This is a genomic window from Niallia circulans NBRC 13626 (genome assembly GCF_001591585.1).
In the GTDB taxonomy this organism is placed as follows: domain Bacteria; phylum Bacillota; class Bacilli; order Bacillales; family Cytobacillaceae; genus Niallia; species Niallia circulans.
Window position 1 is genome coordinate 1 of record NZ_BCVE01000011.1, and the last position, 57,671, is coordinate 57,671.

57 protein-coding genes and 2 riboswitches (1 of these 59 running past the window's edge) are annotated in these 57,671 nt (G+C 34.9%); of the genes, 8 read left to right on the forward strand and 49 right to left on the reverse strand.

Features of this window, described 5'->3' with window-relative positions; genetic code table 11:
- Positions 1 to 27: 27 nt before the first annotated feature.
- From BCI01S_RS14415 to BCI01S_RS14450, 10 genes are all read right to left on the reverse strand, one after another.
- Complete coding sequence (locus BCI01S_RS14415; protein ID WP_061799570.1) at positions 28 to 300, reverse strand: hypothetical protein; 273 nt, start codon at positions 298 to 300, stop codon at positions 28 to 30.
- Between the two features lie 88 nt (positions 301 to 388).
- Positions 389 to 1,702, reverse strand: coding sequence for a DUF4179 domain-containing protein (locus BCI01S_RS14420; protein ID WP_061799572.1), 1,314 nt, complete (start codon positions 1,700 to 1,702; stop codon positions 389 to 391).
- A complete protein-coding gene (locus BCI01S_RS14425) occupies positions 1,695 to 2,213 on the reverse strand; it encodes a sigma-70 family RNA polymerase sigma factor (protein ID WP_047941587.1) in 519 nt (172 codons plus the stop codon). Before BCI01S_RS14425 ends, BCI01S_RS14420 begins: the two co-directional genes overlap by 8 nt.
- 162 nt (positions 2,214 to 2,375) lie before the next feature.
- Positions 2,376 to 3,869: an aldehyde dehydrogenase family protein gene (locus BCI01S_RS14430; protein ID WP_061799577.1), complete on the reverse strand. Its 1,494-nt coding sequence runs from the start codon at positions 3,867 to 3,869 to the stop codon at positions 2,376 to 2,378.
- A 316-nt stretch (positions 3,870 to 4,185) separates the two neighbouring features.
- A complete protein-coding gene (locus tag BCI01S_RS26000) occupies positions 4,186 to 4,362 on the reverse strand; it encodes a hypothetical protein (protein WP_176473240.1) in 177 nt (58 codons plus the stop codon).
- Between the two features lie 324 nt (positions 4,363 to 4,686).
- Positions 4,687 to 7,278 carry an ABC transporter permease gene (locus tag BCI01S_RS14435; RefSeq protein WP_061799580.1) on the reverse strand — a complete coding sequence of 864 codons (2,592 nt, stop codon included), beginning with the start codon at positions 7,276 to 7,278 and terminating at the stop codon, positions 4,687 to 4,689.
- The gene (locus BCI01S_RS14440; RefSeq protein ID WP_047941584.1) at positions 7,275 to 7,958 is read right to left on the reverse strand and encodes an ABC transporter ATP-binding protein; all 684 of its coding nucleotides are present in this window, start codon (positions 7,956 to 7,958) and stop codon (positions 7,275 to 7,277) included. Before BCI01S_RS14440 ends, BCI01S_RS14435 begins: the two co-directional genes overlap by 4 nt.
- 352 nt (positions 7,959 to 8,310) lie before the next feature.
- Positions 8,311 to 8,469, reverse strand: coding sequence for a hypothetical protein (locus BCI01S_RS25305; protein WP_156485441.1), 159 nt, complete (start codon positions 8,467 to 8,469; stop codon positions 8,311 to 8,313).
- Between the two features lie 16 nt (positions 8,470 to 8,485).
- The gene (locus tag BCI01S_RS14445) at positions 8,486 to 9,490 is read right to left on the reverse strand and encodes a sensor histidine kinase (RefSeq protein ID WP_061799581.1); all 1,005 of its coding nucleotides are present in this window, start codon (positions 9,488 to 9,490) and stop codon (positions 8,486 to 8,488) included.
- A gap of 2 nt (positions 9,491 to 9,492) precedes the next feature.
- The gene (locus tag BCI01S_RS14450) at positions 9,493 to 10,176 is read right to left on the reverse strand and encodes a response regulator transcription factor (RefSeq protein ID WP_061799584.1); all 684 of its coding nucleotides are present in this window, start codon (positions 10,174 to 10,176) and stop codon (positions 9,493 to 9,495) included.
- 182 nt (positions 10,177 to 10,358) lie between these two features.
- Here BCI01S_RS14450 and BCI01S_RS14455 point away from each other — a divergent pair, with 182 nt between their 5' ends.
- Positions 10,359 to 11,387, forward strand: coding sequence for a DUF3231 family protein (locus BCI01S_RS14455; RefSeq protein ID WP_061799585.1), 1,029 nt, complete (start codon positions 10,359 to 10,361; stop codon positions 11,385 to 11,387).
- A gap of 69 nt (positions 11,388 to 11,456) precedes the next feature.
- On the opposite strand, the gene BCI01S_RS14460 is transcribed toward BCI01S_RS14455, so the two are convergent.
- From BCI01S_RS14460 to BCI01S_RS14480, 6 genes are all read right to left on the reverse strand, one after another.
- Entirely contained in the window at positions 11,457 to 12,164 is a 708-nt protein-coding gene (locus BCI01S_RS14460) for a polysaccharide deacetylase family protein (RefSeq protein WP_047941580.1), read from the reverse strand.
- Between the two features lie 138 nt (positions 12,165 to 12,302).
- The gene (locus BCI01S_RS24825; RefSeq protein WP_082138285.1) at positions 12,303 to 12,461 is read right to left on the reverse strand and encodes a YozQ family protein; all 159 of its coding nucleotides are present in this window, start codon (positions 12,459 to 12,461) and stop codon (positions 12,303 to 12,305) included.
- An 85-nt stretch (positions 12,462 to 12,546) separates the two neighbouring features.
- A complete protein-coding gene (locus tag BCI01S_RS14465; protein ID WP_047941579.1) occupies positions 12,547 to 13,329 on the reverse strand; it encodes an ABC transporter permease in 783 nt (260 codons plus the stop codon).
- A 5-nt stretch (positions 13,330 to 13,334) separates the two neighbouring features.
- Positions 13,335 to 14,147, reverse strand: coding sequence for an ABC transporter permease (locus tag BCI01S_RS14470; RefSeq protein WP_235844513.1), 813 nt, complete (start codon positions 14,145 to 14,147; stop codon positions 13,335 to 13,337).
- Positions 14,144 to 15,121: an ABC transporter ATP-binding protein gene (locus BCI01S_RS14475; RefSeq protein ID WP_061799587.1), complete on the reverse strand. Its 978-nt coding sequence runs from the start codon at positions 15,119 to 15,121 to the stop codon at positions 14,144 to 14,146. The genes BCI01S_RS14470 and BCI01S_RS14475 overlap by 4 nt, the downstream gene beginning before the upstream one ends.
- A 158-nt stretch (positions 15,122 to 15,279) precedes the next feature.
- Positions 15,280 to 16,632 carry an amino acid permease gene (locus BCI01S_RS14480; protein WP_047941577.1) on the reverse strand — a complete coding sequence of 451 codons (1,353 nt, stop codon included), beginning with the start codon at positions 16,630 to 16,632 and terminating at the stop codon, positions 15,280 to 15,282.
- 354 nt (positions 16,633 to 16,986) lie between these two features.
- Between BCI01S_RS14480 and BCI01S_RS14485 the strand changes: the two genes are divergently transcribed.
- Entirely contained in the window at positions 16,987 to 17,943 is a 957-nt protein-coding gene (locus BCI01S_RS14485) for a ribose-phosphate diphosphokinase (protein WP_061799589.1), read from the forward strand.
- Between the two features lie 195 nt (positions 17,944 to 18,138).
- On the opposite strand, the gene BCI01S_RS14490 is transcribed toward BCI01S_RS14485, so the two are convergent.
- The 4 genes from BCI01S_RS14490 to truA all read right to left on the reverse strand — a co-directional run bounded on the left by BCI01S_RS14490 (position 18,139) and on the right by truA (position 22,754).
- Entirely contained in the window at positions 18,139 to 19,338 is a 1,200-nt protein-coding gene (locus tag BCI01S_RS14490) for a phosphoglycerate dehydrogenase (RefSeq protein WP_047941575.1), read from the reverse strand.
- A gap of 110 nt (positions 19,339 to 19,448) precedes the next feature.
- A riboswitch (ZMP/ZTP riboswitch) is annotated at positions 19,449 to 19,528 on the reverse strand.
- A 92-nt stretch (positions 19,529 to 19,620) separates the two neighbouring features.
- The gene (nadD, locus tag BCI01S_RS14495; RefSeq protein ID WP_061799595.1) at positions 19,621 to 20,235 is read right to left on the reverse strand and encodes a nicotinate-nucleotide adenylyltransferase; all 615 of its coding nucleotides are present in this window, start codon (positions 20,233 to 20,235) and stop codon (positions 19,621 to 19,623) included.
- A gap of 15 nt (positions 20,236 to 20,250) precedes the next feature.
- Positions 20,251 to 21,702, reverse strand: a complete 1,452-nt coding sequence (locus BCI01S_RS14500; RefSeq protein ID WP_061799600.1) for a nicotinate phosphoribosyltransferase — start codon at positions 21,700 to 21,702, stop codon at positions 20,251 to 20,253.
- 314 nt (positions 21,703 to 22,016) lie between these two features.
- Positions 22,017 to 22,754, reverse strand: coding sequence for a tRNA pseudouridine(38-40) synthase TruA (gene truA / locus BCI01S_RS14505; RefSeq protein WP_061799606.1), 738 nt, complete (start codon positions 22,752 to 22,754; stop codon positions 22,017 to 22,019).
- A 305-nt stretch (positions 22,755 to 23,059) separates the two neighbouring features.
- Between truA and BCI01S_RS14510 the strand changes: the two genes are divergently transcribed.
- A complete protein-coding gene (locus BCI01S_RS14510; protein WP_047941571.1) occupies positions 23,060 to 23,452 on the forward strand; it encodes an SET domain-containing protein in 393 nt (130 codons plus the stop codon).
- A gap of 19 nt (positions 23,453 to 23,471) precedes the next feature.
- On the opposite strand, the gene BCI01S_RS14515 is transcribed toward BCI01S_RS14510, so the two are convergent.
- From BCI01S_RS14515 to BCI01S_RS14540, 6 genes are all read right to left on the reverse strand, one after another.
- Positions 23,472 to 24,989: a glycine betaine uptake BCCT transporter gene (locus BCI01S_RS14515; protein WP_047941570.1), complete on the reverse strand. Its 1,518-nt coding sequence runs from the start codon at positions 24,987 to 24,989 to the stop codon at positions 23,472 to 23,474.
- A 110-nt stretch (positions 24,990 to 25,099) separates the two neighbouring features.
- Complete coding sequence (locus tag BCI01S_RS14520; protein ID WP_047941569.1) at positions 25,100 to 26,158, reverse strand: Gfo/Idh/MocA family protein; 1,059 nt, start codon at positions 26,156 to 26,158, stop codon at positions 25,100 to 25,102.
- A gap of 1 nt (position 26,159) precedes the next feature.
- Positions 26,160 to 26,798: a YesL family protein gene (locus tag BCI01S_RS14525; RefSeq protein ID WP_061799610.1), complete on the reverse strand. Its 639-nt coding sequence runs from the start codon at positions 26,796 to 26,798 to the stop codon at positions 26,160 to 26,162.
- A gap of 104 nt (positions 26,799 to 26,902) precedes the next feature.
- Positions 26,903 to 28,444 (reverse strand): type 2 periplasmic-binding domain-containing protein, encoded by a 1,542-nt coding sequence (locus BCI01S_RS14530; RefSeq protein WP_047941567.1) that lies wholly within the window; start codon positions 28,442 to 28,444, stop codon positions 26,903 to 26,905.
- Between the two features lie 17 nt (positions 28,445 to 28,461).
- Entirely contained in the window at positions 28,462 to 29,382 is a 921-nt protein-coding gene (locus BCI01S_RS14535; RefSeq protein ID WP_235844514.1) for a carbohydrate ABC transporter permease, read from the reverse strand.
- Positions 29,383 to 29,399: 17 nt separating this feature from the next.
- The gene (locus BCI01S_RS14540) at positions 29,400 to 30,362 is read right to left on the reverse strand and encodes an ABC transporter permease (protein WP_217275619.1); all 963 of its coding nucleotides are present in this window, start codon (positions 30,360 to 30,362) and stop codon (positions 29,400 to 29,402) included.
- A 236-nt stretch (positions 30,363 to 30,598) separates the two neighbouring features.
- Here BCI01S_RS14540 and BCI01S_RS14545 point away from each other — a divergent pair, with 236 nt between their 5' ends.
- The gene (locus BCI01S_RS14545) at positions 30,599 to 32,302 is read left to right on the forward strand and encodes a sensor histidine kinase (protein WP_061799614.1); all 1,704 of its coding nucleotides are present in this window, start codon (positions 30,599 to 30,601) and stop codon (positions 32,300 to 32,302) included.
- 3 nt (positions 32,303 to 32,305) lie between these two features.
- Complete coding sequence (locus tag BCI01S_RS14550; protein ID WP_047941565.1) at positions 32,306 to 33,919, forward strand: response regulator transcription factor; 1,614 nt, start codon at positions 32,306 to 32,308, stop codon at positions 33,917 to 33,919.
- A 208-nt stretch (positions 33,920 to 34,127) separates the two neighbouring features.
- Here the strand turns inward: BCI01S_RS14550 and pdxA are convergent, their stop codons facing one another.
- The 12 genes from pdxA to BCI01S_RS14610 all read right to left on the reverse strand — a co-directional run bounded on the left by pdxA (position 34,128) and on the right by BCI01S_RS14610 (position 48,024).
- Positions 34,128 to 35,129 carry a 4-hydroxythreonine-4-phosphate dehydrogenase PdxA gene (gene pdxA / locus BCI01S_RS14555; RefSeq protein WP_061799620.1) on the reverse strand — a complete coding sequence of 334 codons (1,002 nt, stop codon included), beginning with the start codon at positions 35,127 to 35,129 and terminating at the stop codon, positions 34,128 to 34,130.
- Positions 35,126 to 36,427, reverse strand: coding sequence for a four-carbon acid sugar kinase family protein (locus tag BCI01S_RS14560; RefSeq protein ID WP_144544401.1), 1,302 nt, complete (start codon positions 36,425 to 36,427; stop codon positions 35,126 to 35,128). Before BCI01S_RS14560 ends, pdxA begins: the two co-directional genes overlap by 4 nt.
- A gap of 18 nt (positions 36,428 to 36,445) precedes the next feature.
- A complete protein-coding gene (locus BCI01S_RS14565; protein WP_047941563.1) occupies positions 36,446 to 37,429 on the reverse strand; it encodes a 2-keto-3-deoxygluconate permease in 984 nt (327 codons plus the stop codon).
- 153 nt (positions 37,430 to 37,582) lie between these two features.
- The gene (locus BCI01S_RS14570; protein ID WP_061799626.1) at positions 37,583 to 39,280 is read right to left on the reverse strand and encodes a sigma-54-dependent Fis family transcriptional regulator; all 1,698 of its coding nucleotides are present in this window, start codon (positions 39,278 to 39,280) and stop codon (positions 37,583 to 37,585) included.
- Between the two features lie 592 nt (positions 39,281 to 39,872).
- A complete protein-coding gene (locus BCI01S_RS14575) occupies positions 39,873 to 40,835 on the reverse strand; it encodes a glycoside hydrolase family 43 protein (protein ID WP_047941561.1) in 963 nt (320 codons plus the stop codon).
- A 192-nt stretch (positions 40,836 to 41,027) separates the two neighbouring features.
- The gene (locus BCI01S_RS14580) at positions 41,028 to 41,651 is read right to left on the reverse strand and encodes a YesL family protein (protein WP_047941560.1); all 624 of its coding nucleotides are present in this window, start codon (positions 41,649 to 41,651) and stop codon (positions 41,028 to 41,030) included.
- Positions 41,652 to 41,654: 3 nt separating this feature from the next.
- Positions 41,655 to 42,923 carry an arabinan endo-1,5-alpha-L-arabinosidase gene (locus tag BCI01S_RS14585; RefSeq protein WP_201781386.1) on the reverse strand — a complete coding sequence of 423 codons (1,269 nt, stop codon included), beginning with the start codon at positions 42,921 to 42,923 and terminating at the stop codon, positions 41,655 to 41,657.
- A gap of 16 nt (positions 42,924 to 42,939) precedes the next feature.
- Positions 42,940 to 43,776 carry a carbohydrate ABC transporter permease gene (locus tag BCI01S_RS14590; protein ID WP_047941559.1) on the reverse strand — a complete coding sequence of 279 codons (837 nt, stop codon included), beginning with the start codon at positions 43,774 to 43,776 and terminating at the stop codon, positions 42,940 to 42,942.
- Positions 43,777 to 43,789: 13 nt separating this feature from the next.
- Positions 43,790 to 44,632, reverse strand: coding sequence for a carbohydrate ABC transporter permease (locus BCI01S_RS14595; protein WP_047941630.1), 843 nt, complete (start codon positions 44,630 to 44,632; stop codon positions 43,790 to 43,792).
- A 219-nt stretch (positions 44,633 to 44,851) separates the two neighbouring features.
- Positions 44,852 to 46,186: an ABC transporter substrate-binding protein gene (locus BCI01S_RS14600; RefSeq protein ID WP_061799633.1), complete on the reverse strand. Its 1,335-nt coding sequence runs from the start codon at positions 46,184 to 46,186 to the stop codon at positions 44,852 to 44,854.
- A gap of 641 nt (positions 46,187 to 46,827) precedes the next feature.
- A complete protein-coding gene (locus tag BCI01S_RS14605; protein WP_047941557.1) occupies positions 46,828 to 47,352 on the reverse strand; it encodes an NADPH-dependent FMN reductase in 525 nt (174 codons plus the stop codon).
- A gap of 54 nt (positions 47,353 to 47,406) precedes the next feature.
- The gene (locus BCI01S_RS14610) at positions 47,407 to 48,024 is read right to left on the reverse strand and encodes a superoxide dismutase (RefSeq protein ID WP_047941556.1); all 618 of its coding nucleotides are present in this window, start codon (positions 48,022 to 48,024) and stop codon (positions 47,407 to 47,409) included.
- Positions 48,025 to 48,280: 256 nt separating this feature from the next.
- On the opposite strand from BCI01S_RS14610, the gene BCI01S_RS14615 reads away from it, so the two are divergent.
- A complete protein-coding gene (locus BCI01S_RS14615) occupies positions 48,281 to 48,940 on the forward strand; it encodes a helix-turn-helix transcriptional regulator (RefSeq protein ID WP_047941555.1) in 660 nt (219 codons plus the stop codon).
- 92 nt (positions 48,941 to 49,032) lie between these two features.
- Here the strand turns inward: BCI01S_RS14615 and BCI01S_RS14620 are convergent, their stop codons facing one another.
- The 3 genes from BCI01S_RS14620 to BCI01S_RS14630 all read right to left on the reverse strand — a co-directional run bounded on the left by BCI01S_RS14620 (position 49,033) and on the right by BCI01S_RS14630 (position 50,638).
- On the reverse strand, positions 49,033 to 49,278 hold the full coding sequence (locus BCI01S_RS14620) for a YuzB family protein (RefSeq protein ID WP_047941554.1): 246 nt from the start codon (positions 49,276 to 49,278) through the stop codon (positions 49,033 to 49,035).
- A gap of 308 nt (positions 49,279 to 49,586) precedes the next feature.
- Complete coding sequence (locus BCI01S_RS14625; protein WP_061799638.1) at positions 49,587 to 49,790, reverse strand: hypothetical protein; 204 nt, start codon at positions 49,788 to 49,790, stop codon at positions 49,587 to 49,589.
- 368 nt (positions 49,791 to 50,158) lie between these two features.
- Positions 50,159 to 50,638 carry a methylated-DNA--[protein]-cysteine S-methyltransferase gene (locus BCI01S_RS14630; RefSeq protein ID WP_061799641.1) on the reverse strand — a complete coding sequence of 160 codons (480 nt, stop codon included), beginning with the start codon at positions 50,636 to 50,638 and terminating at the stop codon, positions 50,159 to 50,161.
- A 183-nt stretch (positions 50,639 to 50,821) separates the two neighbouring features.
- On the opposite strand from BCI01S_RS14630, the gene BCI01S_RS14635 reads away from it, so the two are divergent.
- Positions 50,822 to 52,213 (forward strand): L-cystine transporter, encoded by a 1,392-nt coding sequence (locus BCI01S_RS14635; RefSeq protein WP_047941551.1) that lies wholly within the window; start codon positions 50,822 to 50,824, stop codon positions 52,211 to 52,213.
- A 41-nt stretch (positions 52,214 to 52,254) separates the two neighbouring features.
- Here BCI01S_RS14635 and BCI01S_RS14640 read toward each other — a convergent pair whose 3' ends face one another.
- The 7 genes from BCI01S_RS14640 to BCI01S_RS14670 all read right to left on the reverse strand — a co-directional run bounded on the left by BCI01S_RS14640 (position 52,255) and on the right by BCI01S_RS14670 (position 57,131).
- Entirely contained in the window at positions 52,255 to 52,953 is a 699-nt protein-coding gene (locus BCI01S_RS14640) for a hypothetical protein (protein WP_061799645.1), read from the reverse strand.
- Positions 52,943 to 53,431, reverse strand: coding sequence for an RNA polymerase sigma factor (locus tag BCI01S_RS14645; protein WP_235844515.1), 489 nt, complete (start codon positions 53,429 to 53,431; stop codon positions 52,943 to 52,945). The genes BCI01S_RS14640 and BCI01S_RS14645 overlap by 11 nt, the downstream gene beginning before the upstream one ends.
- A gap of 152 nt (positions 53,432 to 53,583) precedes the next feature.
- The gene (gene folE, locus BCI01S_RS14650) at positions 53,584 to 54,147 is read right to left on the reverse strand and encodes a GTP cyclohydrolase I FolE (protein WP_047941547.1); all 564 of its coding nucleotides are present in this window, start codon (positions 54,145 to 54,147) and stop codon (positions 53,584 to 53,586) included.
- Positions 54,148 to 54,179: 32 nt separating this feature from the next.
- Positions 54,180 to 54,908 carry a 7-carboxy-7-deazaguanine synthase QueE gene (queE, locus tag BCI01S_RS14655; protein ID WP_061799649.1) on the reverse strand — a complete coding sequence of 243 codons (729 nt, stop codon included), beginning with the start codon at positions 54,906 to 54,908 and terminating at the stop codon, positions 54,180 to 54,182.
- Complete coding sequence (queD, locus tag BCI01S_RS14660; RefSeq protein ID WP_061799655.1) at positions 54,901 to 55,383, reverse strand: 6-carboxytetrahydropterin synthase QueD; 483 nt, start codon at positions 55,381 to 55,383, stop codon at positions 54,901 to 54,903. The genes queE and queD overlap by 8 nt, the downstream gene beginning before the upstream one ends.
- A gap of 4 nt (positions 55,384 to 55,387) precedes the next feature.
- A complete protein-coding gene (gene queC, locus BCI01S_RS14665) occupies positions 55,388 to 56,047 on the reverse strand; it encodes a 7-cyano-7-deazaguanine synthase QueC (protein ID WP_047941543.1) in 660 nt (219 codons plus the stop codon).
- A gap of 53 nt (positions 56,048 to 56,100) precedes the next feature.
- Positions 56,101 to 56,143, reverse strand: a riboswitch (PreQ1 riboswitch).
- A gap of 106 nt (positions 56,144 to 56,249) precedes the next feature.
- Positions 56,250 to 57,131 (reverse strand): CPBP family intramembrane glutamic endopeptidase, encoded by an 882-nt coding sequence (locus BCI01S_RS14670; protein ID WP_047941542.1) that lies wholly within the window; start codon positions 57,129 to 57,131, stop codon positions 56,250 to 56,252.
- A gap of 239 nt (positions 57,132 to 57,370) precedes the next feature.
- Here BCI01S_RS14670 and BCI01S_RS14675 point away from each other — a divergent pair, with 239 nt between their 5' ends.
- The gene (locus tag BCI01S_RS14675; RefSeq protein ID WP_047941540.1) at positions 57,371 to 57,583 is read left to right on the forward strand and encodes a helix-turn-helix transcriptional regulator; all 213 of its coding nucleotides are present in this window, start codon (positions 57,371 to 57,373) and stop codon (positions 57,581 to 57,583) included.
- 56 nt (positions 57,584 to 57,639) lie between these two features.
- Here BCI01S_RS14675 and BCI01S_RS14680 read toward each other — a convergent pair whose 3' ends face one another.
- On the reverse strand, positions 57,640 to 57,671 hold the 3' end of the coding sequence (locus tag BCI01S_RS14680; RefSeq protein WP_061799660.1) for a hydantoinase/oxoprolinase N-terminal domain-containing protein. Its footprint extends 1,519 nt past the window's final position; only the last 32 of its 1,551 coding nucleotides appear in the window; its start codon lies beyond the right edge, outside the window — the gene reads right to left on this strand; its stop codon occupies positions 57,640 to 57,642.

Consider the following 57,671-nt stretch of genomic DNA (forward strand, 5'->3'; position numbering starts at 1 on the left):
GGAAAGGTGGTCAATGCACTTAGTCTATTATTTACTGCTATTATTTGTTGGAAAATCGCCTTTCTCCCAATTAGTAGGACCTTCATTGCTTGGGATAAATTTGCTCCAATATTCACCAGTCTTCTTATCGAAAATGATAATATTATTCTCATTTGCAGGAACTAATTCATATCTATAATCCTCATTAACATTTTCTACTTTTATTGACTCTTTACCGAATGCAGACAATATGAACAAACCTAATATGGTGAAACCTATTATTATCGCTAACCCAAAAATTATGGATAAACTATTTTTCATTTTTCTACCTCCATGCCCAATTTATGATAAAAATTGGTTTTCATTTTTTTTGAATTCCTTTTTACCTTACTAAATAAAGCCTATCCTTTTATTTTAATTTTACTTTTATATCTCCTTTAATATAGTTTGGATAAGCAGCCAATTCGAGCTTTAAAGGATTTTTATACATTGTGTTATCAAAAGATAAAATCCAACTTATTTCTTTGTGCGAGCTTCTACTTTCTATCTTAGAAATGGATAATTCTTTTCCATCTGCAGTAATTGCAGTACTAAAGAGATCTTTTGGATCTTCCTCACTATTCGAATCCATAGAAAATTCCACTTGTGTTTTAGATGTTTTCCCTAATTTTAGCCTTTCATCTTTCGGATTGTTTATCAATGTATTTGTTTCTGTATTCACAATAACCATCGCTTCTTCTTTATCAATCGCCATTAGTTTATTGATCCGCAAATAAAGGTCCTTTGGTTTTTCAAAATAATTTGATTGGAGATAATACATTTTTTCATACCTACTCAAAGTTGTATTTACAACTCCATTTGCAATTGACGACCACACTTCACCGTTCTCATTTTCCAAGCGCATATCTTCAAATCCCAAAATTTCCTTTGTATTTGCTGGATCGAATGCTACTTTGACACCAATTCTTAAAGGATAGACAATCATTTCTTCAATTGTCATTTTTTGATTCTCTACTACCACCACTTGGTTTATTGGATAAGTAACCTTCTTCTTTACATTTTCCTTTAGCTCAAAAGGAATCAGAAATTTTATTTCTTTGTTGTCTATTACTGTAATGAATTCAAAGTTAAACTTTAATTCCTTAAAGGAAAAAGGTTTAACAAATTGGTATTCCACCTTATCTTGAAATTCATTTTCGATATCATCAGCAAAAAAGACATTATTGCTTTGTACATGCTCAGGAAATTCTTCTTTATTAAAAAGATTAACATCCTTTATCTTTCCACCAGTTAGAGACTTAGTAGACTGTAATGTATAAAAAATATTTATTCCTGATTCATCCATAATCACTCCGTTAATCGTTAACGTTAAATCACCTTTTGTCTCAGAAACATCTACCTTTTGATAATAATCATTTTCGATAATGGCAGAATACCCTTTATCTTGTTCAATATAACCAATCAACCATTCCATTCCAGGGATGGACGAGAGAGCATTTGCGAAGGTTGGAGAAATCCGAATAGATGTTACAAAGGAAATGATGATTATTGCAGCAATTGCAAGCCCGATTAATCTTTTTTGTTTTTTCTTCGCCCGATTTTTTTCCTGTTTAGCTTTCAAAATTCCGCTTAATATGGCTTCTTCTGCTTTTTCGAGCGGTAATGCTGCTTTTTCTAAATCAGCCTTTAACCTAGACAATCTTTGTTCCTCTTCTTCATACATGATCACTCGCTCCTTTCTCTTTAAAATATAGCCGAAGCGTTTTCAGTACTTTATGTAATCGAGACTTTACCGTTCCTTCTGGAATATTTTCCATTGCGGCGATTTCTTTGATTTTCGTATTTTGAAAGTATTTTAAATAGATTAATTGCTGGTCTTCACATGATAACATTCCAAGGGCTTCCTTTAATTCGATTAACGATTGGTTTTGGTGGACAGATACGTCATATAGTTGTTTATCAGAAATAATCCGATTCTTCCTCTTTACTTGATCTTGACAGTAATTAATCATAATCCTTGTCAGCCATGTTTTTAAATAGGCTGGTTCCTTAATGGTATGTATCTTTTTATATGCCCGATAGGTTACTTCCTGCAAGGCTTCTATTGCCGCGTCTTCGTCTTTGAGAAATGCTAAAGCAGCCCTTAACAGTGATTCTTTATGTAATTGCATGACTTCCAAAAAGGCATCATCATCTCCTTTAATAGCTTTTCTGTTAATCTCTAACTCTTCCAATTAATCACCTCCTCTTTGTTCCTATACATTAGACTTTCTACTTTGGAAAAAGTTCACGAAAGAACTAAATTAAATTTCTTTTTATCTAAGAGCAAATTATACATGAAATTCCAAGCATAGAAAAAAGCCGCTAAGACAATGTCTTAACAGCTTCCTCTCCCTTTAATATAATCCCTCTGTTTCTTCTTTCGTTACAATATATATATTTTTCGTCTGTGTATAGCCTTCTAAGATGCTCTTATATGTTTCCCTGCCGATTCCTGATTTCTTGTAACCGCCAAATGGCGCTCCCGCTGGTAGTTGATTATACGTATTCACCCACATCCGGCCTGTTTCCACACTTCTTGCTACACGCAATGCTGTATTAATATCTCTTGAGAACACCGCTCCTCCAAGGCCAAACTCTGATTGGTTAGCCAGCTCAATAACCTCTTCTTCGGTCTTAAATTTAATGACTGCTGCAACTGGGCCAAAAATCTCTTCTTGGGCAATACGCATATCATTGGTAGCATCAGCTAAAATCGTCGGAGCCATAAATGCACCATTTTCTAATCCGTTATTTATGAGCCTGCACCCACCTGTTACAACTCTAGCACCCTCATCTTCTCCAATTTTTACATATTCTAAAATTTGCTCTAGTTGGCGTTCATTTATTTGTGAACCCATCACGACATCTTCTTCCCAAGGCAAGCCAACTTTTACATCCTCAAAAGCTAGCTTCATTTTCGCAAGAAACTCCTCATAAATTCCTTCTTGGATAAAAATTCGGGAACCAGCACAGCATACTTGTCCTTGGTTAAAGAGGATGCCTAATTGAACCCCTTCTAAAGCTCGCTCCATTGGCGCATCGTTGAAAATGATATTTGCTGACTTTCCGCCCAGCTCAAGTGTAGAGGGAATAAGCCTTTTTGCTGCAGCCACAGCAACTTCTTGGCCAATTTCTGTAGATCCTGTAAAGGCAATCTTCGCAAATCCCTCATGCTTTAACATATAGTCCCCGGAATGAGAGCCGCGACCAGTAATTACATTGACCACCCCTTTTGGTAAAACTTGATCTAATATTTTGGCCAGCTCCAGCACACTTAAAGAAGTAGAAGAAGATGGATGAATAACGACCGTATTGCCTGCAGCAATAGCTGGGGCGATTTTCCACGCAGCCATTAAAAGGGGAAAATTCCAAGGGATAATTTGTCCGACAACTCCGATCGGCTCTTTAATCGAAATAGATAGAGTATCTTCATCAAAGGCTTGGGCAGCTCCTTCTTCAGAGCGAATGACCCCTGCAAAATAGCGGAAATGGTCCGAACTTAATGGCACATCTATATTTCTTGTTTCTCTTAACGGTTTTCCATTATCCAATGTTTCTACTAACGCTAATTTTTCCGCATTTTCATCGATTAAATCGGCAATTTTTAATAGTAAGTTACTTCTATTTAATAAACTTACTTTTTTCCAGGATTTTAAAGCTTCTGTTGCTGCATCCACTGCTTGATCAACATCTGTATAGGTTGCATCAACAAAGTCAGCTAGCTTTTCGCCGTTACTTGGATTGAAGCTTGCCATCAGCTTCCCTTCCGAACCCTTTTGCCACTGTCCATTAATATAAAGACCATACTCTGTGTCCAATACAGCTGCTGCATTTAAAGAAGTTACCATTTTCAAATCCCCTTTTTCATATATTTAAAAATAAGGTATTGATTACACTGAACATTAAAGGGAAAGTTCCAACCTTATTTTTATTCTGGTTTCAATACTCCTATAAGAATGCGTTTACAAATGCAATTAATCAAAGACTGCTTCCAATGTGATAACTTTAACAAACTAGCAGATAATTAAATTATAAAATCCAATATTAGGAATGTCTAATAATAACGTTGTACTTCTTTTTGTTACAATCCCAATTGCCGGAAATAGTTTTGCTTTCTTTTTTAAAGACTTGAAATACTAAAAAGGACATGCGGCTTCCCACATGTCATGTTCTTCTTGCTTTAATAATCATAGTAGTTGGAAATTTCCTTGCTTTGTATAAGGAATAATAGCGATGAGAGATTTCAGCCTCGACCGTTTCCAAGCTTTTGGAAAACTCGCTTTCTATAACAGATTCAATTGTAAATCCTGCTTTAATCAATTCTTTTATAAAAGTACTCATTCTTACTTTGGGTAAGCCCCTTTGTCCGCCATATAAAGCAAAGAATGTCCGCTGCCACAGCCGATATGTAAGGATTTTTTATTTGTTGCATTCATTCTTCTTTTATTTGCTAAGCGTGCCATAACTAGGTAGTCATAAATCCCGTTAAAATGATGGACTGCTTGATTCCAGCTTTTTTATTTTGTTGTAAAATATCTCTCTTCATATTCCCCTCCTCTACCATACTTACCGATTCTATATTTTTTTCACTTACCTGCTTGCTTTTTCCTATGAGAAAAACCCGCCAAAACGGACGAGTTTTTTCTCATTCTTATTTTATTTCTATTAAATATTCTCTTGCTTTAAACCATCTATAATATTCTCTTTCTTAATTTTGCTGACTGAATATAGCATAGCAGAAGCGACAATGATAAATATCGCAATAACTACATAGAGAATACTCATCCACGGAAGCGCAAAACCATATTCAAATGTATTGCTTATCGACCAGTATATGATAGCTATTACTCCAATACTAATTGGAAGACCATACATCAATGCTTTTATTCCATAAAAAATGCTCTCAAAATAGATCATTTTATTAAAGCCAGTTGGGGTCATTCCAACCGAACGCAGCATGGCAAATTCCCTTTTTCGCAAAGAAATGCTTGTAGAAATGGTATTAAAGATATTGGCAATACTAATTAATGAGATGAGCGTAATAAACCCATACATAAAGACAGACATCATCATAATCATCTGCTCTGATTGCTTACGATCTTTTTCGACATTGTAGATATAGACCGAGCTTGTTTTTAGATCTTCTAATTCCTCTTGGGTTTTCTCTGGATTATCGCTGTTTAAATAGAGCGTGTAATTCATATCCATATTTTCATTTTTAAATAATTCCTTTGCTACCTCGTCGGATATAATCATGGTAATTGTTCCATAACTATTAGCATCAATCCCCATTATCGTTTCATTGGTAAAAGTACCAATTTGAATCTTATTAAACTTTTCATCCTTTTCCTTGTCAAAATTGTAGCGATAGAGATCCATATAATCACCAGGTTTTGCATTTATCACTTTTTCTTCCACAAATTTCTTTTCATATGGATCAGAATAGGAAACGTTCTCTATTACAATACCTTTTGGAACATTAGGATTCGTATATTCTTGGGAATTAAAGCCTGCAGTTTTAGCATATTTCTGCAAAGCTGCATCAGATAGCACAAAGAAATTCACATTAAATGATAGTTTACCATTCTCTAGAATAGTTTTATCTTTCTTCACTTTTTCCCTATTATTTTTACTTAATACATCTTCAGCAAGATAAGTGTTCACATAGGTGCTTTTAATTACATTACTTTTTGTAACACTAGGTGCATTGGCTAAAATCTGCATCTCTTCCTCTGTAGTATTAGAATCGGCAGACACTGCAATATCATAATCAATATTTTTCTGTGATAGCCCAACTGATTTTTTCATATTATCTGTGAAATATGCTACAGTTAAGAAAAGCAAAATACTTATAACCAACGAAAAAACAGTTGTTTGATATCTTCGTTTATTACGTTTTAAATTTTTCAAGCCAATTTCCGCTTCTAAGCCAAATACCTTGCGCACAAGTTTAGAAGTTTTTACTTTTTTTCCAGTTAATTTAATATCTTGTGTTTGTCTTATTGCATCTATTGCTGAAATCTTTGATGCCTTTCTTGCTGGCAGATAGGTAGAAATAAAAATTGTTACAATGGAAATCAGAATGGAAAATAAGATGGAATAAGGCGTTACTACTACATTCAGGCCTTCTGTAGTGTTTAAAGCTACTTTAAAATATTTGTTTATAAAATAGAATGTCGCGCCAATTCCTGCTAGTCCCGCAAGGATTCCTATCGGGATGCTGATGCCTCCTATAACTGTGCCTTCAAAAAACACTGAATTTCTTTTTTGTTTCTTAGTTGCGCCGACACTAGAAAGCATGCCTAAATGTCTTGCCCGTTCTGACACACTGATGGCAAAAGCATTATAAATCAATGCCACAGAACCAATTACAATTACAAGTATGATAATTCCTAATAGAGAATACATCGTAACAAGCACATTATCATGTGAAGATACTCCCTCATAACGCAGGAGCTCATCATTAAAATTCACTTTGGCAATAGATAATTTCTTTGCTAAGGATTCCAAGTCCTCATATAAAGATTGCTTTACCTTTTTCAAGACTACACTTGCATTGACGCTGCTGTTAGTCGTTAACTCCTTTTGGTCCAAATAGCTAATTACTGTATAGCCTGGTGCCCATGAAGATTCCCATGATGGGGTTTCCATAATCCCCACAATTTTGAATGTAGCTGCTTTTGCTTGCTGGATTTCCTCCGTTTTTTCTCCTTCTTCATTCCTTTGCAAAGGATCTGTTTGTGTTAATATCGTATCTTCTCCATCTGATTTTAAATGTCTTTCCCCAATACTAACTTTTATTTCCTCACCGATGGCATAAGAACTATTCCCTTTCTTCCTCATTTCATCAGATATGATAATTTCATCCGCGGATTTTGGATACGTTCCTTCTTTTAAACGAATTGGAAATTGCTCAAATCCTTGCTCATCATATTGTTTAAAAAATAAGTACGGTTTATTTTCGTTTTTCGAATCCTTCCATTCCGCATAACCCAAATCATTTGATAAGATAACTTTTTCAATTTTGCTATCTTTTTTTATCTCTTTAGCTTGCTCGCTATTCACACCTATAAACTGCGCATGCCATTCTCCGCCCCTTGCTATCGTATCTCTTTTTAATAGATCAATAAAAGAAACACCAAGAGTGGCAACAGCTGTCAACATACTGACAGAAATAATAACGCCAATAATCGTCACTAGTGTTCTTCGCTTATTCTCCTTTAAATTTCTCAAAGTAAGTTTATTCATTATATTCATGGACGAATCACCTCATTTTTGGCGATTTTTCCATCCTCAACAGAAATGACACGATCCGCTTGTAATGCAATCCGTTCATCATGGGTAATGACAATAAGTGTTTGATTATAGGTTTTATTAAACATTTTTAATAGTTCCATAATCTCTTCACTATTTTTACTGTCTAAATTCCCTGTAGGCTCATCTGCCAGCATAATTGCGGGATTACTGATAAGTGCTCGTCCAATGGATACGCGCTGCTGCTGTCCCCCTGATAATTGATTAGGCAGGTGATCTAATCTTTGCTGCAGACCTAATATCGAAACAATGCGATTAAATTGTTCTTTATCTACCTTGTGATTATCTAATAGAAGAGGCAGCGTAATATTTTCTTCTACCGACAAAATGGGGATTAAGTTATAAAATTGATAGATAAGACCAATTTGTCTTCTTCTAAAAATAGCTAATTGTGTTTCATTTAATTGATATATATCTGTATTATCTACAAAAACTTTTCCACTTGTTGGTCTATCTACCCCACCTAGCATATGAAGCAAAGTCGATTTCCCTGACCCAGATGGTCCAATTATTGCTACAAACTCCCCCTTATTAACAGAAAAGGATACGTTATCCAATGCTTTAACAGCTGTTTCCCCTTTTCCATATACTTTAGACAGATTTTCTATTTTTAAAATTTCCATTTATTCGCCCTCCAATTACTTGATGCTCTTAGTCTACCTGTCTAAAGTGACTATTGAGTGACTTTAAAGTGACAATTTAGTCACTTTAACTGGTTATAGCTCTTTTGTGTTAATTTATTGATATTGGGGTTTCTTTGGTTGAACACTACTTTTTCTTGCTGCCGAACAGATATGGATTTCATCCTCTATATGAACACCATTTTTCCTTCCGGTCGAACCAATTTTGGCTTTCATTCCCTCTATGAACACCACTTTTCCTTGCGGTCGAACCAATTTTGGCTTTCATTCCCTCTATGAACACCACTTTTCCTTCCGGTCGAACCAATTTTGGCTTTCATTCCCTCTATGAACACTACTTTTCCTTCATGCCGAACCAATTTTGGTTTTCATCCTCTTTATGAACGTCGCTTTCCCTTCCATCCGAACAAATTATGGCGTTCATTCCTTCAATGAACGCCTGCCCACAGTAAAACGAATTCTCTTTTTCATCTATTCTAATTTCCGCTATCATCCATAACTCAATTTCACTAAATCACTTGTTTATAGAATTTAATATGAAAAGTAGTTCCTTCTCCTATCTTACTTCTTACTTCAATATCCCCATGCTGGCTTTTTATAATACTATAGGCCATTGCTAAGCCGATGCCGATGCTGTCTTCACTAGCATTTTCCCCTTTATAAAATCGTTTGAAAATGTAAGGTAAATCTTTTTTAGCGATGCCCTTGCCGTTATCTTGAATAACCATTTCTGTAAACAAGACATTTTCCGCGAAGTTAATGTGTATTTGTCCACCTTCTCCGGTATGCTCTACACAATTTTTTAAGATATTTATTATTGCTTCTACTGTCCAGTTAAAATCACCTATGTATGTAACACTATCATCTCCAGTAATCTGCAAAGTCTGTTCTCTTATATCCATCGGAATTAATACTGGTTCAACTGCCTTATGAATTAGTGCTTTCACAACTACTTTTTCCTTTTTAAAAGGAATCGTCCCAGCATCCATTTTCGATAATTTCAGTAAAGAAGAAACTAACCACTCCATTCTTTCCAGCTGTATCGAGATATTATTCGTAAACTCACGCCTTCTTGATTCTTCCAGATGGGGATTGCTTAACAAATCAGTCATTACCACCATGGAAGTCAGCGGTGTTTTCAATTGATGAGAGATATCAGAAATTGCATCTGTCAGTTTCAATTTTTCCTGTCGAAGAAGTGTGCTATGTTCTGAAAGCATTAAGGTAACTTTATAGATATTATTTTTTAAGATACTTAATTCGCCTTCAACATTATCGCGGATGTCCAGACTTTCATCTCCATTACTTATTCGCTGTAAGTAGCTCGAAAGCTGTTTTATTTCCTTATAACGGAATCTTGTAAATAAAAAAAAGATAATAAAAATAATGCTGATAACGATAAACAAATAAACGGCTGCAGCGAAAGAAAAGGAGATCAATGCATATATAATCGCTAAGATACTTATGCATACTAAAACGATCATCATTACTTTCACTTCACGATTACGAAGCATTACTAGTCACCTACCTTATAGCCAAGACCACGGACAGTTTTTATAATGGTTGGCTTTTGGGGATTATCTTCTAATTTCTCGCGGAGCCTTTTAATGTAAACTGTTAAGGTATTGTCATTAACAAAATCCCCTGCAACATCCCAGATTCGCTCCAATAGCTGTGTCCTTGTTAAAACTTGGCCTAAATTATTGGCGAATATCAGAAATAACCGGTATTCCAGGGCCGTGACTACCACTTCTTCAGCCTTTTTATAGATCTTTCCTTCCAATGTATTAATACGAATATCGTCTATTTCGATGAAAGGAGTATTTTGTTGCTGTACATTGTAGCGGCGCAATACGGATTTTATTCTTGAAAGAAGCTCTCTCAGGCGAAACGGTTTAGTAATATAGTCATCTGCCCCCATATCAAGGCCCATTACTACATTAACTTCATCATCTAATGCCGTTAAAAAGATAACGGGCTTATCTGATTTACTTTTCACAAGCTCACATAATTCATAACCAGAACCATCTGGCAGAGACAAGTCAAATAAACATAGATCAATATGGTTAAGCTCTGCCGCTATCGTTTTTCTCGCGCCTTTGGCATCATGACAAATAATTGTGTCATAATTTTCACTTTGTAAACTGTAATCTAAACCAGAAGCAATTGTTTTATCATCTTCAACTATTAGTATTTTCATTTTCTACTCCCATAATTTTTCTTTTCTGTAATTATTCTAAACGATTGGTACATAGAGTGAAAGGTCTTCCCTTATAAAAAGGAAAAAGCTAAAAATTGATTCAATATTAATAGGTAAATTTAGCATACGATTAAATATGTCTGTGAATACTAAAACAAAACCAACTAAAGGAGTTTTTTGAGATGGACGCGAAACCAAAACCATTGAATATAGATTTAAAACAAACTGACCTAAGTGAAAAGCTAACATCAGCAGAATTAGGTAAACTTTGGGCAACGTATATGGGCAACAGCATGTCAAAATGTTTTCTCCATTATTTCCTTCAGCATGTCGAGGATTCTGATATTAAAAAGCTATTGAAAAATGCCTTAAAGTTGAGCACAGAATTTTTATCTATATCAGCAGAAATACTTTCAAAGGAGAATTTTCCATTGCCAAAAGGTTTTTCCCTAGAAGAAGATGTAAACCTTCATGCACCTCGTTTGTTTGAAGATGAATACTATGTTCATTATCTTAAGTATGCAGCTAAGGCTGGAATAAGCATTTATAACGTAGCTATTCCCCTTGTTTTTCGAAAGGATGTAAAAGAATTTTTCCAATATTGTATGAGTTCTACCGTACGTTTAATAGAGCAAATTAAGGAAATATTAATGAAAAAGGGCTTTACCCGTAAACCGCCTATTATTCCCATTCCTGAAAGTCAAATGTTTGTTCAAAAGGATTTTTTAAATGGTTATTTTGGACATGTAAGATCATTACATGCATTAGAAATAGCACATCTTTACGATAATATCGAGAACAATGTAGCGAGTAAAGCATTGATTATGGCATTTAGTCAAGTTGTCCAACAAGAAGAGATTCGGGAACTCTTTATTAGAGGAAAGAACTTTACCGATAAGCATGTTGAACAGTATATGGAAAAACTACATAATGATCATTTACCAACACCATCGTTTCTTGATCACTTAATTACAACATCAACTGTTTCTCCTTTTTCGGATAAAATAATGTTATTTCATAAAATGGATATGTTTTCGATGAAAATTAGATCCTTTGGTAACTCAATAGCTGTAAATGGTCGGCATGATATTGCCTTTATGTATACAAGAGCATTAACACAGATAGGTTTATTTACAGAAGATGCTGCTAAAATTATGATTAAAAATGGCTGGATGGAGCAACCACCTTTTGCAGTGAAACGTGAAAGCTAAGGTATTTCATTCATAAAAAAAGGTATCTGGCTAAAATCCACATACCTTTTTCTATTTGCTATTTAACAATTAATTGCTATCTGCCATCTCTTGAAGCTCATTAACCGTAACAAATGTATACCCAGCTTCTGTTAGTGTACTTAAAATTCCTTTTAACGCTTTTTGTTCTTGCCCTGTCTTATCATACATTGGGTGCATCAAAATAATGGAACCTGGCTTTACTGACTCTTTCACATAGTTTATCTTGTCTTCTGCCGTCTGATAATACGTATCAGGCTCCATGTTCCATAGAATCGTATCTATTTCTGCTTGTTTCAAGAAATAAGGAAGCCCAACTAGCTTCTTTCCATTTGGCGGTCTGAAATCTATTTCACCTGTATAACCAGCTTTTTCAATTAATTGATTTGTTTTTTCTACTTCATTCCTTATAAAAGCTTGCGACTTAAATATCATACGCTCATGAGAGTATGTATGATTTCCAAGTTGATGTCCTTTTTCCGCAATTTTCTCTGCCAAAAGAGGATTTTTTTCTATTTCATTTCCAATTAGAAAAAAAGTTGCTTTTGCATCGTAAGCATCTAGTAAGGACAGAATATCATCTACATTTTTGGTAGGTCCATCATCGAATGTTAAGGCAACTACTTTTTTCTTTGTCTTCACATGATCTGTTAATCCACCGAATAATTGAAAAGATCGAGCGTTCATTAATTGATAGGCACCAAATAGGATAAACAATAAAACCAAAAAGCCAATTAATATCCTCCATCTTTTTTTCATTCCATCAGCCTTTCTTTCCTTTACTTTTGCGGATATAATTATATCCTCTTTTTGTTCCCTTATCTATTATTTAGTGACATGAAAAAAGATGGAGAAAACGATTCCTCGTTTTCTCCATCTTCTTGACGCTTAAAATGGTTATTCTTTGTCTTTTTTCTTATCAATGGTTCCCTCTGTTAAACTATCATTTGCTTGATCATGCGTTTCTTTCAATCCTTTTGAAGCTTCATCCTTTTGTTTCTTCTCGTCAGGCTGATGAGTTTTGCCTGCAGGGTTTGTGTTTGAATCTTTATTCATTGTAAAACGCCTCCCAATATTTCATGATGCATATATTTATCTACTAGATTTATACCACCATTACGAGTTTAAGAAACATCCCATTTTAAGAACCAGTTGACCGATAGTGACGCACACCAACTATCCACACAAGAATACAAGGAAGGATAAATAAAATCCCTGCAAGCGGGGTTAGCATATATAACCATTCCGCTTCGCCGCCCTTACCAAGAAGGTAAAGCAAAGGCAAATAATTGACAGTACCAAAAGGAATAACAAAAGTAAAAAAACGCGTCACCCATTTTTGATAAATATTTAATGGATATTGAGCCATTTCTCTGCCGCCGTCGGTAAAAATATTAGCAATCTCTAATCCTTGAATGGTCCAAAAGCTAAGAGTCGCTGCCAAAATAAAAATTCCTGTAAAAATAAAAACACCGCTTAAAATCATTAACAACAGCGTGATGCACTTCATTATGTTCCAATCAATTGCTAGATTAAATAATGCCCACCCTAGAACCATAACACTCTGTAATAACCTTCCCACTCTTGTAAATTCAAATTTCGAACCTAACACTTGAATAAAAGTCGTCCTTGGTCGAACAAGCAATCTATCAAAATCACCGCTGGCAACAAGGCTGGAGAAATTATCAAATCCTCTTGCGAAGCATTCACTTAATGCAAAAGCCATATGAATGACAGCAAAACAAAGACCCACCTCATAAAAATCCCAGCCTTTAATTTGACCAAACCTTTCAAATAAAAAATATAATCCAGCAAAGGCAGAAAAGGGCACAAGAAACTGCCCTAATGACAATAGCCAGAAAGACGTTCGATACTGCATTTGTGATTTAAATAAGAGCAGAAGGTATTGAAAATAAAGGCGCATACTATTTACCCTCCTTGTACAATGACTTTTTTCATCGCTTTATGTAATGCCATTTTCCCAAGAAACACAAGTGCTGCCAGCCATATTAATTGAATTATGATTCCTTCAACTGCTTCAGTATTCGGAATGTTGCCAGAATAGACTCGAAACGGAAAATCTGCCGTTAATCTGAATGGTAGAAGGTAAACAATTTGCTGAAGCCACTCTGGCATAAGCGGAATAGGTATTACCATCCCAGCAAAGAACTCCCCTACTACACCAAATACTAACAGAGATCCCATTGGCGAAAGCGTTATAAAAACGGAAATATAAATAAACATAGAAATAGACACTAATACGAACAATCCTAATAAGAGGGAAATACAAAATAATAAAAATGTTTTTAGATCTGGCGGCAGCATTAGCCGATAAGCTGGCGGAAGGAGAAATGCCAGTAATAGTATTGGAAAACACCTTAGCAGCGCACTTGCTAACCGCTGCGCTAATAACTTACTAAACCAATATTCATAAATTCCGATTGGTCTGCATAACTCATAAGCAATATTTCCTGTCGTTATTAAATCAAATAATTCATTATCACGAAACCATAGCATAATAAACGCTAAAAAAGACTGCTGTAACCATAAATAAGTAACTAATTCTTCCAAAGAAATAGGCTGTTCACCCATCGTTTGCATATAAAAAGCTTGAAAAATCATAATATAAATAAATCCCCAGAAAAACTGTGTAGCCACACCCGCTAAAGCCGCTGCCCGGTACTGCATCCCATTTAATAATCGCAATCTTAACACAGCCACATATGGTTTAATTGTCCTCATATTTCGTACTCCTTATAAAGCTGTACAATAATATCTTCAATCGGCTGTGATGTTACAGAAACGTCAACAAGATCCAGGGAATGAGACAATTTCATAATAACTTCCGAGACAGAAATTTCTGAGGTATCTACACTTAATATAGCTCGCTCCTCCGTCCAAGAAAGAATATCGGCTCCAGGAATTTCGACTGGTGCATTGCTAGATTTATAGTCTGCAGTAATGGTACGATGGGAGCCAAAACGGCTTCTTAATTCCTGCAAATTCCCATCATATAATAGGCTCCCTTTTCCTATTAGAAGAACACGGTCACATAGGGCTTCGATATCAAACATATCATGTGTTGTCAAAATAACTGTTACGTTCTTTTGCTTATTGATTTTTTTTATAAAATTTCTAACTGCTATCTTGCTTACGGCATCAAGACCAATGGTAGGTTCATCTAAGAAGAGAATTTGTGGATTATGGATAAGAGAAGCAGCAATTTCACAACGCATACGCTGTCCTAAGCTGAGCTGTCTTACTGGTGAATGCAGGATATCTTTTAACTCGAGTGTGTCCATTAATAACGACAGTGTGTCCTTATAGTCCTTGTCTGGTACATGATATATATCTTTTAAAAGGGCAAATGAATCGATTACTGGAACGTCCCACCATAGCTGGGATCGCTGCCCAAAAACAACGCCAATATTTTTCACATATTCTACACGATCCTGCCAAGGGGTATAACCCATAATTTCACAAACGCCGCTGTCTGGTACCAGAATACCACTCATTACTTTGATCGTCGTTGATTTCCCTGCTCCATTTGGACCGATATATCCCACCATTTCTCCAGGATTTATCGTAAAACTTATATCCTTTAATGCATGGACAATTATATGCTCCCTTGAAACAAGAGCTTTCAGTCCTTCTCGTAGACCTGCTGCCCTCTTTGCCACCTTAAAGGACTTATTAATTCCTTGAACTTTAATCATTGCGTTCTCCCTCCTTTTCAAAAGAAGAATATAATAGCATTTTATTGAAGATTTTGTCAATATATTTTTTGATTTTTTCAAATCTTCCGCTACTAATAAAACAAAGCCTGAAATCGATATTCAAATCAATTTCAGGCTCCATTTATAAAAGAAATCTATCAACTTGCAGATTGTTTCCACTTAATTTGATAAATCACCAATAATAAGATAAACCAGACTGGTGTAACAAATAATGCAACTCTTGTATCTTCAGCAAGCGCTAATACAACAAGGACGAACGCTAGAAAAAGAAGAATAAGATAATTTGCAAATGGAAAGAGTGGCATTTTAAATTTATTTTTTGCCGCTAGTGCTGGGCGTGATTTACGATACTTTAAATGACAAAGAACAGTAATTGCCCAAATAAAGATAAAGCAAACGGTCGATATGCTTGTGATTAACGTAAATACGCCTTCTGGCATGATGTAATTTAAAATAACTGCAATTAACACAACAATCACAGAAAAGAATAGTGCATTTGATGGCACTTGATTTTTTGTTAATTTAGCAAGCGATTCTGGTGCATTCTTTTCCTTTGCCAACGCAAACATCATTCTGCTTGTGCTAAAGATCGCACTGTTACAGGCTGATGCTGCGGAAGTTAATACAACAAAGTTCACAATCCCTGCCGCTGCTGTAATCCCAACGGCCAAAAATACTTGAACAAAAGGACTTTCAGCAGGATTAATGGCATTCCAAGGGTAAATACTCATAATAATAAGCAATGCCCCCACATAAAAAATTAAAATTCTTATCGGTATATTATTAATTGCCTTTGGAAGAACCTTTTCAGGATTCTCTGTTTCCCCAGCTGTAAGCCCTACTAATTCAATTCCTACAAACGCAAAAACAACCATTTGAAATGAAAGAATAAACCCGTTCATTCCATTAGGAAACATGCCGCCATGATTCCACAGATTGGTAAAGCTTGAAGGACCAGCATCTGTTGAAAAGCCTTTTACTATCATAATAAAGCCAATAATGATTAATGCAATAATGGCAATAACTTTAACTAAAGCAAACCAAAATTCCATCTCTCCAAAAAGCTTTACAGTAGCTAAGTTCATAATAAGTAAGACAATTAAAGCGATAAACCCTGGTAACCATTGAGGTACATGTGGAAACCATAGCTTTGTATACATGCCGATAGCAGTTAAATCTGCCATTGCAATCGAAATCCAACAGAACCAGTACGTCCAGCCTGTTACGAAGGCAGCTTTATTGCCAAAATAATCATTTACAAAATCAACGAAGGAATGATATTCCAGATTAGAAAGAAGCAACTCTCCTAGTGCTCGCATAATCAAAAAACAAATAATACCAGTTATGATGTAGGCAAATAAAATAGACGGACCTGCTAAGTGGATGGATTTACCAGCCCCTAGAAAAAGCCCTGTTCCTATTGCTCCTCCAATTGCAATTAATTGAACATGTCTGTTTTTCAACCCTCTAGACAATGTTTCTTGCTGCATGTTTTATCACTCTCTTTTCAGTTCTACTATTTAAATTTTTTTATGTAATAAGAATTAACGAATTATAGTTTAGCACATTCTAAGACAAGATACACGAATCTCTGCATGATCAAATAGCAAAAGTTTCTTTTAAAAAAACATCTTTCATTTTAGGTTTGTAAAAGCAGATTATAAGGCTATAAATTACTAAGACAATTCCATTGCTCCCTCATACAAGAAGAAAGATACATCAGGAAGAAAAAAATCTATTATTAGGTTGCAATGCAAATATCAGTGTCCTACAATATTTGTTAGAAGTATCTTTAGGAAAATGAATCATCACTACGAATGTTCAAATTATAGGAGGAAGCATTCATGCCCAATTCATATCAAGGAACCAAATTAAAAGTTTTCGCACTCAATTCGTCGCCAGAACTAGCTCAAGAAATCGTAAATCATCTCGGTACCGAATTAGGAAAGTGTACAGTCAAAAAATTCAGTGATGGTGAAATTCAAATCAATATTGAAGAAAGTGTCCGCGGCTGCGAAGTATTTGTTATTCAATCTACATGCGATCCTGTAAATCAAAGTATTATGGAATTGCTTATTATGATAGATGCATTAAAACGAGCTTCTGTTAACACTATTAATGTCGTTATCCCTTATTATGGATACGCACGCCAAGATAGAAAAGCCCAACCAAGAGAGCCCATTACAGCTAAATTAGTTGCCAATTTAATTCAAAAATCTGGTGCAGACCGTGTGATAACTTTAGATCTACACGCTCCACAAACACAAGGCTTCTTTAATATCCCAGTTGATCAATTAGTAGGTATCCCGCTTCTTGCTGATTATTTAAATACGAAAGACTTTACACATGATGTTGTTGTAGTAGCCCCAGACCACGGCAGCGTAACCCGGGCACGTGAGCTCGCAGACCGCTTAAAAGCACCTATCGCTATTATCGATAAACGAGGTCCAAAAGATTTCGGTCCCCGCGAAGTAAACGTTGTTGGTAATATCGAAGGAAAAACGGCAATTATTATAGACGATATAGTGGATACTTCTTATCGGATAACTACTGCTGCGAAAGCCTTACTTGATAATGGCGCTGAAGAAATATACGCATGTTGTATTCATCCCGTTTTATCTGAACCCGCTATTGATATGATACAAGAATCACAAATTAAGGAATTGATTGTAACAAACAGCATTCCACTTACAGAAGAAAAAAGAATCGGCAAGATTACACAGTTATCTATTGCTGAATTACTAAGTGATGCCATCAGCCGCGTTTATGAACATAAGTCAGTAAGTGTGTTATTTAAATAAACTGCTTTAAGCAAAAGGGTTGTCCTGTTGGACAGCCCTTTTTGTTAAAAAAATGTTGATTTAATAAAATAGATAATTTTCCATTGTCTCGTACTCCATCGCTGGCATAATCCAACTAGGTACAAATAGACTCCAGCAAAAATCTATTTTGCCTGAGAGCCTATAAGTGTAAGTGTCTATTTACTATTTCGCGAATTAGATTACTCTCAGCATTACAATTCCATCGATTTCCTTTAATTGCTTAGATAAAAGAGGAACAATCTCATCCGCTACTTGGTTATCAATATCTATCATCGTGTAAGCATATTCGCCACGGCTTCTATTTATCATATCGGCAATATTTAACTGATAGGTAGAAATTACTTGTGTCATTTGACCAACCATATTAGGAACATTTAAATGGAATGCCGTCACCCGACGTTTTCCCGTATAGGGAATAGATGCATTCGGAAAGTTCACAGCGTTTTTCACATTTCCAGTTTCCAAGAAATCCTTTACCTGACGCGCTGCCATTACCGCACAATTTTCTTCTGATTCTCCTGTAGATGCACCAAGGTGTGGAATCGCAATCGTATTTTTCATTTGGAGAACATGTTCATTTGGGAAATCTGTTATATATCGTCCTATCTTCCCATCTTCCAATGCAACAGCCATGTCTATTTCATTTACTAGCTCTCCACGAGAAAAATTCAGAATTTGCGTACCAGGTTTCATTAAGGCAAAAGCCTTTTTATTAAACATTCCCTTCGTGTCTTCCGTTAATGGAACATGAACCGTAATATAGTCAGACTCTGCAAATAATTGATCTAATGTCATTGCTCGCTTAACATTACGTGATAAATTCCAAGCAGTATCGACAGAAAGAAATGGATCATACCCAATAACATCCATATCAAGGGCAAGAGCATCGTTTGCTACCAGAGCACCAATTGCACCTAAACCAATTACACCTAATGTTTTTCCTTTAATTTCATGTCCAACAAATTGTTTTTTACCTGTTTCCACAAGTTTTGGAATTTGATCACCTTCCGAAACAAGTGTTTTGGCCCATGATACTCCTTCAAATAAATTTCGGGAAGAAGCCATTAATGACATGAGCACCATCTCTTTTACGGCATTTGCATTCGCACCAGGTGTATTAAATACAACAATTCCTTTTGCTGTACATTGTTCAACCGGTATATTATTGACTCCTGCTCCTGCACGTGCTATTGCCTTTAAATTATCTCCCAATTCCAACCCATGCATATTAAAGCTGCGCAAAAGAATCGCATCAGGATTGGCACTCGTATCATCCATTGTAAAATTCCCTTTTTTAAATACATTTAGTCCACTTGCTGCAATATTATTTAACGTCTTAATTGTTTTTACTTCTTTAACAGTCGTAGTGCTCATCTCCATTGCTCCCTTTTTCATCAATTATATTCTTTGTAAGCTTGGAACATACTGCTTCCCTTTTTTAACGGAAATAGTAAAAAAAGAAAAAGGCAAGGAGTTCATTCCCTTACCTCTGCCCAGGCGAACGGCATACGACACTATGTGCTCCCCTACGGTTATCCGTATTTCGCCAGTTACACATAGCCTTTAGATTGCCTCCATTCTATCAGACTATTCAGTATTCATCAATTACTAATTTATTATTAATTTTGTTCTTTTCTATGCTTTTTTTAGAACGGTTTACTGATATAACTTATTTTTCTTTATATATTGATAGCACTTTTCTGGCAAAAGATACCTTGGTTCTCCCCCCATTGAAAACTCTTCCCGTATATACGTAGAGCTTATTTCCATGGACAGTCCCTTATCTAACAAGTGAAAGGTCTTCCCATCATCATGATTGCGGAGAAGTGGTGAGCGGCTGATCGTGGAAAGCATATCAACTCCATTTCGGGCCATAACAATAAATCGATTTTCCGCTACCAATTCTTCCCCTTTGGTCCATTTGCCTTGTCCAATATCAACAAGTAAATCGGCTCCCATAATGAAATATACTTCGTCTTCTGGAAATAATTTTTTAAAATAATTCATTGTGTGATACGTATAGATTTCCCAGCCATCTTGCTTCATTTCATAGTCATCGACTGCAAATTTATCATTGTCAGCTATTGCCATATTGACCATCTCTATGCGATGTTCATCAGCTGTTTCCATTGTTTTATCTCTTCTTTTGCTCGAAGAAGGAAGAAAGATAACTTTATCTAACTTACATCGATGAGCAACTGTGCTAGCTGTCCAAAGATGAACATTTGTAATAGGATCAAAGGATGATCCATAAACCCCTATTTTTCTCACATATTTTCCTCCCTTTTAAATTCGGTTCGTCTTCCCCTTCATTTTCTCGATATAATTGCGCTTGTTTTCCCAGCAAGCCTTACTTAAATCAACTGGATACTCTTCCGGATTGAGCGTTCTTTTATATTCATTCCATAACAACTCTAGATTTTCCTCGACCTTTTTTTGAATATCCGTTAATAGTGGTGGAGTTATTTGAATTTGTCCATTCTTTATAACCGGATGATGTAGTTCAATTGCCTGGTAGTTTGTTACCACCTTATTCAAATAAGGATGAACAGGATGAAACATTTTTAAAGGTTCTTGTGTGATAGCTTCAGTTGCGAGGGTAATGTAATCACCTTCTGCATGACCATTTTCCTTATTAATAATTCGATATACCCTTTTCTGCCCTGGTGTGGATATCTTTTCCGGATTTCCAGATAATTTTATTGTATCTCTCATTTCACCTGATTCATTTTCAATGCTTACTAATTTATACACAGCTCCTAATGCTGCCTGATCGAACGCTGTTATCAGCTTTGTGCCAATTCCCCAAATATCAATCTTTGCTCCTTCTGCCTGTAAATTCATAATTGTATACTCATCTAAATCATTCGATGCGATAATTTTCGCATCGTAGAACCCGGCTTCATCAAGCATTGCTCTTGCTTTCTTAGAAAGATAGGCTAAATCTCCACTGTCTAAGCGAATTCCTTTAAAATTAATTTTGTCACCAAATTCCTTTGCTACCTTTATGGCATTGGGTACACCAGAACGAAGTGTATCATATGTATCCACTAAAAAAACGCAGTCTGTATGCGCCTCCGCATATTTCTTAAAAGCTTCATATTCATCTTGATAAGCTTGAACTAATGCATGTGCATGTGTACCAGATACAGGTATGCCAAAAATCTTACCAGCCCTTACATTACTAGTGGCGGAAAATCCCCCGATATAGGCAGCCCTTGTTCCCCAAATCGCCGCATCCATTTCCTGCGCTCTTCTTGTTCCAAACTCCATCGCCGTTTGACTGCCAATAACCTGTTTCATTCTCGCAGCTTTAGTGGCAATAAGTGTTTGATAATTAACAATATTTAATAATGCTGTCTCCACTAATTGTGCTTCTGCAAGTGGAGCTTCCACACGTAGAATAGGTTCATTAGCAAATACTAGCTCTCCTTCTTCCATGCAATAAATGTCTCCTGAAAAAGTAACATTTTTTAGATAATCTAAAAAGTCCTCTTTATAGCCAACTCCACTTCTTAAATAATCAATATCACTATCCGTAAATCGGCAATTTTTTATATAAGATAAAATCCGTTCTAAACCAGCAAAAACGGCAAAGCCATTACCAAATGGCAGCTTGCGAAAATAAAGTTCAAATACAGCTTTTCGTTCATGTATTCCATCTCTCCAATAAGTCTCCATCATATTAATTTGGTAGAGATCGGTATGAAGCATAAGACTGTCATCAGCATATTTCATCTAAAATTTCCTCCTCCAAATAAATTCACTTCTGCATTCAAAAATTATTTATTACCAAAAGGATGTGACAAATCTTTGTATCTTATATAATTATCCTTTTATTCGTCAAATCATTCTTTTTTTAGCAAAGCTTTTCAGATATATAGTATAAAATTTATTTTTAAAAGTAATATAATGAATTTCTTTGTATATCTTTTGCTGTTAAAGTTTAGATGCAATTCAATCACTCTGTCCCTCACTATTGTTCCCTAACCATTAAAAGGATACAAAAAAGCAAGCAGTTCAAAATAACCACTTGCTCGCCTTCACTTCTATTAAAACTTTACTTTTTCTAAAAATAACCCATTCGCTTCTGCCATCATGCCTGTTAGGCTGCGATCCTTTGTTTCCATAATTGCTGGAATAGCATCAGCTTCAATATTTCCTAAGCCAACTTCAATCAATGTACCAACCATTTTTCTGACCATATTATAAAGGAAGCCATCGCCGCTCACGCGAATTTCTATAAATCCGTCAACTTCTTTTATATCAACAAAGTATACTTCTTTCACCATAGACTTTTTCTTTGATTTAGCATTGGAGAAAGCTGTAAAATCATGTTTCCCCACAAAATAGGCAGCTGCTTGTTCCATTTTCTTTAGATTTAATCGTTTCTCTACATGCATGCTATATTTACGCATAAATGGATGGGTATACGATTTATTCCATATTTTATATAAATATGTTTTATCCTTCGCATTATATCTCGCATGAAAGCGATCAGGTACAATCTGTACTTTTGATATACTAATATCATTTGGCAAGTAATGGTTTAAATAATTCATTACTTCTTTTTCCGTCATCTCTTTCTTCATTTTAAAATTGGCAACTTGAGATAAGGCATGTACCCCTGCATCTGTTCGGCTGCAGCCAATAATTTCAATCTTTTCTCCTGCCATTTCTGTTAAGACATTTTCAATTTTCCCTTGAATAGATTGGTCTCCATTTCCCAGACGCTGCCATCCTTTGTAACGTCCACCATCATATTGAATAAGCATTTTATAATTTTTCATTTTTTCTCCTGTTCTTTCCCTCTTTATTTTCTTTATTATAAACAATGTATAAACGCCCTTGTTTACCGCTTTATTAACACGTAATCATCTTACTAACTGAATTCCTTTAAGAAAACATACTCCTTAATGAATATTATCTCATTATACACTATGAATCCTCAAACCTTCATTAGCTAAAAACTCAGTTTATTACAAGAATTATTTCTTTTTTATAAAAAATTATTTTATTTATTTCCTAAATAATAGAAACAATGTTAGAGTATGATATAGCAGTATACTTTAGAAAGAGTTGTAGGTGATCAATGATGATTGAAATTAAAACATCTCCCTTAAGTGATGGAGAATTCAATAGAGGCGTATTTGCTACATGTGATATCAAAAAAGGTACTTTATTCCATGAAGCTCCCGTTGTTCCATATCCTAATGAGCAGCATAAATATATCGAAAGAACCGTGCTAGAAGATTATGTTTATGAATATGGGATTAACCACAGTGCTGTTGTTCTTGGATACGGCATGCTCTTTAACCATTCCTATGAACCAAATGCAACATATGAGATTAATTTTGATAAGCATACATTTGACTATTATGCTTATAAGGATATAAAAGCTGGTGAAGAAATATTAATCAATTATAATGGCGAAGTCGATGATTATGAGCCGTTATGGTTTAATAAAGACAAAGAGAATGAAGATTAAAAAGAAAAAAGACTCGATATCACATCGAGCCTTTTTTCTTTTTCCATTTTGATTCGTATTCCGCTTTTTCCAAATGGACCTCCTTTAATAAACTTACCGTCATTAAGATCATAATAACGGAAAAAGGGAGAGCGGCTATAATCATCATATTTTGTAAACCATCTAATCCCCCTGAATAAAGTAAGACAAGCGAAATAGAGGTAAGTAAGAGTCCCCAAATTACTTTAATTCTATTGCTCGGATTTTGTGTACCATTGGCAGAAAGCATACCTAAAACGAAAGTACCTGAATCCGCTGAGGTAATAAAGAAAACACCAATTAATACAATTGCTAAAATAGATAATACCGCACTAAGAGGAAAATGTTCTAAAAGAGCAAATAATGTTTCTTCCGTTGCGAAGGTGGAAATAGAACCTAATCCCTTATGCTCGATAAACATCGCATTACCCCCAAATACTGTAAACCATAAAAACCCAATTATGGAGGGGATAAATAAGACAAACGTAACAAATTCACGGATTGTTCTTCCTTTGGAAATTCTAGCAATAAAAATTCCAACAAACGGTGACCATGCAATCCACCAAGCCCAGTAAAAAATGGTCCAAGTATTTATCCATTGACGATTTTCACCATTTAAAGGGGAAATCCGGAAGCTCATGCGCACTATATTCTGTAGATACGTCCCCACTGTATCTGTAAATAAATTGAGGATAAAGACTGTATTCCCCAAAATAAATACAAATAAAAATAAGACAAATGCTAGTATCATATTCATATTGCTAAGAATCTTAATGCCTTTCCCTAAACCTGAAACAGCAGAGAGTAAAAATAAGATGGTAACTATTACAATAATAATAAATTGAGTTAAAAAACTAGAAGGAACCCCATAAAGAAAAGAAAGCCCTCCATTAATTTGTACCGCACCGAATCCTAGTGTTGTTGCTATTCCAGTAACTGTCGCAAACACAGCGATAATATCAATGATTCTTCCTAATCTTCCATCCATAGAATTACCTAGTAATGGTTTTAAGGTCGAACTAATTAACGTCTTTCCTCCCTTGCGAAAGGTAGTATAAGCAAGGCTTAATGCCACAATTCCATACACTGCCCATGCATGAATTCCCCAATGAAAATAGGTAAATCTCATAGCATCTTTCATGCCTTGTTCTGTTCCAATCTCATTTGTAGGTGAACTAATTGCATAATGACTAAGTGGTTCCGCAGTCCCGTAAAACACAAGTCCGATTCCCATTCCCGCGCTAAAAAGCATTGCTAACCATACTATTCGAGAAAATTCTGGCTTATCCTCAGGTTTTCCTAATTTAATTCTTCCTACCGGACTTATTAATAAGTATAAACATATTATCACGAAAAACGTAACGACAATTAAATAATACCAGCCAAAAGAATCTGTAATGAAAGATTGTGCATTAGCTGAGGTTTGTTCAAGCGATTCTGGTGCAAATACTCCTATTAATACAATCACTAATAAAATAATTACAGAAACATTAAAGACAAGATGATTTTTAAACTTCATATAATAAATTCTCCTTCTAATAATCGAATACTAATCTATGTAGAATTGCTGCCTAGGTTATTATTATCCTTTATTAGGAGAATTAAACAAACACTATCCCTTTCAGCTTCTTAGAGAGGTGCTATTCTTTTTCCAGGAACTCTACTGGACTCCCTAATTGCTTCTAATACTTGTTGATTCATTACTCCCGTCATAAAATCTGGGAAACCTAATCTTACCTCCCCATTTAGCATTTTGGAGAAATCTTCCCATTCTGTCAAATAGACCGATTTGGGAACATGCATTTTTTTCTCCACAAGTTCACCCGTTTCCTCATTAACTTGAATTAAATAAACGATATCTTCTTCCTTTGTACTTGCATGAAGCGTTCCTTTATCTCCAAAAATCGCTATCTCATGCTGATTTCCTGATCCAATCGCATTTCTAGTTGTTTGAAATGTACCAATAATGCCGTTTTCCATCCGGGCCTGAAAGCTTGCAAAATCATCAATAGCGAATTCTTTCGATTCATTCGAATGCTCTAATTTTCTTTTGGTAATAAAACTTTCCAATATTGCCGATACCTCTTGGAATGGTCCAAATAGATAATGTGCCATATCAATCATATGGGAACCTAAATCTCCTAATACGCCTGTTCCTGTAATGGCAGGATTAAAGCGCCACATATAAGGAGTTTGATACGATGGAGCTCCCCAACCTTGCAGATACTGAATAGAAAAATTTCTTATTTGACCGATTTCCCCTTTTTCCAGCAATACTTTTACAAAGCGAAATGCAGGAGTGTATCGATAACTAAATCCTACCATACAGGGAATAGGTTGTTTTTTATATTTTTCTGCAAGCTGCTGTGCTTCCTCATAATCCAAAGTAAATGGTTTTTCTGTTAAAATAGGCATCTTCCGTTCCATACAATATTCTAAAATAGGTGCGTGAACATTATTAGGGGTGACAGAAACAACTGCATCTATTTTTTGAGAATCAATTAGCTCACGGAAATCTTGATATTGATTTTCTGTTTTAATAGCTAATTGCTCGCCGACTTTTTTTAGTCTTACACGATTCGAATCACAGATTGCCTCTATTTTAAATGTTCCAACATTTTGCAGTCCTTTGATATGAGACTGAGCCATTCCGCCAACGCCAATTATTCCTATTCGTATTACTTCCATTCTACTTCTCTCCTTTTTTATTTTCATATTTTGAAAAAATTCTCTTCAATATAATTGTGTTCAGCAAAGCAAAAATGGAAAATCCCCCGAATGTAAAGAAATAGATACCTGTCATAAAGCCAGTAAAAGACGAAATAATGAAGATTATAGGTAAATAATTAATGATTAATAACAGGACGAGGAAGGGAAAGTGAAATCCTCCCATTAATAAAGAATTCACCATACCTGTTTTTATTGAATCCTCAAATCTAGATAAGTAGGGGAAAATATATAAGATTAATGTACTGTAGAGAAAACCAAAGAAAAGAGTGAGACTCATAAAAATGATTTTCCAAATACCACTTGTGTATACAAGATAATAAATATCGCCAAACAGTATGACAGCAATCCCTATTAAAAGAAACCAAACGAAAGAACTTTGTTTTAGATTCTTTTTAAACGCTTTGATATAACTTCGCCAGACAGATGGATCTTCCCCATTTATTATTTTAAAACTGACTGTATATAAAGCTGTCAGTGAAGCACCTATTGTCACAACAGGCAGAGAAAAAAGAATAAAAATTAAATTTAATAAAAATATATCCACCATTCTCGCTAATTTTCTGCCAATCAGACCATCTATTTGAAAAAGGGAACTCATTTCATTCACCTTCCTTTTCCGAATTAGTCCTATAAAAGTTACCTAGTCTCCATATAGAAGTAACAGCCAGAATATATTAATTCTCTGACTGTTATATTTTTGAACTATTTTAATGATTCTTGATAGCGGTTAAACGCATTGTTTTGAATTTCCATAAATTCATCGTAGCCCATTTTCTTTAATTGACTTATATAGTCATCCCACTCTTTTTCTATGCCACCTTCTACAACCCATTTTGATTGCATGGAATTTACATAGGAAGTTAAGTCTACATTTAATGTGTTTAAACGCTGCATTTCTTCTGCCGTAAAACTTACTGTTGGAAATTGCTCTCTTGCATATTCACTTATTTTTTTGTCCAATTCTAACTTCAATCCATCCCCACTGTCTGTAGGCAATGTTACCTTTTCATTAAAACCGTCCTCAATGTACTTTGGACCAAAATCACGGAATGAATTTGTCCAGGCAAAAATATCTGCAGATTCGCCTTCTGGTGCATCCAGTACTTGATATGATCCATCATCCTTCTTCTCTACCCCAATTCCAAAGGAACCATAAAAAGTTTGAATGCTTGCATCCTCTGTATAAAACTTATCCGCCCATTGCAGCAATTTCGCCGGGTCCTTAGCTTGGGTAGTAATTAGTAGTTCATTTCTCGAATATGTTTCTGTATCAGAAATGACATATCTTTCTCCATCCGGACCTTTTAGTGGAGCTAATGGTACATATTCTTCGGCATTTGGACCAAATACAGCATCTGGAGTCCAGCCGAAGGCAACACCTACTAATGCATCGTTTTCATCTTTACGCTTTGCTTCTGCCATTGAATCATCTTGTGTAAACAGTTCCTGATCGATTAAGCCATCCTTGTATGCTTGATGCATCCATGCAATCCCTTCTTTATATTCTTCTTGTGTTGGAATGTAAGAAGGCTTTCCATCTTTTAGCGTCATTAAGCCGGCTTTATCATTACCCTTTGTTACACCAAACGGTAATATAAAGCCATAAATATTCCCCCCATATGGAATTTCATCATTTAAGTCGCCATTTCCATTGGCATCCTTTTCCTTAAATGCTTGAAGAACATGATAGAAATCTTCATACGTATCTGGCATTTCCAAGCCCAAATTGTCTAACCATTTTTGATTAATAAACAACTGATTTCCTGTCAATGGTCTTAAAGGCAATTTCTTAGGCAAGCTATAAATATGACCATCTGGCGAAGTAACTAAAGCTCGCAGAGACGGCTCTTTGTCAAATGCTGCCATTAAATTCGGCATATTTTCGGCAATGAGATCCTCTAGGGGAATAAAGAGACTTTGATTTTGGGCAATATCTCCATCACTTAAAGCAAGTGATCCCCAAAATGCATCTGGTAAATCTCCACCTGCCATTAAAACTGATTTCTTATCTCCCCATTCTGAATTCAAGTAAATATCCCAATCGACATTAATTCCTGCTTCTTTTTCCGTCTCTTCTACAAAGCCTTTTAGAAAATCATCTCCCCAGTCTGACCAGCGGACGGTTGCAATTCGGTATTCTCCATCTTCCTTTTCTGTTGGGTTCGTATTAGCATTACTGCAGCCAACTATTAAGCTACTTGCTAAAACGACACTCAATAACCCTTTCCAGCTTCTCTCTAACATCTTTTCCTTCCCCTCTCTTATTCTTTAATGGAACCAACCATGACACCTTGATTAAAATATTTCTGTAAAAATGGATATAAGCACATAATTGGTGCAGTTGATACAACAATCGCTGCATATTTCATCATTTCAGATAATCTTCTCAATTCCGATGCGAGTTCACCAGATGCAGTACCAAGTAAGGATTCATTGGAAATTAAGATTCTTCTCAACACTAATTGGAGTGGCTGTAAGTCTTCGTTCGAAATATAAATTAATGCATTAAACCATGAATTCCAAATACCAACAGCCGTCCACAATCCAATTACAGCTAAAATGGCTTTTGATAATGGCAGCACAATCGTTAGAAAGTAGCGTATGGTTCCGCAGCCATCAATTTGAGCGGCTTCCCACAATGTATCAGGGATACTATTTTTGAAGAATGTTCGAGCGATAATAATATGAAAGGAAGACACTGCAAAAGGCAATACCATTACCCAAAAGGTATCAAGTAATCCAAAGCCTTTTACGACTAAATAGGTTGGTACCAAGCCCCCGCTGACGAACATAGGAATTAGGATAAAAATAGAAAGCCACTTTTTCCCGAATAAGTCAGACCTTGATAAAGCATATCCGGCAGGAATATTAACAATTATGGCAATAATCGTCCCTGCTGCTGTATAAATAATCGTATTGATATACGATCTCCAAATAATCTCCTGCTTAAATAATTCAATATAGCCATCCAAGCGCCACTCTTTTGGCCAAAACCATACATTCCCATTGGTTACATCTGTTGGATTACTAAATGAAGCAATAATAATAAACCAGAGAGGATATACAATCATTGAAATCATTAAAATAGCAATTGTGTAAACAGCTATGTCAAATAAGCAATCATTCCACCTTTTTTTCCTTTTTAACTTTTTATTGAATTTTTGAATAAGTGTTCCTTCCAATTCTAATGCCCCCCCTCCTACAATAAACTTGTTTTCGTAAGCTTCTTTGAAAGCCAATTGACAAAAAGTAATATGATTACATTAACTACCGTATTAAATAGCCCAATTGCTGTGGAAAGACTATACTGGAAGTTCTGCATCCCCACTTTATATACATAGGTGGAGATAACCTCACTGCCCGTTAAATTTAATGGATTTTGTAATAATAATACTTTTTCGAAGCCAACACTCAAAAGACTGCCGGCACGCAAAATTAATAGAATCATAGCCGTAGGCATAATAAGCGGTAAATCGATATGAATAATTTTTTGAATTCTGCTTGCGCCGTCCATTGTTGCAGCTTCATAATAAGTTGGGTCAATTGCTGACAAGGCAGCCAAAAAAATAATACTATCCCAGCCTAAATGCTGCCATACATCACTCCACACATATACACTGCTAAATAGTGCCGGCTTTGATAACAGGTTCGGCATTTCCATCCCAAATAAAGATAGAACATTTGCGATAAGCCCAGTACTCGGTGATAAAAAAATTAATATCATCCCGCACATTACCATTGTAGAAATAAAATGCGGCAAGTACGTTGTAACTTGAAAAACCTTTTTAAACATGCCAATACGCATTTGGTTACAGAGGATGGCTAAAGCTATCGGCAGAGGAAACCCAACTAACAGACTATATAAACTAATATATAAGGTGTTTTTCACCGTTAAACCAAATTGGTAGGAATGAAAGTACTGGATAAAATGCTTCATTCCAACCCAAGGACTATTCCAAATTCCAAGAGCGGGAGAATAATCCTTAAATGCCATGATAATTCCATACATCGGAATATACGTAAAACAAATTAATAGAATGAGAGTAGGCAGAAGCAACACATATAAGGGCAGACTTTTTTTGATTTGCTTTATGTGTCTTATTTTGTTTGGAATATTTGGTGTTACTTGCGTGTTTTTTTCCGTAGCTATCGTACTTTTCAACTCTTCCACCTCCTTTGTTTGATATAATCATTATATGAAAGCGCATTCAATAAAAATAGAGCTATACCGACCTGAAATAATACTAAACAGGATAGATTTTATCATTCCTTTCTAATTACACGAAGAAATAGCAGTATTCCGTTATTTTTCTGTCTTTTTTATATTTTTCTGACGGAATACTGCTAGAAATAGTTTGACAAATTAATATAATGATAATAAGCATGGGAGATGAGTAAATGGTCCGTTCTATTGATAAAAACCCATCCCGATCGATCAATTACTATTTAAAAGTACTGTTAATCATTATGGTCATTATCTTACTAATCAACATGTTTATTAGCATGTTAACCATCTCCATTACACGAAAACAAAGCATTGAGACGATTACCAATACGGTCAATCTTTATATGGAGAATGTGCGTACCAACTTAAAAGCAGTTGACCACTTTATGATTTGGACGGTCGTGCACGAGCCATTAATTGAAGAAATGGAAGAAAACATGAAGATGGACGAATTCCCCCGAGACTTAACTAATTTTCGAACGCGTATAATTGACTTTCAATACTCGACAGGTAAAGAGTTTCAGTTCTTTCTCGGTCTAAAAAGAGAATCCTTTTTTACCAATGCATCACCAATTAAACTGCCTTATCAAGATTATTTACAAATAAAGAATTACTTTTTCTCTAAAAATGACTCTCTGCATACATATGAAAACTTTAGCACTTGGAAAGCAATAAAAATAAACGGCGCCTTTTATTTTTATCATCTATTAAGCTATGAAAATCGGATTTTTGTTTGCCTAGTTTCTGCTGAAGACCTATTAAAGCCTCTAGAAAACTTTAATTTAGGGAGAAATGGCTCCATCGTAATGAAGCAAGAGAGAAGAACAATTTTAACCACCAATCAGTCAACAGCAAACGACGCAGCATCCTATGACTTTTTTACAAGTAAGTTACGGTTTCAAGAAAAACAAACTTTATTGCCATTTAGTCTACAAATAAACGTAGATCATTTTGGAGCATTTAAACATGTTGTTATTACACAATTCATCTTAATTTTAGCTACCATTGTTATTAGCATTATCTTATTTTTCATTTTGGTTTATATTAAAAATCGGTTAATCTTCCCTATTCAAAAATTCTCTAAAAATCTATCTGAACTAAACAATAGTACCAATATGATTGATTTTGAAAGTAGCAGTATCGTGGAGCTGGAGCAAGCTAACACCCAATTTAAAAACCTTATTCAAGAAATAAAAAAGTTAAAAATTAATATTTATGAACAAGAGCTTGAAAAGAAAAAAATAGAGATGGATTTTTTGCGATTACAGATTAAGCCACATTTTTATATTAATTGTTTATCAAGTATTCACAGTATGGCGGAAATGCAGATGTTTGCAGAAATCAAAAAAATGTCCATTGCTACATCCCGTTACTTTCGCTATCTTTTTCAAACAAATCTCCATTTTGTTTCATTAAAAAGGGAACTGGATCATATCCACGATTATCTTGCTATTCAACAATTATTACACGGACCGACTTTCCAATTTGAAACATCCTTTGCTTTAGACGTGGGGGAAGTACAAATCCCGCCATTGATTCTGCAAACTTTTATTGAAAATAGCATCAAACACGGACATTCAGCTATAAACGACGAGGATACACTTATTATTTCTCTAAACATATCCACTTTGAAAGCTGAACAAAAAATGAATATTACGATAAAAGATAATGGCCCAGGCTATCCACCAGATATACTAGATAAACTCGAAAACCAACTGCCCATTTCAGAAATTAATGGCAGGCAAATTGGAATAAACAATGTCATTCAAAGGCTTCAAATGCTTTATGGGAATAGTTTTTCCATTTCCTTTTCAAACGGAATTGAAAGTGGAACGATTGTTCAATTAGTTATCCCAACTCAATTAATGGAGGAATAAACAATGAATGTCTTAGTTGTAGATGATGATCGCTTTGTCGTTGCCTTATTAAAGGAGAAGGTCAATTGGGAGAATCTAGGAATTGAGCGAGTCTATACGGCCCATAATATCCGCCAAGCAAAGAATATATTTAAAAAACAAAGCATTCATTTGCTTATTTCAGATATTGAAATGCCGCAAGGTAGCGGCCTCGAATTATTGGCATGGGTGCGGCAAGAAGGCTATACAATCCAGACCATTTTCTTAACTAATTTTGCTGATTTTCATTATGCCCAAAAGGCGATTGAGCTTCAGAGCTTTGAATACTATTTAAAACCAATTGAAATCGATAAATTAGAATTCAGTATATTAAAAGCGATTAAGAAAGTAAAAGCCAATCAACAAAGTCAACAGGCCATCCAAGTAGGTCAGTATTGGCAGCAGAACAAACAAAAGCTAGTAGATCATTTTTGGAGTTCATATTTAAGAAACCATGAGTGGCTTCAAGCAGACCTAGAAGAACAATTACTAAAAAATCATTTAAATTATTCTACAGAAGACTATTTTTTGCCCATTTTACTAAATATATTTCCTTATCATATGTCTTTTAAAGAAAACAGCACGCCTATTTTTGAAATAGATAAAGCATTGGTTTCTAAACTAATTGTCCATTTAAACTCTACCCTTAAAGAAAAGCGCTTTTCTTTAGAGAGTATAGTCACCCTTGATATTAATAAAGAAAGCTATGTACTTCTTTTAAAAAAAAGTGATGAACAAACCTCATTCGTTTCATTATGCAAGAACTTAATCCATACGCTTAAGGAGGAGCTGTCAATAGATAGTCGTTTTAGTATTGGTTTTCCTGCTCCGTTAGTCAACATTCAGTCAGCAGTAAAGCAGCTCCAGCGAAAAAGTGACGATATGATTGAGTTTAGAAATTCTGTTCAGCACTTTCTATCTTATGAGATAACAGTCACTAGTTACACAGAACCTAATTTAGCTATTTTAGAGAAGTATCTGCAAAATGGAAACAAACAAAGCTTTTTAGCTAAATGTCGACAGTATTTAATTCACTTGAAAGAATCAAACGCTCTTAATCTTGATGTTTTATGTAATTTCCGTTTGGATATTACACAATTGTTATTTACACACTTAAAAAAGAAGGAAGTGCTTGCACACAAATTATTTGATGGAAATACAAATAACTTTTTACAAACACAATCATTGCGTTCAATCGATGATATGATGATTTATATTACTTACTTAGTTGATATTTCGCTGCAATATGTAGATTTTATTCACTCTCAGAAAACCGTTGTTAATACAATTTGTGACTATATTGATGAACATTATCATGAGAATATTACAAGAGATAATATTGCAAAGATTGTATATTTAAGCCCAGATTATATAGCAAGAATTTTTAAGAAAGAAACTGGACTCTCTCTTGTAAACTATATCATCAAAAAAAGAGTAGACATCGCTAAGGAGCTACTCATTCAAACTACATTACCAGTACATATAATCTCAGATAAAGTCGGATATGGAAATTACTCCTACTTTACCAAACTTTTTAAAAAAGAAACAAATTACACTCCTTTTGAATATAGACGAAAAGAAAAATCCTCCGCTTTATAAACAAAGCTAACCATCAGTATTTTGCCTTACCACTGATGGTTAGTTGCGCTTCCGAACTTTTACATCGAGCACCAAAACATCCAACTTTTTCAAATTCAGCAGCTTGCGATGATTAGAATTACTGAATGATGATGTTAAGGTAAAATTCCGGCCATATTTGTCTATCTAATACACTAACAAGCTAATAAATTTATCTTCTTTTTCTTTATCATTTAGGAGCTAGTTCTACAGCTTGTCGCATTGCTTCCATTAAGCTTTTTTCATCTGCGATCCCTTTACCTGCGATATCAAATGCCGTTCCATGATCTACGCTTGTTCGAATAATTGGCAAACCAACGGTAATATTCACTCCGGCATCTAATCCTAGTACTTTCACTGGACCGTGTCCTTGGTCGTGATACATTGCTACTACAATATCAAAATCCCCACGTACAGTACGGAAAAATAATGTATCTGCCGGAAGTGGGCCTACTGCTTCTATCCCTTCTTTTTGTGCTCTTTCTACAGCAGGAATTACTTTTTCTTCTTCTTCTCCATAACCAAATAATCCATTTTCACCAGCATGTGGATTAATGCCGCAAACAGCAATTTTCGGATTAGAAATACCTGCCTTTTGTAAAGTATCATGAGCAAGTTTAATAACATGATAGACACGTTCGGGATTAATCATCTTAACTGCATCAAGAATTCCAACATGTGTTGTAACATGAATAACTTTTAAATTCGGAGCAGACAGCATCATAGAGAAATCTTGAGTACCAGTAAGATCAGCTAAGATTTCTGTATGGCCTGGATATTTATGTCCCCCTTTGTGCAATGCCTCTTTATTTAATGGTGCTGTACATATTGCATGGATTTTATTTTCTTTTGCAAGCTCAATGGCTTTAGCAAGATATTGAAATGCCGCATTCCCAGCTTCTGGAGCCACTTTTCCTACCGGAAGTGTTTCATCCAATAAATTTAAATCTAAACAATAAACAGTGCCATAATCATAGGTTATTTCGTTAATTTCCTCTACGGAAATATTTTGGATAGCTAAATCACTATTAACAAATTGTTTGGCTCTATTCAAAATCTTACTATCGCCGATTACCAACGGTCTGCTAATCGTATACATTTCCTCTTTATCGAGACTTTTTAAAATAATCTCTGGACCAACCCCTGCTGCATCTCCCATTGTTATCCCTACAATTGGTTTTACAATACTCATACTATCACCCTTCTATTGTTAATTAAAAACTCTAATGCTTTTATTAATGAATCTTCTTGGCCAAAGCCTCCTGCTTTCGTTACCGCCCAATAGCTTTTCATTTCTGTTCTAATTTTTCCAAAAGGAAGTCCTGGTTCAATTTCCATATATAAATCCATTTCTGTTACTCCCAGCGCACGACATACTGCCTTGGCAGTATCTCCGCCTGTTAAGACTAACCCTTTAATAAAAGGAGCATTTTTTACTATATGGGTTGAAATGATACCCAATCCATTTGATATTGCTTCACTAACATCATTTTTACTTAATCCTAGTATCTTACCTGCTTCAATGGCACGCTTTCTATTGTCATCATCCGCTTCTACATAAAGTACAAAATGGTTGTGTTCTTTATTCTGCTGGATTATTTCCATAAACTCATCCAGCCTATAGCTACCATTTATTAAATCCACAGGGTCAACCTGCATAAAATAAGAATCTTGCAGTCTATCAACCTTATATAATTGTTTTTTCGTTACGGGAGATAAGCTTCCAGATACGATCAAAGTAGTTTGGATTTCCATATCTTCCTGTTCTTTTACTGATGAAGGCATTAAATGCAGCATTCCCGGCAGATATTCTATCAGTCCAGCAGATCCTGCCCAAATAATCGATTTATTTTGCTCAGAAAATAGTTTAGCAATATTTATGAGATCCTCCTCAGATTCGGCATCACAAACAAACCATTTATTCCCTTCCACTAAGGATGATTGTATAAAACTGTTTATCTCCTCTTTAGACTTGTGCCAAACTTCCTTATTAACCAATGTAATTTTCCTGTTATTTTTCGAATTTAAAAGCTTTGGCAAAAACGATTCTTGTACAGGTGTCTTCGGATCATTGGAAAATTCGGTTTCTGTAATGATTTTACCGTCTACAAAATGGTGTCCATTGATGGTTTGACGTCTCATTTTAGGATAGGCCGGCGCAATAACAATCATATCTGGTTTATAAACAGATTCTAGCGCTGCCAGTTCTGCCTCTAAATTGCCTCTTAACGTGGAATCTACCTTCTTATAAATATGTTTATACCCGTTTCTTTTAAGAAAGGATGCTGCCTCTACTACTGCCTTATATGCATCCTCTTCCTCTTTCGCTCTACTGTCCGTATCTACTATTAGAACATCAGAGGCCATATCTTTAGATAAATTTTTATAATCAAACACAACACTAGTAGATAATTTTTTTATTGCCAGCTGCACACCAGAATCGTTAGCGCCTGTTAAATCATCAGAAATAATCCCCATTTTGTTTTTCACGTCGAACACATCCTTACCTTACATTTTGATACCTTGTTCCTCAAACTTATATCCTTTTTTTTCTAATCTTTTCACTAAGAAACCTACATAGATTGGAAGCAGTATTGCCGTGGTTACCACCGATGCGGCCACCTGTACTGTTGCAATATCGACCACTGACGCAAAACTAGCATTTGCAGCGGCAATTACAGCAGGTGTAGCAACCGCATTACCAGCTGTGGAGCCCTCAGCAGCTCCAACAATCGGATTCCATTTTAAAAGCTTGAACACATAGTAACCAGCAGTTCCAGTTACAAAAACGGTTAATAAGCCTAGAATAATACCAGCCAAGCCACCTTCAAGAATGGCAGAAAAATTGATGCCCATACCGAGAGAAAAAGCAAAGAATGGAATTAACATAGAACTTCCACTATCTAAGAAATCTCTCATTTTATCATCTAAATTACCTAATACCATCCCAACTATGATCGGAAGAAGCACAGAGATAAAAGAAGTAATAGAAAATAAACCGTCCACAAATCCCATTGCACCAAAAATGGATAGAGCAACCATTGTCAAAAATGGTCCATCATTAAGAGCTAATAAGGAATACGCAGCTCTGTCTTCCTTACTTCCGTATTGCCCAACTAAAGCAACAAATAATCCTCCATTACTGTTTGTCATAGCGGCAATTACTGCAATAGGAGCTAAACCAAACCAAAGACCATTATCTCCAGCAAATAGATACGCTAGTAATCCAAAGGCTGCACCAACAACCCATTTTGTGATTAATAATGTAGCCCCTTTCCCAACAGATACCCCAAATGACTTTACATTTATTTGCGCTCCCGTACACAATAGAAATAATGCAATTAAAGTAGATGATCCATTAACAAATAAAGCCTCTGTAAAATTCCCGATTCTGAGAAGGTTTGGAGCAAATGTATTTAATAGTGCTGCAATTAGCAACGGAACTACCATCATCCCTCCAGGAATCCGTTCTAACGTCTCTTTAATCTTCATAATTTTAACACTCCTTTTTATATGTTTCAATTTTAAATAATAAGTAATCGTTTACAAATAAAATTGTAACTGCTTTCAACTATTACCACAATAGAATTAGTATAAAACGTTGCAAAATGAAACAAAAAAATAAAATAAAAAAAACTGAAACTGTTATTGTTTCAGTTTTCTCCACAAAGTTGTTCGATTAATCCCGAGTCTTTCAGCAACTTTTGTTTGATTATAATGTTCTTCTTCCATGACGGCGTCAATAATTCTTTTTTCTATTTCCTCTAATGTACCTTGTAAATATTTATTATCCATAGTTTCCATTTTATTCAACCTCTCTCCAAGAAGCTGTTGTATCAACCCTTTCCCTATTACAAACCCTTTTTCTTCCTTAACAGCATCATGAATAAGTATATATAATTCTTCAACATTTCCTGGCCAAGAATAAGATTCCAATACTTGCCATGCATCTTCCTTTATCTTGATTGCTGAGGTGCCAAATTCAGAATGAAATGCAGTTAAAAAGTGGGTCACTAATGGTCTGATATCCTCTTTACGTTCAACCAAAATTGGTAAATCAACTCGGATAAATTCGAGATACGGAAGAGCAGTATACCCATTTATGCCTGACGTCTCCATCGCTATTATAATTGTGATGACATTATTGTAATTACTCTTTACTTTTCCAACAAATATCCTTAACTCTTCCAGGCTTAACATCTCTATTTCATTCAAATAAATCGTTTTTATATCAGGATCCAACTGTTGGTTCATATTTATAAATGCTTTGGCAGACATAACTGCTAAAAGACCATTTCCTCTATTTTTTTGGAAATGAATCCATTTGGTGATTAACTTTTTTCCTGTGCCAGATTTCCCAATAAGTATCCAGCCATTCCTGCTAAGATTACTTTGAATCTTTTCTATGCACCTCTTCATACTATCACTTTTAGAAAGGATAACGGGCGGAGTTGGTACATCTATAATATGTAAGGAGTTATCCAGTACTAAATCTTTCATAGAAGAAAAGGCAAATAAATAATGAAGTTCCCCTTCTATCTTTATAGGAACCATCATCTGTTTTACTCGTTTATGCTGATTCGTTTCAATGATATCTAATTCTTCTTTACTATCACTTTTTTGTTGAATGATATTTATCATTTTTTTGACCGAAAGCGGGGAATCACTAAATCGTTTCCAATTTTCATAGACAATATTTCCATCACGATTCATTACAATGACATCCGAAAACTGTCTCTCTATAATGGTTTGCATAATAGTCATTTGAAAACGCTGCTTTCTCAGCATTCGGTAGATGCTCTTCACTTCTTTAATGGCTTCAAATATTGCCTCTCTGCCTGATTGTATTAGTATTCCTTCTAGATTATATTTAGCGGCCGCATCACGAGTAATAACATCTCCAATAATTAATTGATATCCATCCATTTTCAATTGATTGACTAAAGGATCAACTTCAATAGCATCCTCGATTGTAAATACTTCAATAGGTATTTCTAACAAGTCCGTTATCGCCTTCGCGCCCATTGTAATGTTAGAAAAACCCACAATCGCTTTCTTGCCTGGATAATCATTTGCCAGGGTCAAGACACGGAGCATATCATAACCAGAAACATGTATGTCAACAACTGGAATAGTCACTTCTTGCTCTATTAATTGAGCAGTCCCCCCACGACTTATAATAACCTCAATGCCCTGTTTTTCAGCCTCCTTTGCAATTGGAATTGCTTCTTGAAGATTGGCCAATTCAATTTTCATATTAAGTTCAGGTTCTACTTTTATGCATTCTTCCATCACATGCTCCAAAGCAGGATAAGGAGCAATTAATAACGTTTTAATTCCCATTTTATTCACCTATTATTATTTATTACTTTATACATTGAAAGAATTATGTCTAGATGTCAAGTTTCGTTCATAATTTACTAGATACTGACAAGTAAATAGAAACTTTTAAAAAAACAAGTCAAGTAAAAGACAAGTTCCATGCCGCAACAGACAGTCTTACCTTCTAACTGAAGGATGCATATCTGGTCTTATACTTGAAAAGATTAGGATAATTAATGGTTAAAGACGGACAATCTCTATATTAATAATGAAACCAATTTGTTCCATTACATTACACTACAGACACACGTTGCGCTGGGAAGCAACCTTCTATGCTCCACCGTTATCTTTTATCCATACAAAAACCCCAGCTCTTGTGGTGTCCAATAATTGGGGTGCAGTTTAGTGACGCGGAGACTCAGACGTAGCCCCATGGGAAGCGAGGTGTATTCAGACTGCGTGAGATTACCACAAAGCTTCTTTCTTAAAATAAATAAAAAACCCAAACAATTATACGAATGTTTTTTAGTGTGTACGTATAATTGTTCGGGATTAAATTTAATTAATACTTATATCCCAGCCTTTTTCTTTTTTTAGACTCTTAGTATATCTCCTAATCCTTAATCGGTTTACCAAACACTGGAAGCCCATTCTCATCCCAAGTAAATACTTGTGCCCTCGCGTGGCGATCTGGATTATTCAAAGGATCTCCCTCTATTTCTGTATATGGTCTTGCATGATAGATAAGAACATCTTCCCTTCCATCTTCACTAATAGTAAAGCTATTATGTCCTGGTCCATATTGTTGATTCTCTGGGGCGCTGCTAAAAACTGGCTTATCTAATTTAGTCCAAGAATATCCATCTAATAAATCGGAATTTATATCGGCCCAAAGCATTCCCATGCAATAATTTTCATCGGTTGCACTAGCTGAATAGGTTATGATGACTTTTCCATTTCTAATCAACACCGCAGGACCTTCATTCACTAAAAATCCGATTTTCTCCCAAGAGTATTCAGGAATAGATAATAATAACTGCTTCCCTTTTAAGGTCCAAGGATTTTCCATTTCAGATAGATATAGATTAGAATTTCCTGGAATAGCCGGTTCCTTTTGTGCCCACACATAATAAAGCTTGTCGTGCAATTCAAACACAGTTGCATCTAAACTAAAACTTTCCTGAGCCGTTTTTACTTGACCCTTTTCAATCCATTTTCCAGTTAGAGGGTTTTCATCAGCGCATTCAAGTACAAACATACGATGCTGAAAAATCCCATTTTTAGGGTAATCATACTCTGCTGCGGCAAAATAGATGTACCATTTTCCACGGATAAAATGAATTTCCGGAGCCCAAATTAAAGAGCTTAATGGGCCTGTTGAATGAGCATGCCAAACAAATGCACTTTCACCATTTTTCAGCCCATTTAATGTTCTAGCTCTGCGGACTTCTATTTTCTGATAGCCAGGGACAGAACCAGTGAAATAATAGTAGCCATCTGTGTGTTTATATACCCAAGGATCTGCTCTTTGTAAAACAATTGGGTTGTTATAATGAACTGTCTTAACATTCGTCATCTTACTCTCTCCTTTTTATCCATTACATTTCAAACTAAAAAGATTATCTCCCATCAAATTATCCCATAACCATAGACGTGATTATCTTAAGACTTATCTGATTAAAAATTTAAGAACTGCAGATGTAATCACTTTCAATCTGCCATTGGTCTGATTTCCATCTAATAACAATTCCTTTAGCGTTCTATGTATCTATTCAAAACCTCTTATAATTCTTTTTTTGACTAATTCTCCTGATATGAACTTATCCACACATAAAAAATAGGTACTAATTAAAAATAGTGGTATTACAATACTATACTTATAAGCTACTGCTAAAAGTACTAACAAGAAGAGTAAACTAAATACTGTATGTAAAGGCAGTAATAATGGTAAACTCAATACTAATTTTGCTTTCTCCTTAAACGTACCATGCGTATATATGGCTATTGGAAATGTATAAAGAATAGTAGCCAAAACATAAATAATGAAACATAGAACTGGATAATAGAAAATAGCAGCCCCAACTGTCATTCCTCGTACCAGCTGTAAATCGATCCAAAGCACATATAATACAAGGAAATAAATGATTCCAACACCATTCATTTTTAGAAAGTTCTGCTTATATGCAGAAAAGTATTCCTTCGCAAGCTTTCTAAATGACGGAAAATCATTGAAAAACTCCTCTTTTCTAATTAGGACATTAAGGGCATAGGTAGCTGGAAAAATCCCGAAAATTCCAAGCCCAATTATACTCCCCATAATCCAAAGCAGATTAAGAATGATGACACTTAACAGCCTATCAAGAACGATCATCACTTTGTTTGACCACACCATAGATTACACCCTCTTTCCAAATATAGTATCTCCTGATTTTGTTAAACCAGAGAAGGCTATTGTCTCTATATTGTTTTTCCAATCCTTAACAGGAAAAATAACAAACTCAAAATTTCTATCCACAAAGGTAAACTGATTATCACCTAATGAATCAATCTTAGTTAGACTATCCTCTTTTAAAGAAAACCTTTTACTATGCTTAACTCTTCTGTCTTCATCAAAAGAAATATATTCCCAATCACCCAATAGATCCAGAACAGAATAATTGCGTGTTTCAGTATGATAGTAGTATTCTGGCGATACAACCGGCCAGCCGCTCATTAGCCAAAATAATTCCCGTATAAATCCATAATGATAGGGAGAAAATTCCTCTAAACGAACATGGTGAACCATAAATTGTTTATTCTTTTCGCTAAAAATGGAATTGTGACCTGGTCCAATCCAAGCAATATCATGTTCAAACTGATAGCTTCCCACTAACTTAACACCAATAGTATGTGGTTCATCCTCTGTATCTATCATATTTTTACCGTTCACATCCACGTAAGGACCAGTAATTTCTTTCGACCTCGCTACACGAATATTGTAACTATCATGCAAACTATCATAAGAAGTAAACAAATAATAATAATCAAATGTCGAATTGTAGATAATAAAAGCGCCTTCTATCGCACCTTCTACTTCTTTTGGTCTTATTGCAAGCAATGTTCCATAACCATCATCAGCAACCGGCATCCCTGTTTCCATATTAAGTCTGACAAGGTAAATGCCTCCAAAGAAGGATCCATAACAAAGCCAGTACTCACCATATTTATCTATTACTACATTTGCATCTATCGCATTATGGGTTGCAATTTCTGGATTTGTTTTAAGTACAATCCCTTGATCACACCACGGTCCTTCTAAATGGTCAGCAGTAGCTAATCCAATACAAGAAACCGTACTCCCAAAAGTGGAAGCGGAATAATACATATAATAGCGACCTTTATAGTTAATAACTTCCGGGGCCCATAAGCCTAATGCCTTGGACCACTCTTTAGCCTCTTTAGGAACAGCCTTTAACGCAGTTCCAACATAATCCCAGTGGATTAAATCCTTTGATTTTCTAATTTGCGCCCCCTCAGTTGGCGCATTATCGATATGTGTATCGGTTGAAAACATATAGTAGAAATCATCTTCTTTGATAATCGTAGGGTCATGGGTTCCCAAGGTTCCCCATCCGTATGATTCTATTAATTCTAAGCCCTGTTTTGTTTCTTCTTTCATTTTCATAGCTTGGTCCTCCTGTTTACCCTTTCACACCTGATAAGGCAACTGATTCAATAATCTGTTTTTGAAATATCAAGAATACGATTAATACTGGAAGTAAAGAGACAACAGAACCTGCCATAATCAATGGATAATCCGTTTGAATAGCATAAGTTGCTTTTAAGTTTGCAATTACTACTTGTAATGTTTGTTTCTCTGGACTATTTAGATAGATTAATGGTGCTAAGTAGTCATTCCACACACCCATGAACCAAAGAATAAATTGTGCCGCTACCGCCGGACGAATAACAGGAAAAATCAATTTAAAGAAAATTTGAAGGTAACCCGCTCCATCCACCTTTGCTGCTTCAATTAACGAATAAGGCACATTGGTTAGATATTGACGAAGGAAGAAAATCATCGTAATATTTCCAAATAAACCTGGCACAATTAATGGTAATAGTGTATCTACCCAACCCATTTTAGAAAACATTACGAATTGGGGAATCATAATGATTGGATAAGGAATCATAATAGAAGCTAATAAAATTAAAAATAATGTATTTTTAAAAGGCATTCTTAGTTTCGCAAAAGCAAAAGCAGCCATACTAGATGTTATGGTACCAATAATAGTTACGGTTAAAGAGACAATTATAGTATTTTTAAGTCCGTATCCCAAAGTATCAAGCTGAAATAATTTAATGTATGCATCAAACTGGAAGGGATCTGGTATCCATTGTGGCGGTAAGGCAAATACACCAGTCTTGTCTTTTAATGAAGTAGTAATCATCCATAATAATGGTCCAATCATAAACAGAGAACCAATGGTGAGAATGAAATAAATAAATATATCTGTTATTTTCCTTTGCTTTTTCATGCTATACACCCCCTTAATCCAAACTATAATCTGATTTTCTATTAAAATAGAATTGAATAACAGTTACGATAAAGATAAAGATAAATAAAATTAGTGACATCGCTGAACCATATCCCATTTGATAATATTTGAATGCTTTTTGCCATACATACCAAACAATAGACGCGGCACTATAAGATGGTCCGCCAGTCGGGGTCATAATGTTAATTTCAGTAAATATTTGGAATCCGCCAATTATATTTGTAATAACTAAGAAAAACGTTACCGGTTTAACCATTGGCCATGTGATACTTTTAAATTTTTGGAAAGAATTTGCACCATCTAGATCAGCTGCTTCATAATAGGTTTTCGAAACACTTTGAATTGCCGCTAAATAAAGCAGCATCGAATAACCTAACCCTTTCCATACTGCCATAAGGATAATTGCTGGTTTAACAGTTGCAGTATTTTCTAACCAGTTTGGACCCTTAATTCCAAATAAATCCAAAAATTGATTAATCAATCCAAAATCTCCATTATAAGCCCATGCCCACATTATAGAGATTGCTGCAAGAGAAGAGATAACAGGGATGTAGTAGATTGTTCTAAAAACAGTAGTCCCTTTCAGCCCCCTGCTCAAAGCCATTGCGAGCAGCAATGCCAATCCTAATCCAATAGGAATTCCTATCATATAAAAAACTGTATTATAGAGAGTTTGATAGAAATATTCATCTTGAAATAGTTTAATAAAGTTATCTAAGCCGACAAAGTTCATTCTATTCAATCCATTCCAATCCGTAAATGATGCATACACAGAATAAGCAAATGGATAAACAGAAAATAATAGAAATCCAATAATTGGAGCTGCCACAAACATCAGTGCAACTCTATGCTCTTGCTTATACAAGTTACTAGTCTTACTTTTAGGTTTTATTTTCGGATTTTTATTCTTTTCACTGTTTGTAGCTATAACACTGGACATATGCTCACCTCTTTAGCAATTAAAGGGTGTCTTAAAAGAAGAGAACCTCACAACAAGTTTTACTTAAAATTGGTGAGTTCTCCTCTTAGTAAAAAGACATCCTAGTATTTTAGTTTATTTAGACATTTTTGCTTGTTCATTGGCCTCATCTAAAAGCTTTTGCATTTTAGGCTGTATTTCTTTTACAAAATCGGCTGCAGTCTGTTTCCCTTGCATTACGGGAGTAATATTCGACCAGAATTCATCTAACCATTGGGAGTTATAGGTAGCGAAAGTTGGGTATGGAACACCATAATCTCGAACAATATCTAAAAATTCTTTCTTATTATTTGGAACCGTTTCTGTATCGCTAGCCCATTCTTCAGCCATATCAATTAAATTCGGAATTTGCACTTTAGCATCTAATAATGTTTGTTGGGCATTTTCATCAGCAGACAAGTAAATGGCCAATTCAGTCGCTAAATCGGGATATTTTGTAGTCTCTGAAACTACTAATCCCAGGGAACCAACATATGCAACAGATTTACCTGTTGTACCAGATGGCCACGGCATGAGATCGTATTCAAAATCTAGTTTGGCATATGTACTCATATCCCATGGACCAACTGGGAAAAATGCTAATTCGCCATTCATCCATCTTTGGTATGTGTCCAATGTTTCAGCTTGTGAAGCATTTGGTGTTGTATTATATTTATTAGTTAAATCGGCAAGGAACTGCAAAGAACTTGCAAACTCTGGTGTGTCAACTGTTACAGTATCTCCAGCATCATTTAAAAAGGATGCACCATTACTATAAGCAAATGATTGCAGAGTCCACGTGGCATTAAAACCGCTTGCCCATTGATCAACTTCGCCATCACCATTTGTATCTTTTGTTAATTCTTGACTAATTTTTAAGAATTCCTCCCAAGTATAGGCTTTGTCTTTATCTGGCAACGGAATTCCGGCTTCTTCAAACATGTCTTTATTATAACCTAGCGCAAATGGACCGATATCTTTTGGTAATCCATAAAGGGCACCCTTACCAGGAGTTTTCCCATCATAGCGATAGATGTCTACACCAAATTTCCAAATACTATCTAAATCAAAATCTGCATTCTCAACTTCTTCTGTAATATCTTTAATGATGCCATTATCAACATAATTTGCGATACTTCCAGAATCAAGATAAAAAACATCGGGTACATTCCCACCGGAAACAGCAGCAGATAATTTAGTAGCATATTGATCTGCATCTGTATTAATGATTTTTACCTTCACGTCCTCATGCGAATCTTCAAACTTTTTAATCGCTGCTGTATAAGCCGTTTTCTCATCTGGCCCTCCTCTAAACATAAACGTGATTTCTTTCTTCCCATCCGCATTACCGTTACTGCTACTTGAACATGCACCTAAAAGCAACATACTGAAAATCACAAAACTTGAAAGTAATATTTTTACTTTTTTCATTTTATATTCTCCCCTATTTTTAATTTCTTTTATAAAACAAAAAGGATAATACTAATCTGCATTTCTATCACTTTAAGCGTAGACTTACTTTGTTCTCTTTATGTAGCATTTAATTTAGAATTACTTTCATTTTCACCAACGTATCAACAGTTTATTTGTTTTTGCATTCCTCCTCATCTCCCTTTTTATATGACACTATGATACAACTTAATAGCAAAAGGCGATTTTTACAAAGTTTGTTGTTATTACAGATAGCCTCTCGTTGTGTGGAATTCCCCCAAAATAGAGAACAACATTTTTATAAAACACCCTTTAAAAATATATCTTATAAGTTATTTATACAATTATCTGTAAGCGTTGTCAATAACTTTTATATAAACTTAGATATATTTTTCAGACATTAAATTAACATATTTATTAATCTAATTCATCACATAGTTAACCACCTTAACAAAGTTAATATTTGCATTAACCTTACACTTTTCATTACATAATTATTAACAAGTATATTTAAAAATTTGAAGAAGTGATTTTTTCTTGCAAATTGGATTTTTGAGAAACAGTGTGCTCTTTAATAAGTAAAAAAGACAGACCTGCTACTTCGCAGAATCTGCCTTTTTAGGACATTTCTAAATGGATAACTAACGTTGTAAATAAATAATTTCCTCAGCCAGTTTAATCATTCGCTCTTTGACCTCTTTGTCGATAATTTCATTCTCCTCATCAAAATAGTCATTATGCACAAACACATTTTGCACGGTAATCAATGCTTTAAAATAGGTAAGAATCGGCTTTAATTGATGTTCCATTACAAGAAAATGTTTATCCGTACCACCTGTGATAACCATTCCCGCTACTTTCGTTTTAAATGCATCGACTGGTAGATGATCAAAGAGATTTTTTAATACCCCTGAAATAGAGGCTTGATATACTGGCGTTCCAATCACAAGAGCATCTGCACTCAAAATAGTATTGACCACTTTAATGGTATCATCATTATAATAACTTAATGGCGCTCCATTAACAAATTCGATCTCATACTCTCTTAAATCAACTAATTCTACTTGAATCGTTGGGTCAAGTGCCTTGGCAGCAACTAATACTTCATTTACTGCTTTAGCTGTTTTGGAACCAACTAATGATCCAGAAATCCCTACAAGCTTCATAGTATCCTCCAAGCTTAAAGATAAGCATGAACCACTTAATCTTTGTCTATCATATTAATTATTATTCGCAAATTTATCCGCAACTACACTCCAATTAATAATAGAGAAGAAATTGGAAATGTATTCAGGTCTTCTGTTTTGGTAATTTAAATAGTAAGCATGCTCCCATACATCCAATCCTAAAATAGCGCGTTCGCCATTCATAATTGGATTATCTTGGTTTGGTGTGCTTGTTACTTTTAAGCTGCCTACTTCGTCCACAACCAGCCAAGCCCAGCCAGACCCAAATCGAGTAGTAGCAGCAGCAGTAAATTGCTGCTTAAATTCATCGAAGCTTCCAAAAGCTTTATTAATTGCTTCTGCTAATTCACCAGAAGGTGTATTCACACCTGAAGCTGGTGCAATTACTTCCCAGAATAAGGAGTGGTTTAAGTGCCCGCCACCATTGTTTCTTACAGCAGTTCTGATTTGTTCTGGTACCTCATTCAGATTGCTTAATAACTCTTCTAAGGATTTTGCTTGTAATGCATCCTGACCTTCAAGAGCAGCATTTAAATTATTAACGTATGTCTGATGATGTTTTCCATAATGAATTTCCATCGTTTTCTGGTCAATATGTGGTTCTAAAGCATTAAATTCGTATGATAAAGCTGGTAATGAATATGTAGTCATTGGTATTTCCTCCATTTTTTGTTTTTTATACTTTTTGGTTTAAAAAGTATATTTAAACAATAAACCATCCATAATAAAAAAGCAATTACTTTATTCTAAATTGGTGGATGTTTTTTTTATTAACTAAGCTAATCTTATGCACTGACTCTTGTACAAGTAACTACTTTCAACATTTTATACTTTCTGGTATAATTAATTTCTATACCTTAAAATTATTTAGATTTTTTTCTCCAATGAAATAGAATGGAGGTTTAAAATGGTCCCAACACAAAAAACGACAAAAGATAAAATTCTGCATCTTCTTAAGAAAGAGGGCTCCTTAACGGTAAACGATTTTACCGATCGTCTAAAAATAACACATATGGCTGTGCGAAAGCACTTAACAATATTAGAAAAAGATAATTTAATCCAATCCGAATTTATCAAACAGCCAATGGGCCGACCTATTCAAAGCTTTACATTGGCGGAAAAAGCAGAACATTTTTTCCCAAAAAGTTATGAAGGAATCAGCATCGATTTATTACACGACATTAAAGAACTTTATGGAAAAGATTCAGTTCAGCAATTATTCAATAAACGGGAAGAACGTCTAACAAAAGAGTATATTTCACGTATGGATGACAAAGATCCTGCTGAAAAAATGCAAGAAATGATTACTATCCAAAATGAAAAAGGATATATGGCCGATTTAACAAAAGTGGACGACCATACTTTTGAAATAACGGAATATAATTGTCCTATCCTCGAGGTAGCGAAGGAGTTTAAAATAGCCTGTAGATGTGAGACAGAAATGCTCAAAAAAGTTCTCCATGCAAAGGATGTTACGAGAACATACTGCCGAACAGAAGGAGACAATCACTGTAAGTTTGTCGTAAAGTTTGTTTCCCAGCATGATTCCTCGTTCGTAGTATTGTAAGGCTTTTTCTTAGAAAAAACTTAAACTAATAGGAAAAGGGAAGTCATCAAGAAATTAATTCTTAAGACTTCCCTTTTCTAGTATTTCTTCTATTAAGCAAATACAGCTAATTCTGCTTCAATTTGTTTCATTATTAATTCAAGACATTCCTCAGTAGTTTTTGCAAAAATTCTTTTTCCGTTTACAATTGCATAAGGACGTTTTGCACACATTCCACAAAAGGAAAGACAGCTGCTTTCAATCACAGCTACTTCTGGATATTTAGATTCTAGTATTTCTTCTAAATTTATTGAAGTGATCAAACTTCCATCACAAATTTCTACAACTACAATCCCCATTTGCTCGTTCCTCCCTTTTATTTTACAAACAATATATATAAACGATTATTTTTATGGACCAAAGATATAAGGAAAAAACTAAATCACACTTTATAAAAGTTTTTTATACCATACAGTATAAAAAACAAGTATATACATTTAATCATTTTCTATATAAAAATGCAAGTAAAGAAGCTCTCCATAATTCTGATAGACTAAGAATAAAAATACTCCTTTACAGCTGTTATATTATGTATTAACAAGTTTTTTCATCAGCTGCCAAGGAGTATGTCACTACCAGTATGAATTTACAGGTGAATTTTTTCTATTTATCCCCTAAAAAATTTCTTGAACTTTTCCAACTCTTCCTTACTATACGTTTTTGTTTTATCAAAATAAGGATTATCTTCAAGCACATTTTTAGGATCTACATTTGTCTTAATCGATACACTTGTCTTATTTGAATCAGCTTCCATCATATTATCATTTATTTGGCCAAAATCAGACATATTCGCTCCCTTTTGTTCGTTCATCCAAATCACTCCTTTTTTTATAAGTTTTACAGAAAGCAGAAAATTATTCTCTTCCATTAACATCTATATTTTAGCGAACAAAAAAACATCTCGCTAAAAAGAAATAATATTCTGAAAAAAAGTTCATTACTTCACAATATTTGATTTTGAAATCGTTTTCATTTATAATGTAAATTAGGTTGGATAACATTAGTGGTTATCACTGTACACAGCGTAGGTGGAGCTGGTACTTCAATAGAGCTTTATTAGTTCTAAATGAGAAGCAGAAAAGTATCCGATTCAATAAGAATCGGATACTTTTCATTAACCTACAAAATAAACATTAGCTAAAGGAAAAGTCCCCCGTTTATGGATTATGTCTTGATTTATTATATGGTGTTAGTTTTCCATTTCTGCTCATGTCTAAGCAGCCATTCCTTCCGCCATAAACCACCGGCATAACCAGTCAGCGTTCCATTCGCTCCTATAATTCGATGACATGGAATGACAATGCATAGTTTATTTCTTCCATTCGCACTTCCCACTGCACGAACTGCTTTTTTGTTACCGATGCTGCTTGCAATATCCTTATATGATCCCGTTGCCGCATAGGGAATATGAGTTAAAGCATTCCATACCTGTCTTTGAAATGGAGTTCCACCCATTTCAATTGGAAAAGAAAAATTATGACTTTTCCCACTGAAGTAAGCATCTAGCTCCTTATAGCATGTAATTAAAACCTGAGGTGTCTGATCATCTATCTGGTTCTCTGGTGACTCTTTCTCTGAAAATAAGATAGAATAGATCGCCTTTTCTGTTCCAATTATCTCTATTACTCCAATTGGAGATTGATAATCTAGTGCAAACATCCTATCCCCCCGAAAAACTATTTTCTATTATTTTAACAGAACAGTATCATTTTGCTTCATAAAAAACATTTTTATTTTTTCAAAAATCATATTTACAAATGAGGAAAATAGTGTTAGTCTTTTAAAGAATTTACGCAATCCCTATTTAACCTATAGGAATTACAATAAAAGGAGGACATAGCATTGAACCTTTTTGCTATTTTAAACATTATTATATTACTTATTTTGCTTAGTGTTCTATTCTATATGCAAAAGAAACATATATCCTTCTCTAAACGCGTGTTTACCGCTTTAGGACTGGGTGTATTATTTGGAGCAATTTTACAATTATTTTTTGAGCCGACTTCAGAAGTAATCACGGTTACGAATGATTGGTTCGGTTTAGTTGGAAACGGATATGTAAAACTACTACAAATGATTGTTATGCCACTAGTCTTTATTTCTATTGTGGCTGCCTTCACAAAGTTAGAAAAATCAGCTAACCTTGGGAAAATTAGTGGTCTCGTAATCGGAACATTATTACTAACAACAGCTATAGCTGCAGGAATCGGAATCGCCTCTGCTGCAGGTTTTGACTTAAAAGCAATTGATGTAAATGCTGGAGATGCTGAAGTACTTCGCGGACAGCAACTAGAAGAATCTTTAGGGGAAGTCCAAAGCACAACTGTACCACAGAAAATTCTTAGCTTTTTACCAGCTAATCCATTTCAAGATTTAACTGGTGCTAGACCAACTTCTACTATTGCGGTAGTAATTTTTGCGGCATTCGTTGGAGTTGCATTCCTAGGGATTAGAAGAAAAAATCCAGAGCAAGCAGCTTTCTTCCAAAAAATTGTTGAATCATTACATACAATAGTGATGCGAATTGTAACATTAGTACTGCGATTAACTCCATATGGTATACTTGCGCTTATGGCAAAAACAGTTGCAGGAAGTAACCTTGATGCAATTGTGAAGCTAGGAAAATTTGTTATTGCGTCCTATGTTGCCTTAATTGCAATGTTTATTATTCATTTAATTATTCTTGCGATTATGGGACTCAGCCCAAAACAATATTTAAAAAAAGTTTGGCCTGTTCTTACTTTTGCATTCACATCACGTACAAGTGCAGGAACAATGCCATTAAATATTGAAGCACAGAAGAATAAATTAGGTGTACCTGAATCCATTGCTAACTTCTCTGCATCCTTCGGGGTTTCAATTGGCCAAAATGGTTGTGCTGGTATCTATCCTGCAATGCTTGCAGTCATGATTGCACCAACACAAGGAATTAATCCTTTATCCCCATCTTTCATTGCGACATTAATTATTGTCGTTATGATCAGTTCATTTGGAGTTGCTGGAGTGGGTGGAGGAGCAACATTCGCAACATTGATCGTTCTCTCTACTTTAAACTTACCAGTAGCATTGGCTGGGGTATTAATTTCTGTTGAACCATTAATTGATATGGGGCGCACTGCTCTAAACGTAAGTGGATCAATGGTGTCAGGTGTTGTAACAAGTAAAACACTTGGTGAATTAGATACAAAACAGTATCAGTCGAATGAAATAGATACTAGTGAGAATATGGCATAATAAAAAGGCAAAGCTCCTTCTAAGGTGCTTTGCTTTTTTATTTATTTCAACTCTAATTCATTAATAAGATCAAAATATTCAATCATCATCACTTCTATTTTATGTTCTTCATTTAAATTAGCTTGCCCAGTAATTGTTCCAACATTTGCTGTACTACTGCCTTTTTTCTTATATTCTATTTTTGCCGTAAAATTGTATATAATCTCATCAGAACTGGTCTTTTCATAATTAATATCCAATACTCTTAAAGTGTAATGATTTTTCGCAGGTTCATTCCATATTACGGACCCATATCTTGAAACGTATTCAACATACGCTCTATCACTTGCAAAATACTCTTTAAATAAATCCTCTTCATATTCGCTTAAGCCCTTTATTTCTCCCTCTTCTTCCGAACTCGTATCATTCATTATTTTTAACCAATTCTCATCAGGTCCTGTAAAGTTATTTGTTATAACAGCTTCAATTGTTTTTATATCTGCTGCTTCTTTCATTGAAATACCGTCACTTGGATTTTGTGCTGAATCTGAAGATATTAAACTTAAGCCAAGCGGAATTAATATAATGATAAACGCAGCTACAGCTATAACCGGAAAAAGTTTCGAAAAAATTCGTCTTTTCTTTCTTGTTACAGAAATCTGTGTCCATAATTCTTCTTTTAATCCTTTAGGTATATTAATGGAGTTATATTCCTTCTTTATCTGCTCCTTTAATCTTTCATTTTCTTGATTATTCTTCAAGCTTACTTTCACCTCCAGAGTGATACTGTCGATATATTTTCTGTTTCGCTCGGTATATCCTTGATTTAACTGTTCCTAATTTAAGGGAAAGTAGATTAGCAATTTCTTTTTCTGATAAACCATCCAAATATTTTAATATTAATATTTGTTTGTATTTTGGTCGTAAATCAGCTAAATAATATTCTATTTCATCTCTCTCATCATTAAATTCATTCGTAGTTGAAATATAGTTTTCTTCTTCAAACATATGTGTTGATTGTCTATTGTTTTTATTATATATATCAATAGCAGTTCTTGTAGCAATAGTAGTTATCCAAGCACTTAACTTTGAATGATCATTTATTTTCCCTAAATTTTTAAATACTTTTATAAAGGTATCATGTGTTGCATCTTTCGCTAGTTCCTCATTTTTCAGGATGTAAAAAGTTGCTTTATATACCTTTTCAAAAAAGTATTCATATATTTCCTTCTCATTCATTTTCGTAATATTAACCACCTCCCTTTATACTTTAAGACCAGTTTATCAACCAAAAAGTTCCCCTTTTCTTATAAAAAATGTAAGTTAATTTAAATAAATTCCAATAAAAAAATCCTGCTCTCACAGGATTTTTAATAAATACTAGCTTTATCTTATTTAATCAACGCAAATACTTCTGCGCGTTTATCACTGTCAGTCTGAAAAACACCTCGTACAGCTGATGTAACTGTTTTAGCACCAGGCTTTTTCACTCCACGCATGGTCATACACATATGCTCTGCCTCTACCACGACCATTACTCCATGGGGCTCAAGTGTTTCCATCATAGTATCTGCCACAGTGGACGTTATTCGTTCCTGAAGCTGAGGACGTTTTGAAACAGCTTCTATTGCTCGAGCAAGCTTACTTAACCCAGCCACTCTTCCGCCTTTCGGGATATAAGCAACATGCGCCTTCCCGTAAAAAGGGACTAAGTGATGCTCGCACATGGAGTAAAAAGGAATATCCTTTACTAATACCAATTCTTCATGGTCTTCATGAAAAATCGTTTCAAAATACTCTTTTGGATCGATGGTAAGACCAGAAAAAACCTCTTCATACATTTTCGCTACCCGTTTTGGAGTATCCAATAATCCTTCTCTATTTGGATCTTCTCCAACTGCTTCTAATAGTAAGCGAATAGCCTCCTCTATTTGAGGAGTATTAATTTTACTCATTCTAAAATCCTCCTAAAATCCTTCCCGACTATCTACACTCCACGCTTATTTCCCCAAATATACGTATGTAGCTGTGGAAGTACCTTCACATTTTTGAATTGATGATCAAGCATGGTTTTATCAATCAACCACTCATACTTCGCCAATAAATGTTCGACTAATTTAGTATCATCAGTCGTTTTATTATCTTCATTCCCAACTTGTAAGAAAAAAGGAATATCAGGATAACGCAAATGCACTTTTTTGGCATAGTTGTAATCTTCATCAGAAAATACAACAACTTTTAAGCTAATATGAGTACTTCGATTAGCATTTCTTAATCTTTGCACAATCGAATCCAACATGTCAAAATCCGTATTCATTTTAGAACTTGGCGGCTTAGGAGAAATAGTAAGTTCATCAATATCTATAAACCAATCTTGCCATTTGCTCCCTTGTGTCTCAAGCCCAATCTTTATTTCCTTTTCCTTTAATAAATTTACCAGAAAGGAAAGATTTTTCAAGAGGGCCGGATTTCCTCCTGAAAGGGTGACAAAAGAAAATCCGTCTCCACCTAGTCGAACTAGTTCCTCCCATATTTCCTCTGCTTGCATTTGCTTAATCAGCTCTTTTCCGCTGCCATCCCAAGTAAAGGCAGAATCACACCAAGCGCAGGAATAATCACAGCCAGCTGTTCTGACAAACATCGTTTTTTGGCCAATGACCATTCCTTCTCCTTGTATCGTTGGTCCAAAAATCTCCATGACAGGTACTTTACTCACTCTCCATCCACTCCCTTCTCATTTCTGCATAACTAGTAGGAGTTTCATAGAGACGAACAAATTCTACTCTCGCCCCATTATCTGCTTGCTTTATCTCATCTTTATTCAAAGCCTCTTCCATTTTTTCAAAGATCCAATATACTATATTCTCTGCTGTTGTATTCATTGGTGGAAGAGTTTCATTCAAGTAGCGATGATCTAAGTAAATTTCAATCTCGGTTTTCCATATTTTTTTAATGTCACCAAAGTCTATCATTAATCCTCGGTTATCTAAATATCCACTAATTCCGAAAACTACCTTGTATGTATGTCCATGAAGATTCATACATTTTCCTTCATAAGCATGCAGGTGATGTGCTGCATCAAAGGTAAACTCTTTACTAACCATAACACGTTTGCAATGATATTTTAATTGCTTAGAGGAAATATCTTCCCCAAATTTTTGCAGTCTATCTACTATTCGAAAGTCATGCATTCTCTTATAACCCCTTTCGAACAGCGAGATAATCATTTAATCCCTTTTTACGCAGCTTACAAGCAGGACATTCTCCACAGCCATCTGCCACAATTCCGTTGTAGCATGTTAATGTTTTTTCACGAACAAAGTCAAAGGCACCTAACTCATCCGCAAGGCCCCATGTTTCTTCCTTATTTAACCACATAAGTGGAGTATGAATGACAAATTGGTTATCCATGGAAAGATTTAACGTTACATTCAATGATTTAACAAAGATATCGCGACAGTCTGGATAGCCGCTAAAATCTGTCTCACACACACCTGTTACAATATGTTTTGCTTGTATTTGACTTGCTAATACACCAGCAAACGACATAAACAATAAATTTCGTCCTGGAACAAATGTGGAAGGCAGCTCTCCTTCCTTGCCATCTTCGACTGCAATATCGTCTCTTGTTAAGGCATTTGGCGCCAGCTGATTTAGCAGAGACATATCAAGAATATGGTGTTTAATGCCAAGCTCTTCGGTGATTTTCTGTGCACATTCAATCTCTGTAATATGTCTTTGATTATAGTCAAACGTTACAGCTACTACTTCTTTGAAATTTTTTATAGCCCAAAATAAACAAGTAGTGCTATCTTGACCCCCACTAAATACAACAACCGCTTTTTCGTTTTTCATTTCGCAAATCTCCTTCATATCGAAAAAACAGCACTACTAAGAAAGTAGTACTGTTTTTCTTAGTTTTTTAAAGAGGGTAGCTAGAACCTCCACCGTCGAAACGGATTTTATTATGCTATTATGCAGCTCGATTTATTATAACGCATATTCCTCTATTATTCTATGACAATATTGATTAAAATCTAGACAAAGTATATTAAAATTATCTTTTCATAGTAAATAGTTTGGTAACAATAAACCCAATAATGATCATAATTGTTGCTAGAAAACCACCTTCTAACCCAAAAGAACCACCTGTTAGCCAATCATTTCCCACAGAAACATCTATTCCGTATAGCCCGTAGGGAGTGGTACCACTAACTGGAAAACCAAACACATTTCCTTGGAAATAATTCCACGTTATATGATAACCAATTGGCATCCATAGGCTTTTCGTCTTATCATACATATAAGCAAATAAAAGTCCTACAAGAAAAATATTGATAATTCCAAGAGCCGCTACATTTGGATTTAATAAATGAGCTATCCCAAAAATTAATGATGAAACGATATATACTACCAATTTTGAATTTCCATTATCGGTAAGTGTAGACATAATATAACCTCTGAAGGTCAATTCTTCAGAAAAACCGACTAAAATAAAAAACAGTAGATACAAAATGGTATAGGTTGAAAAATCCGGTGAACCAAGTGAATTAGCCATCTCTATATTTTGGGTGAATAATAGAATAAAAAAGATAATGACGATAGACAATGCGCCAAGTCCTAACCCAATAATAAAATCTGGAGAAAGCCTTTTAAATCCCATTTCTGAAATTCTCTTCTTATTAACAAACTTCCATAAAAGACATAATACTGCAATACCGCCAATTAATCCTAACCCCTGTGCCAAAAGCGAGAGCGGTGAACCGTCTAATACTTGATCAATCATCTCATCAGAAAGATTAGGGTGAATTTGTGATTCAATTATGATAGCAATAATCATACCTGGCGCTGATAGCAGCAATTGTGCTATCGTAGTAGCCAATAAGGCCAACAAAATAATCCATCCAGATCTTACCTTGCCCAACTTATTTTTGAACATATTCCCCTCCACTTTTTACCATACTTAATTTAAAAATTCTCCTTCTCATTATATCTATTTCTTTTTGGAAAATATATGCTTTTATTCGTTAGGATAAATAGAAAATGAATCTCTAAAAAAATCAGACCATTTTTTATGATTCTTACTATATCTTCATTTAATCGAAATGATTAGTTCGTTAAAATTTTGGGTATTGAATAATTACTCGATAATATACTATAAAGATTGGGACGATTTTTATGATTCAATTTAAAAATGATATGGAGTTTAGAAAGTTTTTAGAAGAAGAATTAGTTTCTACCTCTCAGGTTACCGAGTTATTAGGGTGTACACGGCAATATATCCATGACTGTGTAAAAAAGGGGATTCTAGAACCGCTTAATGTTGGCAATAAAGAAAGAATCTATTTAAAATCTGATATCATGGCACATATAAACAGAAAGAGAAAATGAGGCAATCATTTTCTCTTTCTTTATTCTGAGTGTCCAATTGTTTTAATCAGCTAGCTTTACGTTAGTTCTCCTACTACCTTTACTCTTA

Bases quoted from the DNA above. Each gene is read 5' to 3' on its own strand.
- BCI01S_RS14415 (WP_061799570.1), bottom strand. From the start codon at position 300: ATGAAAAATAGTTTATCCATAATTTTTGGGTTAGCGATAATAATAGGT.
- BCI01S_RS14420 (WP_061799572.1), bottom strand. From the start codon at position 1,702: ATGTATGAAGAAGAGGAACAAAGATTGTCTAGGTTAAAGGCTGATTTA.
- BCI01S_RS14430 (WP_061799577.1), bottom strand. From the start codon at position 3,869: ATGGTAACTTCTTTAAATGCAGCAGCTGTATTGGACACAGAGTATGGT.
- BCI01S_RS26000 (WP_176473240.1), bottom strand. From the start codon at position 4,362: ATGAGTACTTTTATAAAAGAATTGATTAAAGCAGGATTTACAATTGAA.
- BCI01S_RS14435 (WP_061799580.1), bottom strand. From the start codon at position 7,278: ATGAATATAATGAATAAACTTACTTTGAGAAATTTAAAGGAGAATAAG.
- BCI01S_RS14440 (WP_047941584.1), bottom strand. From the start codon at position 7,958: ATGGAAATTTTAAAAATAGAAAATCTGTCTAAAGTATATGGAAAAGGG.
- BCI01S_RS25305 (WP_156485441.1), bottom strand. From the start codon at position 8,469: ATGATAGCGGAAATTAGAATAGATGAAAAAGAGAATTCGTTTTACTGT.
- BCI01S_RS14445 (WP_061799581.1), bottom strand. From the start codon at position 9,490: ATGCTTCGTAATCGTGAAGTGAAAGTAATGATGATCGTTTTAGTATGC.
- BCI01S_RS14450 (WP_061799584.1), bottom strand. From the start codon at position 10,176: ATGAAAATACTAATAGTTGAAGATGATAAAACAATTGCTTCTGGTTTA.
- BCI01S_RS14455 (WP_061799585.1), top strand. From the start codon at position 10,359: ATGGACGCGAAACCAAAACCATTGAATATAGATTTAAAACAAACTGAC.
- BCI01S_RS14460 (WP_047941580.1), bottom strand. From the start codon at position 12,164: ATGAAAAAAAGATGGAGGATATTAATTGGCTTTTTGGTTTTATTGTTT.
- BCI01S_RS24825 (WP_082138285.1), bottom strand. From the start codon at position 12,461: ATGAATAAAGATTCAAACACAAACCCTGCAGGCAAAACTCATCAGCCT.
- BCI01S_RS14465 (WP_047941579.1), bottom strand. From the start codon at position 13,329: ATGCGCCTTTATTTTCAATACCTTCTGCTCTTATTTAAATCACAAATG.
- BCI01S_RS14470 (WP_235844513.1), bottom strand. From the start codon at position 14,147: ATGAGGACAATTAAACCATATGTGGCTGTGTTAAGATTGCGATTATTA.
- BCI01S_RS14475 (WP_061799587.1), bottom strand. From the start codon at position 15,121: ATGATTAAAGTTCAAGGAATTAATAAGTCCTTTAAGGTGGCAAAGAGG.
- BCI01S_RS14480 (WP_047941577.1), bottom strand. From the start codon at position 16,632: ATGCAGCAAGAAACATTGTCTAGAGGGTTGAAAAACAGACATGTTCAA.
- BCI01S_RS14485 (WP_061799589.1), top strand. From the start codon at position 16,987: ATGCCCAATTCATATCAAGGAACCAAATTAAAAGTTTTCGCACTCAAT.
- BCI01S_RS14490 (WP_047941575.1), bottom strand. From the start codon at position 19,338: ATGAGCACTACGACTGTTAAAGAAGTAAAAACAATTAAGACGTTAAAT.
- BCI01S_RS14500 (WP_061799600.1), bottom strand. From the start codon at position 21,702: ATGAAATATGCTGATGACAGTCTTATGCTTCATACCGATCTCTACCAA.
- truA (WP_061799606.1), bottom strand. From the start codon at position 22,754: ATGAAAAATTATAAAATGCTTATTCAATATGATGGTGGACGTTACAAA.
- BCI01S_RS14510 (WP_047941571.1), top strand. From the start codon at position 23,060: ATGATTGAAATTAAAACATCTCCCTTAAGTGATGGAGAATTCAATAGA.
- BCI01S_RS14515 (WP_047941570.1), bottom strand. From the start codon at position 24,989: ATGAAGTTTAAAAATCATCTTGTCTTTAATGTTTCTGTAATTATTTTA.
- BCI01S_RS14520 (WP_047941569.1), bottom strand. From the start codon at position 26,158: ATGGAAGTAATACGAATAGGAATAATTGGCGTTGGCGGAATGGCTCAG.
- BCI01S_RS14525 (WP_061799610.1), bottom strand. From the start codon at position 26,798: ATGAGTTCCCTTTTTCAAATAGATGGTCTGATTGGCAGAAAATTAGCG.
- BCI01S_RS14530 (WP_047941567.1), bottom strand. From the start codon at position 28,444: ATGTTAGAGAGAAGCTGGAAAGGGTTATTGAGTGTCGTTTTAGCAAGT.
- BCI01S_RS14545 (WP_061799614.1), top strand. From the start codon at position 30,599: ATGGTCCGTTCTATTGATAAAAACCCATCCCGATCGATCAATTACTAT.
- BCI01S_RS14550 (WP_047941565.1), top strand. From the start codon at position 32,306: ATGAATGTCTTAGTTGTAGATGATGATCGCTTTGTCGTTGCCTTATTA.
- pdxA (WP_061799620.1), bottom strand. From the start codon at position 35,129: ATGAGTATTGTAAAACCAATTGTAGGGATAACAATGGGAGATGCAGCA.
- BCI01S_RS14565 (WP_047941563.1), bottom strand. From the start codon at position 37,429: ATGAAGATTAAAGAGACGTTAGAACGGATTCCTGGAGGGATGATGGTA.
- BCI01S_RS14570 (WP_061799626.1), bottom strand. From the start codon at position 39,280: ATGGGAATTAAAACGTTATTAATTGCTCCTTATCCTGCTTTGGAGCAT.
- BCI01S_RS14575 (WP_047941561.1), bottom strand. From the start codon at position 40,835: ATGACGAATGTTAAGACAGTTCATTATAACAACCCAATTGTTTTACAA.
- BCI01S_RS14580 (WP_047941560.1), bottom strand. From the start codon at position 41,651: ATGGTGTGGTCAAACAAAGTGATGATCGTTCTTGATAGGCTGTTAAGT.
- BCI01S_RS14585 (WP_201781386.1), bottom strand. From the start codon at position 42,923: ATGAAAATGAAAGAAGAAACAAAACAGGGCTTAGAATTAATAGAATCA.
- BCI01S_RS14590 (WP_047941559.1), bottom strand. From the start codon at position 43,776: ATGAAAAAGCAAAGGAAAATAACAGATATATTTATTTATTTCATTCTC.
- BCI01S_RS14595 (WP_047941630.1), bottom strand. From the start codon at position 44,632: ATGTTTGTGGCAGCTCCAATTATTGGATTTCTATTATTTTCTGTTTAT.
- BCI01S_RS14600 (WP_061799633.1), bottom strand. From the start codon at position 46,186: ATGAAAAAAGTAAAAATATTACTTTCAAGTTTTGTGATTTTCAGTATG.
- BCI01S_RS14605 (WP_047941557.1), bottom strand. From the start codon at position 47,352: ATGAAGCTTGTAGGGATTTCTGGATCATTAGTTGGTTCCAAAACAGCT.
- BCI01S_RS14610 (WP_047941556.1), bottom strand. From the start codon at position 48,024: ATGACTACATATTCATTACCAGCTTTATCATACGAATTTAATGCTTTA.
- BCI01S_RS14615 (WP_047941555.1), top strand. From the start codon at position 48,281: ATGGTCCCAACACAAAAAACGACAAAAGATAAAATTCTGCATCTTCTT.
- BCI01S_RS14620 (WP_047941554.1), bottom strand. From the start codon at position 49,278: ATGGGGATTGTAGTTGTAGAAATTTGTGATGGAAGTTTGATCACTTCA.
- BCI01S_RS14625 (WP_061799638.1), bottom strand. From the start codon at position 49,790: ATGAACGAACAAAAGGGAGCGAATATGTCTGATTTTGGCCAAATAAAT.
- BCI01S_RS14630 (WP_061799641.1), bottom strand. From the start codon at position 50,638: ATGTTTGCACTAGATTATCAATCTCCAATTGGAGTAATAGAGATAATT.
- BCI01S_RS14645 (WP_235844515.1), bottom strand. From the start codon at position 53,431: ATGAATGAGAAGGAAATATATGAATACTTTTTTGAAAAGGTATATAAA.
- folE (WP_047941547.1), bottom strand. From the start codon at position 54,147: ATGAGTAAAATTAATACTCCTCAAATAGAGGAGGCTATTCGCTTACTA.
- queD (WP_061799655.1), bottom strand. From the start codon at position 55,383: ATGCATGACTTTCGAATAGTAGATAGACTGCAAAAATTTGGGGAAGAT.
- queC (WP_047941543.1), bottom strand. From the start codon at position 56,047: ATGAAAAACGAAAAAGCGGTTGTTGTATTTAGTGGGGGTCAAGATAGC.
- BCI01S_RS14670 (WP_047941542.1), bottom strand. From the start codon at position 57,131: ATGTTCAAAAATAAGTTGGGCAAGGTAAGATCTGGATGGATTATTTTG.
- BCI01S_RS14675 (WP_047941540.1), top strand. From the start codon at position 57,371: ATGATTCAATTTAAAAATGATATGGAGTTTAGAAAGTTTTTAGAAGAA.